Below are 55,289 nucleotides of genomic sequence, written 5' to 3'. Positions count from 1 at the left end.
AGCGCAGCACCTTGCCGGAAAAGAGAAAGGTATCGCCGGGCGCAAGCTGCTCGACGAAATACTCCTCGACCTTGCCGAGCGGCGCCCCGCCCCTTCCGAGCGAGCCGAGCGCATTGCGCTTCACGAGGCGGATATTCAGCATCGCCTCTTCGACGATGGTGCCGAGGTTCAGGCGATATTGCTGGGCGACCTGCGGATTGGAGACGCGCCAGCGCCCCTCCGCCGTCTTGCGGATGCGGGCATAGCGCTCGTAGGTCCTGAGCGCATAGCCGCCGGTGGCGACGAAATCGACGATACGTTCGAAGGTCTCCCACGGAAGCTCGGCATAGGGAGCGGCGCTCTGCACCTCGTCATAGAGTTCGAGCATGTCGAAGGGCTCGGCGCAAGCCATGCCGAGAATGTGCTGGGCGAGAACGTCGAGCGCGCCGGCGCCGATCGGCGGCGTATCCTGTGCGCCGATATAATTGGCATCGAGTGCTGCCTGGCATTCCATGACCTCGAAGCGATTGGCCGGCACGAGGATCGCCTTCGACGGTTCGTCCATGCGGTGATTGGCGCGGCCGATGCGCTGGGCAAGCCGGCTTGCGCCCTTCGGCGCGCCGACATGGATGACGAGATCGACATCGCCCCAGTCGATGCCGAGATCGAGCGTCGAGGTGGCGACGACGGCGCGCAACCGGTTTTCCGCCATGGCCGCTTCCACCTTGCGGCGCTGGCCGACATCGAGCGAGCCGTGGTGCAGGGCGATCGGCAAGTTATCGTCATTGGCCGACCACAGCTCCTGAAACAGCATTTCGGCCTGCGAGCGCGTGTTGACGAAGAGCAACGTCGTGCGGTGCGCTTTCAGCTCGCGATAGATATCCGGGATCGCATATTTGGCGGAATGGCCGGACCAGGGGATGCGCTCTTCCGTCGACAGGATCGAGATATCGGGCTTGGCGCCGCCCTCGACGATGACGAGGCCGGCATGGCGTTTCGCCCCCTGCTTCTGCGCCGCCAGCCATTTCTGCAGATCCATCGGGTCGGCGACGGTCGCTGACAAGCCGATAGTCTGAACGCGGGGCGCCAGCTTGCGGATGCGGGCAAGACCGAGCGACAGCATATGGCCGCGCTTGGAGGTGACGAGCGAATGCAGCTCGTCGAAGACGATGTATTTCAGATCCTTGAAGAAGCGCTCGGCTTCGCGATTGGCGAGCAGCAGCGCCACCTGCTCCGGCGTCGTCAGCAGGATATCGGGCGGATTGAGCTTCTGCCGCTGGCGCTTACCGCTCGGCGTATCACCGGTGCGGTTCTCGACTGATACGGGCAGGCCCATTTCGGAAACGGGCTTCATCAGGTTGCGCTCGATATCGACGGCGAGCGCCTTCAGCGGCGAGATGTAGAGCGTGTGGATGCCGGTGAAGGCCGAACCGGGCGGGATCTTGCCGCGCCGGGTGAGATCGGTGAGCGACGGCAGGAAGCCTGCAAGCGTCTTGCCGGCGCCGGTGGGTGCAATCAGCAGCGTGCTTTCGCCGGCCTCGGCGCGAGCAAGCAGTTCGAGCTGATGGGCGCGCGGCTGCCAGCCCTTTTCCGCAAACCAGCGGGTGAAGGGGAGAGGCAGTGCAAGAGAGTGCTCCGGGTCGATCTGGTCCACCGTGCAAATGTAATGAATATATGGCGGATGAGAAATCGGAGATTTTGATCGACCCATTCGGATTGGTCTCAATCCCGCCGCTCGAGACAATCCTGCTTCTACAATTTACGTCTAAGCAGAGGCTATGGCTTTTTACTTCGGCCCTTCAAGTAAGCGGAACCAATCTTTCACAGTCAGCTTTAGTCGATCAACCTCATCCTCAGCCAGAAGACCGCAATGAGCGATAGGGCCACGTAAATTGTTGAGGGAATACATGACGCGACCAAGCGCTTTCTGATTGCTGAGAATTCCTCCGAACAGATCCCAATTATTGCGAATAATGTCTCCAAGCTGGCCAAAGGAGATATAGTCAAGCTCGTTATCTGAGCGGCTTGTGAAGCCAGCATCTCTTTCCCGCTGCTGGTTAGCTTTACATTCTTCCTTGGCGCTATTCGGTGACTGCGTATCCCACCAATCTACACCGTGGGCCTCTATCAGCGTATCGTCGATCAATTTTCGTATATCGTTCTCAAGCATGTAGAATAATTTATAGTATTCCGCCATTTTATTGGCGTTCATTCGGACTTCTTGAGAGAATTGCTCGAGAGCTGAGTTAATAGACGTCCGATCAAGTACGACACCTATATTATTTTCTTCTGTGCGAATACCAACTTCATCCACAGCAATTTTCAGTGACGCGCATTTTAATACAAATAACTCGACCTGCTCCTCAACATTCATCGCATCAAGTTCTCTCTTATGCTGCGAAAAATGGCATTGAGCACTTTTAGGTCGGATGTTTCAGGAAGCACGATGTTGATGTTGTATGCGAGGCGAATATCTCCGCTCGAATTCGACACCATACTGACTCCTGCGTTCACACCATCAAATTCCTCAGCGCCGTTGCCGGATATTACGTCATCTCTTTCCGAACCGGGACCTACAAACGACCTTATGGCCTTGAACGTCGCGATTATCGCTTTCACGACAGGGTCGGATGGGCTGAGACCAGTTATTTCCACCACTATGTCGCGCAACTTGGCATCATCAACTGTGTGCGCCCATTCGCTGCGCTTGAATATTTCCGGAAATGCTGAACGAAGGCCCTGTGTAGCTGCGGCGCTTTTGCCACCCTCAGTTCGGAATTTCGCATATAGTTCAGTTGGCACACCTTCACTTGTTAAAAAGCCCATTTTTTTGAGTATTGGGATGGTGGCTCTGGCGCCTCCCCCGCTAAGTTTCAGCACATGCTCCAGAAAATCAGCATTGAATTTGTCTGGGCGCGACGCGGGTATGATGCCGTCAAGCGCTTTTTTCAGAGTTCCACTTGCCGTTAAGTAAGGCAAATTACCCGGAATCTTGCGCTGGACGGCGCTTGCCGTACTCTGTGCAGAGTTGCCGTTCTCTACATCCGTATTAACTTCAACTGTATTGGGTTTTTTTACCATATCTGCCTCTCATAAAAGAAACATGCTCTTGTTATTTTCTTTTTGCAAGGCAAGGTTGATTTAATGCACAAGCTGTCCGCAACTGTAATCGCTTTGGACGCCGCCCGAATTTGATCGGGCCACTACGCTGGCTAAACAAATAGACTTGGCGATGCGCTCAAGCAGCACTGGTCTACAGCGATTGTACACGGCATTAGATGTTTGAAATTGATAGAGGTAGCTTCTGCCGTAGCATCCTCATGGACAAGCCCGGGGGGACAAGCAAGTCCCTTTCTAGGGAGCTCACTCGCCTGTGAGGACTTCTTCTAAATCTACTACTTTCTCCCCTCTTGACTCTTCAAGTAATCACGGATAAAAAATATCCATGATTAGAAAGGCAGTGAGATGAAGCTCGGAGACGGCGTCGAACAATCCATCCATTGCGTTGGCATGCTGGCGGGCCTGTCGGATGGCGGAGTGCTTTCGGCAGCAGCGCTTGCCGAATTTCACGGCGTCTCGGTCAGCTATCTTCTGAAGCATCTGCAGGCGCTTTCGGGCGCCGGCATTCTCGATACCGTGCCGGGGCCGAAAGGTGGCTACCGGCTGGCGCGCAAGCCGGAGGACATCAGCCTGCTCGATATCGTGTTGGCGGCGGAAGGGCCAGCGCCCGCCTTCAGATGCGCCGAAATCCGCCAGCGCGGCCCCAACCCGCTGGAAGGGCGCTATTTCGCCAAGCCATGCGGCATCAACGCCGCCATGCTGGCTGCCGAACGCGTTTACCGGGCCGAACTGGCCAAGACGAGCATCGCCGACGTGCTGACCGATCTTAGGCAGACGGACACGGATGGTGGAATAGCCGCGAGAGGCTGCGCCTTTCTCGAGCTGCATGAACGCAAGACCAAAAGCTGAACCCTAAGACCTGAACCCAAGGAGAAGACCATGCATCCTCGTTTCAACTTCGCCAAAGCTTCACCCGACTCCTACAAGGCCGTCGTCGCGCTGGAGAATTTCGTTCAGAGCAGCGGCCTCGAGCGCCGCTTCATTCATCTGATCAAGCTTCGCGCCTCGCAGATCAATGGCTGCGCCTATTGTGTCGACATGCATGTGAAGGAAGCCCGGCACGACGGCCTCAGCGAACAGTGGATCAACCTGATGTGCGTCTGGTGGGAATCGCCTGTCTATGACGATCGCGAACGCGCCCTGCTGCGCTGGGTCGACTCGGTGACCAAGATCGCCCAGACCGGCATACCGGATTCCGACTACGAGCCGCTGAAGCAGCATTTCAGCGAAGAGGAGATCGTCAAGATTACCGTCGCGATCGCCACGATCAATGTCTGGAACCGCCTTGCCGTCGGCTTCCGTTCGCAGCATCCGGTCGATGCGGCAAACAAGGCCGCTTGAGCCTGGTTTCTCTGAGTATGCCGTGTGCCTGAATGCTCCCTTGAGCTGCGTCATCCTCGGGCTTGACCCGAGGATGACGGAGTTTGGAGTTGGCAACGAGGCCTAAGAGAGTCTGGGCGATGACTGCCTTTGATACCCCAAAACGAAAAACGCGGGGCCGAAGCCCCGCGTCATTCATTGGCTCTCTCGTGCTCGGCATGCCAAGCATGAAAGCTATCAGGCAGCTTCCGACGCGAAGCCAGCCGTCGGAACTTCCGAGATGGTCTTCAAAACCTGCGAAGCGATCTGGTAGGGGCAGCCCTGAGAGTTCGGACGACGATCTTCGAGGTAGCCCTTGTAATCGTTCTTGATGAACGAGTGCGGAACGCGGATCGAGGCGCCGCGGTCGGCAACGCCGTAGCTGAACTTGTTCCACGGAGCCGTTTCATGCTTGCCGGTCAGGCGCATGTGGTTATCCGGGCCGTAGACCGCAATGTGGTCGTGCAGGTTCTTGTCGAACTGAGCCATGAGCGCTTCGAAATAGGCCTTGCCGCCAACTTCGCGCATGAACTTGGTCGAGAAGTTGCAATGCATGCCCGAGCCGTTCCAGTCGGTGTCGCCGAGCGGCTTGCAATGGAACTCGATGTCGATGCCGTACTTTTCGCATAGACGCAGCAGCAGGTAGCGCGCCATCCAGATCTGGTCGGCGGCCTTCTTGGAGCCCTTGCCGAAAATCTGGAATTCCCACTGGCCCTTGGCCACTTCGGCGTTGATGCCTTCGTGGTTGATGCCTGCTTCGAGGCAAAGGTCGAGGTGCTCTTCAACGATTTCGCGAGCGACATCGCCGACGTTCTTGTAGCCGACGCCGGTGTAGTACGGGCCTTGCGGAGCCGGGTAGCCGGATTCCGGGAAGCCGAGCGGACGGCCGTCCTTGTAGAAGAAGTATTCCTGCTCGAAGCCAAACCAAGCGTCTTCGTCGTCGAGGATGGTCGCGCGGCTGTTGGATTCATGCGGCGTGACGCCATCCGGCATCATGACTTCGCACATGACGAGCGCGCCGTTGGTGCGGGCCGGGTCCGGATAGATGGCGACGGGCTTCAGCACGCAATCGGAGCTGCGGCCTTCGGCCTGCATCGTCGACGAACCGTCGAAGCCCCAAAGCGGAAGCTGCTCAAGCGTCGGAAATGCGTCGAATTCCTTGATCTGCGTTTTGCCGCGCAGGTTCGGTACTGGGGTGTACCCATCGAGCCAGATGTACTCGAGCTTATATTTCGTCATTACGCACCTCATAACAGTTAATCAGGCAAAGCAGGAAACTCACCCGGCGCGGCCGCCGGAAAATCCCTCGCCACGAACGGCTGCCAAGAAAGAAGCATTTGCCGTGCCAGATTGCACGGACACGCGGCTCTCTAGGTGAGTTTTTTATGATTCGGTCGTTTTCAGGCGGGATTTCTGGGTGCCAACCGTCGGATTCTTTTCAAATCGCAGGTGCCATTCCGGCCGAGTTGACAAGATGTCGCAGGCTCGCGAGTCTTGGAATGGATTGGAAAACCGTCAGATCAAAGAAACGGCATCAATCTTGCGATCGTAAAATTGCCTATAATTTCATCATTCAGCATTTTTTTTAAGCGGAATGGTGATATTCGCCTCGGGCTTTGCTATATATCAGCTGTCTCTTCAAGCGCGCCCGCTTGAAAACCAAAAGGGAGAGACGGCGAATGGCAATCAGTGCTCGACATGAAACGGCAAAGATCTATCAGTTTCCGGTCACGGCCCGTGCTACGGCTGCGAGCCAGCAGCGTCCGAAGGTCAACCTTACGCCTGACATCGGTCCGAGCATCGCAACGGCCGCCTTCGACAGCTGGTATCATGAAGCCGCGATCACCGACACGGATCCTAGCCGCCAGCAGTAAGGCCCCCGCCAATCACAAGGCCTACTTACAAGGCGATGTAGCGATCCGAGCGATGGTTGATCGCGACAAAGAGATTGAGCGCGATTGCGCCGATCACCGAGCAGATGACCACCGTCGGCGTGGTCACCGCGAAAGCGACAGCGAGTACGCAGAGGTCGATCGCGAGCTGCACCAGCCCCGCCCTGATACCGAAACGTTCCTGCAGATAAATTCCCAGAATGCCGACGCCGCCGAGGCTGGCGCGATGACGATAGAGCGCAAGCAGCCCAAAGCCGAGTAGGATGCCGCCGAGGACCCCTGACCAGAGCGCATTGATATGTGCGATATCGAACAGGAGCGGCTGCAGGTTGGAAAGCAATGATGTCAGCGCAATGGCGATGAAGGTCTTGATGGTAAAGGCGGGACCGAGCTGCTTCAGCGATAGATAGAAGAACGGCAGATTGACCACGAAGAAGGCCAGACCGAAGTTCACGCCGATCGCATAATGCAGCAGGAAGGCGATGCCGGCGGTGCTACCGGTCAAAAGCCCCGCGCTTGAAAGGCAGAACAGCCCAAGCGACGAAATCAGGCTTCCGGAAATGATGCCCTGAACGTCCTCGGCCCATGAATGCCGGGTCGCGGATGTGTTCCAGACGCCCAAAGCGCTCTTCGCGTTTGCCATGTGCTTACCCTCATGTTTCCGAGGCTTTCTGCTGAAAGCTCAGGCGACAATCAAGCGAAAATACGTAAGCAATGCTGACCTATTTCAAATTCGCAAGATTCGAATAATCAGGCCGATTTGCGGGTAATGAACAGAATGCCATGGACCGGTTTTCCGCCATCCATGCGAATGACGCTGCGAGCGAGATCCTGCACGGCAAAGCCGTGATCGGCCAATATCTCCCGCACATAGGCTTCCGAGTGTGCGAAGCGCAGGGAATCGCGCAGTACATAGCCTTCTGCCTGTTGCTGCGCATCCTCGATCGAAAAGGCAAAAACGGCGCCATCAGCCGAAAGCTCGCGAACGATCACCATCACATCTTGCAGATTGCCGAGATACATCAGCACGTCGGCGGCCGTGATCAGGTCCGCACGACCTGTAGCAAACCCTGCATCGAAAACGCCCGACAGATCCGGTTCCACCGACAAATCGGCCTGACCGAGATGGTCGTAGACATTCTTGTCCGCCGCCTTAGCGAGCATGCCCTTCGACAGGTCGTAACCTTCGAGCCGGTCGACCCTCGCACGTATTTCCGGCCCAAGCAGGCCTGTACCGCAACCGAGATCGACGGCGAGACGGAAATGCTTGGGGATATCGGCAGTCTCGGCAATCAGCGCCGCAAGCTTGCCGGGCACGCTATAAGAGAGTTTTTCGACGAGCGAGGTTTCGAAGCGGTCGGCATAGTCGTCGAACAGCCGCTCGACATAGAGGCTCGGCGGCCGATCGGGCATGTCAGCGCCGCCCAGAACCGCAAGCTTGAGACGTGCGCCGAAGACGTCTCCGGCATCAAGCGCCAACACCTCGTTCAACGCAGCGATCGCGCCTGGCGTATCGCCGGCCTTCTCGCGATAGGTCGCAAGCGTGAACCAGCCCGCCGCCCAGCGCGGCACCAGCTCCAGCGCCTGCTCCATCAGTTCGGCGGCGCTCTGCGGCTCTCCGCTTTCGGCGAGCATCTTCGCATAGTCGGCGCGGCGGTCGGCAATGACATCGCCGGAGGAAAGCTGGCTTGGCAGCATGGGTTTCATCCTGTTTGACTCTCGCCTTTGAACTCGGCCATAAAAAAACTCAAGTCCTATTTCAGGCAGGCGCAGAGCACTTCCGCTTTTCTTCGAATCGCGAAAGCGCTTTACCTTGTTTCTTTCCGCATTCTGGACGGAAAACCGCTGCGCATTTTTCCTGGAAGTGCTTCAGTTTGGGGTGCCCGCCCGGCAAAAATGCTTGCGAGTCGCGTGCCCCGGTCCTATCTGAACAGCCACCGACCGCCATCATGGAGACGTCAGCATGTCCGATCAGGTGAACCGATTCCTTGGCGACTCGCCCGGTCGCACGCTTGTGAAGCTCGCCATCGTGTCGCTCGTCGTCGGCTTCGTGATGAAATTCTTCGGCTGGCGGCCGCTCGATTTCTTCTATGGCGTCCGCCGCTTCCTGCTCGACCTCTGGCACAGCGGCTTTGCTGCGCTCGGCGAGTTCGGCGATTATGTGCTGATCGGCGCAACCATCGTCATTCCCATCTTCATCATCCTCCGCCTGTTCAACTATCGCAGCTGACATGACCTCCCAGACACTGAACTACACGCGCCGCGATACGCTGCGCCTCGCCGCCCTTGCGCTCACCGCATCCGTCGCAAGCTGTGCGACGCCGCCCGCCCGCGTTTCCAAAACGCCTGCCAGCGACCAGACAGCCTCCGCCCTGCCGCTCGTCAATGCGCTGCGAACCAAGAACGGCCTGCCGCCGCTGAAGATCGATACCGCCGCCGGTGCCGCCGCCGTCTATCAGGCGCGCCGCATGGCGGATGCAGGCAAGATGGAACACCTGATCGGCATCGGCGACGATTTCGGCAAGCGGGTCAAGGCGAGCGGCGTCAAGCTGCCGGCGGCCGAGAACATCGCCGAGGGTCAGCACGACGTGAATGCCGCAGTGACGGCTTGGATCAATTCGCCGAAGCATTTGCACAACATGCTCGGCAAATATGACGGGCTCGGCGTCGCTCTTGCCTATGCTCCCTCTTCCGGCGGCAGGCCCTATTGGTCCATGGTGCTTTCCTCGATCTGAGGAGGCGCAAGGTAAAATGGATGTCCAGCAGGGAAGCGGGAGGGTTCTGCCCTTCGACGTGACGCATCGGCTCGTGCTGTCGATCGCGCTTCCGATGACGCTCGGCTTCATGACGACGCCTTTGCTCGGCCTCACCGGGACGGCAGTCGTCGGCCAGCTCGGCCAGCCCGATGCGCTGGCGGGACTTGCAATCGGCGCGGTGCTCTTCGACCTCCTCTTTGCCAGCTTCAACTTCCTGCGCGCCTCGACGACGGGCCTCACCGCCCAGGCCTATGGCCGTCATGACCGGCACGAACAGCAAGCCGTCTTCTGGCGGGCGCTGATATCGGCGCTCACCTGCGGCATCCTGATTGTCGTCCTTTCGCCTCTGCTGCTCTGGCTCGGCATCAAGCTGATGGGGCCGGAAGGCGGCGTCGCCGATGCGACCCGCACCTATTTCTCCATCCGTATGCTCTCGGGGCCGGCCGCACTTGCCAATTACGCGCTGCTCGGCTTCGTGCTCGGCCGCGGCCAGGGCCGCATCGGGCTCTTGCTGCAGACTGTTATCAACGGCGTCAACATCTCGCTCGCCATCCTGCTTGGGCTCTATCTTGGCTGGGGTGTTGCAGGCGTTGCATGGGGCACGCTGATCGGCGAGGCGAGCGGCATGCTGCTCGGGCTTCTCATCGTGCTGCGCAGCTTTGCCGGCGAGGAACGGCCGCCCCGCGTGGAACTGCTTTCGCGTGCCAAGCTCAAGCAACTCTTCGCACTCAACCGCGATATCCTGATCCGCACCTTCGTGCTTATCGGCGCCTTCACGCTGATGACGCGGATCGGCAACAGCTTCGGCGCCATCACCCTTGCGGCAAATGCCGTGCTGATGAACTTCTTCCTGCTGTCGAGCTACTATCTCGATGGGCTGGCCAATGCAGCCGAACAGATCACCGGCCGGTCGATCGGCGCCAATTATCGCCCAGCCTTCGATCGGGGACTGAAACTGACAGCCTTCTGGTCCTTCGGGCTGGCGCTCGCCGCGGCCATGCTTTTCTTTACAGCCGGGCCGGCGCTGATCCGCCTGCTGACGACCTCACAGGAGGTTCGCGTTGCAGCCGGGACCTACCTGCCCTGGGCAGCGATCACGGGCCTGACCGGCGCCCTCGCCTTCCTGATGGATGGCGTTTTCATCGGCGCCACATGGTCGCGCGAGATGCGCAACAAGATGCTGCTCTCCTTCGGCGGCTATCTCCTGGCGCTTGCCGTCTTCGTGCCGACGCTCGGCAATCATGGCCTGTGGATGGCCATGAACGCCTTCCTGCTGTTCCGCGGCATCTTCCTGGCCATGGGCCTGAAGAAGCGCGCAGATCAGACGTTCCGGTTCGCCCAGTAGTCCAGCCTGGTATCGCGCAGGTCGCGGATCGAGCCGGCACGCTCGCGGTCGAGCAGTTTCGACAGGCCAGCTATGATCTGCCCCGGCAAACCCGGGCCTTCGTACGCCATGCAGGAATAGAGCTGCACGAGATCGGCGCCGGCCTTGATCTTCTCCAGCGCCGTTTCGGCCGAGGACACGCCGCCGACACCAATGATTGGCAGCGCGGCCCCGACGCGGCGGCGCATCTTTGCGAGCACTACAGTCGATTTTTCAAAGACCGGCTTGCCGGAAAGACCACCCGCCTCTTTCGCCTGCCGTTGATCCTTCAACCCGTCGCGGGAAAGCGTCGTGTTGGAGATGATCAAACCATCCAGCGCGTGCGAAAGCACTTCCGCGGCGATATCGTCCATGCCCTCCTCGGTCAGATCCGGTGCGATCTTGAGGAAGACGGGAATGCGTTTGCCGGCCTTGGCCGCTTCCTCATCGCGAGCGGCAAGCACGGCCGACAACAGGGCCGATAGGCTTTCGCGCGCCTGCAGATCGCGCAGGCCGGGCGTGTTCGGCGAGGAAATATTGGCGGTGAAATAGCGCGCCACGGAATAGAAGCGGCGGATACCGGCGACGTAATCGGCGATACGGTCGGTGCTATCCTTGTTGGCGCCGATATTGACACCGATGATGCCGCTGCCGCGAATGGCCTTGAGCCGCTGGAAGGCGGCTTCATGGCCTTCGTTATTGAAGCCGAGGCGGTTGATGACGCCTTCGTCCTCTACCAGGCGGAAGATGCGCGGGCGCGGATTGCCTGATTGTGCCTTCGGCGTCACCGTGCCGATCTCCGTGAAGCCGAAGCCGAGCTTCAAGAGCGCCTCCGGCACTTCGGCATTCTTGTCATAACCGGCCGCCATGCCGATGGGATTGGCAAAGTCGAGCCCCGCCACGGTCTGGCGCAGGCGAGGATCGGGGTTGATGCGGCAGGCGGGCACGAGGCCGGACTTCAGCGCTGCAATAGACACACCATGCGCGGTTTCCGGCTCAAGCAGGAAGAAACCCCGGCGTCCGATATGGCGAAACGCGCCGATCATTCGGCCATCTCCGGAAAGATATGCGCGCCATCGTCACCAATTGGCAGCGGCTTTTCCCAGAGCACGGCCGAGAGCGCCAGCGGCGCATAAAGATGCGGGAAGAGATCGCCGCCACGCGAGGGCTCGAAGACCAGCTGGTCGCCGAGCACATCGCCGTCGATCGCCACCAGCAGGAGGCCCGTCTGTCCTGCGAAATAGAGTTCTGCGGTTTTCTTTGCCTGCTTCGCGGTGGAGAAATGAATGAAACCATCCGTCAGATCGATTGGCGCGCCATGAAAAACGCCGCTTTGTCTGGCTTGCTGCCAGAGCGTGTCCGGCACGATCTTGTAAACCACTGGCATGGCGGTCATCATCCCTATGTAAACTTGTCCTGTTAGGGCTTTGCACGAAAACATCGGCTGATGTCCACGGTTTCCGTGGTGGATTTAAGTTTTAACGTAGAAAATCCGGAGGATGACATGACGAGGGAACTGAAAATCGGCCTTGCAGCCATGCTTATGCCCACTGCTTTTCTTCTCGCCACACCGGCCGTTGCCGCTGAACCGGATACGGCACGCTTCCAGCTTGAGCGCAGCGGCGATCATTTCGTCCGCCTCGACCGGAAGACGGGTGCGATGTCCATATGTCAGGATCAGGGTGGCAACCTCGTCTGCCGCATGGCGGCTGACGAACGCAGCGCCTATGACGACGAACTCGACCGCCTGTCCGATCGCGTGACGAAGCTGGAAAAGACCGTCGCCTCGAACAAGGGATCGAACCTGCCCGATGATGCCGAGGTCGACCGCACGCTCGGCATCATGCAGAAATTCATGCGCGGCTTCATGGGCATGGCGAAGGAGTTCCAGAACGAGGAACCCAACACCAAGCCGCTGCCGCAGAAGACCTGAAGCCGGCAAGAGTGCAAGGCGGAAAGCACGGGGATAAAGGATCCTATTCCTATGCCGGTCTTTACTCGTCCAGATGCCTCGGTTAACGTTTTTTAAAGAGTTGAGCGCCGGGCAAGCCGGTGCGCAGATGCTGAGCGGCGATGCTGTCACACGAACAGATATGGGGGGCAATCGACCGGCTTGCCGAGCGGCATGACCTGACCCCTTCCGGCCTTGCACGCCGCGCCGGGCTTGACGCCACCTCCTTCAACAAGTCGAAGCGATTGAGCCAGGACGGCCGGCTGCGCTGGCCATCGACGGAATCGATCGCCAAGGTGCTGGAGGCGACGGGCGCCAGCCTGGAGCAATTCCTCAGTTTCATTCGGCCGGGCGAGCCGCCAGGCTCTGCCGCGCCACAGGCGATTTCGCCGGGTGGAAACGCGATCCCACTGATCGGATTTGCCCAGGCAGGCTCAGGCGGCTTCTTCGACGATGGCGGGTTCCCCGCCGGCCAAGGCTGGGACATGGTGGAATTTCCCACCGCGACCGGGCAACGAGCCGGCGCGTATGCGCTTGAGGTCCAGGGCGAAAGCATGTTGCCGCTCTATCGCGACGGGGATATTCTGATCGTCGAGCCAGGCGCTCAAATTCGAAAAAATGACCGTGTCGTTGTGAAGACCCGCGAGGGCGAGGTCATGGCCAAGGTCCTGCTGCGGCAGAGCGCAAAGTCGATAGAACTTTTGTCGCTCAACCCCGAACACCCCAACCGCAACTTCGATCTTGCGGATGTGGAATGGATTGCCCGGATCATATGGGCCAGCCAATAGGAAAGTTTTCTTGTTATACGTCGAAATTTTTTGCTTGCAAGTGTGGCAGGCGGGATCGTCGGTTCTTGGCTGACCCTCATCGCGGTTCAGTTCGGTGGATACAGTTTCAGTCTGCCGGGCCGAGGCCACGCCACGACGACCGAGCTCAAATCTACTACGGCGGCGCCTCCCGAGACCGCCCGGGCTGAGCCGACGCTGCCGAAAGCCATTGAGGCACCAAAGCCTGCCGAAACGACCAAGCCGGAACAGGTTGCGTCTGCCAAATCGCAAGCTGAAACCCCGCTCGCAGCGCGGCCCGCCAATTTGACGCCGAACGGCAAGGGAACGGTGCTGGCCGCAGCGTCCTCGTCGACAACCGGGTCTGACGGCAGCCCTGAGCTATCCGCCACCGCCATGGCGGCCGCTGCTACGGCTACACCGGCGACCAGCGGCGCTGAAAAGGCGGCGGACGGCAGCGCTGCCAAGGCCGAGGTAAGTGTGACGGCAGGAACGGCAGTAGCCTCAACTGCGCCGATAGCACAATCAGGCAGCAAGATTCCCACCGACCCCGCGCGTTCGAACGACCCGTCGACGAAGCTCGAGGAGGCACAGGCGGCGCCCACAGGAATAGACACCGCCGGCGACGCGGTCTCGCCTTCTACGCCAGACAAGGCATCTGCTCCTTCTTCGGAGGCAACTCGCGCCGACCAGGTCAAAACCGATCCTCTGCCGAACAACCGGATACCGGCCGATCAGATCGACAGAGAAATGGCGGCGGCCGCGCATCGGACCATCCCTTCACTGCCTCAACCTCAGGACCAACCCAAATCCCAGTCCGAACAGGCATCGCTCGGCGCGGCGGCGCAACCACAAGGCCAGACGACGATCGAGCTTATGCGCCCCTTTGCGGATCAGGCCGGCATATTGACCCTTGCCGGCAGGAGCGTGCAGCTGAACGGCATCGTTCCGACCGATGTCGATCGCATGTGCGTTGGCCCGAGCGGCAAGAGCTGGCCCTGCGGCCAAGCCGCACGCACGGCATTCCGCATGTATCTGCGCGGCCGCTCGATCGATTGCGACGTGCCGGACCCTGCCTGGAAGGGCACGGTCAAGGGCGAATGCCGCTATGTCCGCGTCGACCTCAGCTCCTGGCTGGTGCGTTTCGGCTGGGCCGATCCGGAGCCCGGTTCGCCGCTTGCGGCACTTGTCGACGAGGCCAAGGAGAAGAAGCGCGGCATGTACGGAGACGATCCGCGCAAGAACGGAAAATCGACGCTTGGCCCGGCCCTACCCAAGGAAGATCCGCTCAATCCGATCTGACGCCTTGCTTCCGCCACGACAACGCCGCGCGTCATATATGACGCGCAAAGGTCGCTGTAGCACTTTTAATTTGCGGCATAATTCCTTAGATCGATTCCGATTTAAGGAATTATGCAGTAACTTTTGCCATGAGACGCGCGACTTTTCGGCCTGCCAAACTCAAAGGACTTCGCCTGTCATGAACAAGCCGCTTTCTGCTCACGAGGCCCTGATCTACGTCATGGTGCTGGCTTCGGCCGTCGACCGAACCATGAACGACCGCGAGCTCAGCCGCATCGGAGAACTCATTCACGCCCTGCCGGTCTTCAAGGGCTTCGACGACGAAAAGCTGATTTCGGTGTCGCGTGATTGCGCCAAACTGCTTGCAAGCAATGAAGGGCTCGACATCGTTCTCGAGACGGTGCGCGATACCCTGCCGGCGCGTCTCTACGACACTGCCTATGCGCTTGCCGTCGAAGTCGCTTCGGCCGACCTTTCGGTCAAGGCCGAAGAATTGCGCCTGCTCAGCATGCTCCGCGACCGTTTCGGCCTGGACAAGCTGACTTGTGCCGCCATCGAACGCAGCGCGATCGCCCGCTATCGCAAGGCCTAGAGTAGTTTCGCCTTATGCATTCCGGACGGAAAGGCGCTGAGCACTTTTCCTGGAATTGTCCTAATCAGTAGAGCCCGTAGGGGAAATAGCGCAGATAGATTTCCTGCAGTCTGCCATCGCGCGAGAGCGTGGCGAGGGCATGGTTGATCGCAGCCGTTAAATCAGCGTCCTGCTGGCGCAGCATGATGGTCATGCCTTCGCCGAGAAACTGCTGCGACAGATAGGGGCCGTCGAAAATCGCACAGCATTTTTCGGCCACCGGCGACGATACCCAGAAGGACAGCTGCAAGCCGTCGGCAAAAGCGGCATCGACCTTGCCCTCCTTGACAGCGGCAAGAAGCGCGTCCTTGTCGTCAAAGGGTACAGGCTTGATGGCCGGGAAGAAGGCGGCCATCATCGCCTCGTGCGCCGTTCCCTTGACCACGCCAACGGGATGGCTGGCAAGCGATGCAGCCGTCGTTCCGTTGATCGAGGCCCTCACATTGCGCACGAAGCGCGCAGGCAGCATCAGGAACGGGCGCGAAAAGGCGAAGCTCTTGCGCAGCTCCGGCGTTACCGACACGCCCGCAATCACCGCATCGCCCTGCGCGGCCGCAAGCGCGCCCTGCAATTCGCCGAAGGGCATAGCCTGGATCTGGCACTTGTCGGCGATCGCAAGCTCATCGCAGATCTTGCGCGCAAGCTCGACATGGAAGCCGGTAAGCTTGCCGTTCTGATCGAGGAAATTGAAGGGCGGGAAATCGATCGATGTCAGGAAGCGCAGCCTGACCAGCGAAGACAGATCGGGTTTCGGCAGCCGCTCGCGCGCATCGAAGAGGATCGGCAGACTGGGCGGCTTGGCCTCCTGGGCAGCAAGCGGCATGGTGCAAGACATCGCAATCAGCGCCGCATGCGTGAAACGCCGGGCCATGGAGATCGTCGACGAAAGGCAAACACGCATGGTCTTGGTCCAGCCTCCGGTCGTGGATGCACATTCCTGATTCACACGTCCGATGTAGCAGAGTCATGCCGGCGGGGGAATATCGCGTCTCGCAATGGCGGCCGCAGCGCTCAAAGGATGAGCAGAAGAGAGCCCACGCATCGGGCGGTTGCACGGTTTTGAACATGCACAAAATTAGTACGAGATTTCTCCCCACAATGCGCCGCCGTTAGCAGTCGATTAAGCTCTGTTGATTGTACTCCGGGATATCGACGACGTCGGCGAGGCCGATCGCATGATGCTGGTCGTCCAAGCCTTCTTTGCAAGGTATCAAGCAACTCGACCTTCACACGCATGCATCGGGCAACACCCTTGATCATTTCCGGGCGAGCGGCCTTCCGCACGTTTCCTTGATGCCGCGCAGCATTCGCAGACGGACAGCCATGTTCAGGAATCTGAAAATCAAGACCAAGATGCTAGCGGTGATCCTGCTTCTCGGCATCATCTCCTTCGCCGGCCTGATGCATATCGCCGGCGAATTCCGCAGGGCGGACCGTACCTATAGCGCCTTTCTCGACAATGAGGCCGTTGCAGCGACCGAATCCGCACGCGCCAGCGCCGCGTCGCTGGCATCGGTGCTGCAGGCAAGCTTGATGCTGAATTTCGATCCCGGCAGCGATGCGTTCAAGGCGGTTGCGGCCGGCGACAATCACTTCAGCGAGGCAAGGGAGAGGCTCAAGCACGCCGAAAGCCTCGTTCCCGACGAAAAGCAGTCGATCGAAGCTATTCTTGCCGGCCTGGACGAGCTGCAAATGCTCACGAACAAGGCCATCCAGCAGCGCAAGGACGGTGACCTCAAAGGCGCGGAAACGAGCATGGTCGCAGTCAACGGCAAGCTGGCCAAGATCATAGCAAGCATGATCGCCAACGACGAAGCGCTGACAAATCGCATGAACACCGGCGCGGATGCCTTGTCGGCCGATATCAACAGCGACGTCACCTATACGCTCGCCGCCCTTGGCGGTTTCACGCTGCTCGCCGTGATTTTCGGCATATATGTCGCGCAGAGCGGGATCGCTTCGCCGCTGATGCGCCTGCATCGGCGTATGACGGCACTCGCCGACGGCGACACGGTCAGCGAGATCGAGGGCCGCGACCGTCGCGACGAGATCGGCCAGATGGCATCGGCCATTGCCGTGTTCCGCGACAATGCCATCGAACGCGCCCGCCTGGAGGCGCAGGCGGAAGCCGATCGTACGCTGAGCGACAGCGAACGCGCCCAGCGCGAGACCCGGCAGGCGGCCGAGGCGGCTCATCTGCAACAGGCCGTCCAGGCGGTCGGCGACGGCTTGAAGCGCCTTGCGGAAGGCGATCTGGTTACCCGGATCGACGCGCAGTTCGTCGGACGCCTCGACCAGTTGCGGCAGGATTTCAACAATTCGCTGACGAAGCTCAATGGAACCATGCAGGCCGTCGGCGCCAATGCCCGTGCCATCAGCGCCGGCGCCAACGAGGTCCGAGGTGCCGCCGACGAGCTTTCCAAGCGGACGGAACAGCAGGCCGCCTCCATCGAGGAAACCGCAGCGGCACTGGAGCAGATCACCACCACCGTCAAGGACGCCGCCCGGCGCACGCAGGAGGCAAGCCAGCTCGTTGCCCATACCCGTGCGGGTGCCGAGCGATCGGGCGAGATCGTCCGCAACGCTATCGAGGCCATGCAGCAGATCGAGACATCTTCGGGTGAGATCAACAACATTATCGGCGTCATCGACGACATCGCCTTCCAGACCAATCTTCTGGCGCTGAATGCAGGCGTCGAGGCGGCCCGTGCCGGAGAGGCCGGCAAAGGCTTTGCCGTCGTCGCACAGGAAGTGCGCGAACTGGCGCAACGCTCCGCCAATGCCGCCAAGGAAATCAAGACGCTGATTGCCACCTCCGAAACCCATGTCCGCACGGGCGTTGGCCTAGTGGGTGAGACCGGCAAGGCGCTCGACGCCATCGTCTCCGAAGTGCAGGAAATCAACCGGCATGTGCACGCGATCGCCGAGGCCTCGCGCGAGCAGTCGGCCGGCCTGCAGGAGATCAATACCGCCGTCAACGCCATGGACCACGGCACCCAGCAGAATGCCGCCATGGTCGAGGAGAGCACGGCCGCGAGCCATGGCCTCGCGACCGAGGCCGCCTCGCTGGCAAGCTTGCTCGGTCAGTTCCGCACGGGTGGCGACGATGCTGCGCATCTGTCCGTGGCGCCTGTCGCCAGCGCCACGCCGCGTCCGGCGGTCCGTCCCTCGCCGCGACCTGCCGCGGCACCGGCCATTCGGGCCGTCGACGGAGCCAAGGCTCGCCCCGCGCCCTCGCCGGCGCGCGCGCTCGGTCAGAAATTGATGAGCGCGTTCGGCGCCGTCCAGACGACCGCGCCAACGAGCAAGGATGCGGACTGGACGGAGTTCTGAGGCCGTCCGCATCTCACTGTCGGCGGGACGGCTATGACACGTCTCGATGCGCGATTTCATAAAGTGGGGCGGGCGGCCTATGCTGCTCGCCCCGTTTTATTCAGATCCGTGCGGCAAGGCCGGTAACAAGGGCAATGACACCGAAGCCAGCGGCGGACGCACAGACCGCAACCCAGCCACCAAGGTCCCATGCCGTGCCGGCAAGGGCGGAGCCCAGCGCTCCGCCGAGAAAGAAAATGCCGACGAAGAGACCGTTGATGCGCCCGCGGGCTTCCGGTTTCAGGAGATTGACGGCCCGCCGCCCCAAAGTCTGATCGCCGGTAATGCCAACATCGAGCATCACGGCGCTGACGCCGAGAAGGATCAGCAGGATGAGCGGCTGGCCGGATCGTATCCCGCCCACCCAGGCAGCCAGGGCCGTGGCGGTAAGCACGATCAGATGCGACACCAAGGTCGCCGTCCGCGTCCAGCCCCTGTCGCCCATGCGGCCGAAGGGAGAGGTGGCGGCCGCGCCGCCGGCACCGACCAGCGCAAACAAGGCGATGCCGGACTGGCCGAGCGAGAACGGCGGCTGTGCCAGGAGCAGAGCAACGGACGTCCAGAACAGGCTGAAGCTCGCCATCATCAAGGCGGCGGTGAAGGCACGCACCCTCAGCACCGGCTCTTCTCGCAGCAGCTGAAAAAGCGAGCCGATCAGCGCACCATAGCTGGCACTCACCAGGGGACGGCGCTCAGGAAGCCTGAGAGCAAGCACGGCGGTCAGAAGCGCCAGCGCCGCGGCGCTGACGGCATAGAAGCTTCTCCAACCCCATAGATCGGCAATCAGGCTCGCCAGCGGGCGCGAGACCAAGATGCCGACCATGACGCCACTCATGACGTTGCCGATCACGCGACCACGATGTTCGGGCGGCGTCATGGCTGCTGCGATCGGCACCAGGATCTGGATTGCGGAACAGGCGGCGCCCAGCAGGAAGAGGAAGATCAACAGGCTCCAGCCTGTCGGCGCGAAGGCGGCCGCAACGGCCATTACCAGGGCCGATATCAGCATACGCAACACCAACTGCCGATTTTCCATGAGGTCTGCTAGCGGCACCAGGAAGAAGAGGCCGGCGGCATAGCCGAGCAAGGAGGCCATGGCCACCAGGCCAGCGCCGCTTTCGGAAAAGCCCAGCGACGGGCCGATGATGCCGACCAGCGTCTGCGGAGCAAAGAGGTTGATGATGATGACGCCGGTGGCGACTGCAAACAAGAGCGTCGAAGGAGCGGCGTCCGCGGCGAAAACATCGTCCTCCGGCTCGCTCACTATACATTCGGGAACTTGTGACATGGGTTCTCCAATAATTTATGATAATAAAGATGGCCATGTTTATCGCCTTGATGCATAATGCGACAATTGAAATGAAGTAATAATGATTATGCGAGTCATGCATGAACATTCATGATCTGGAAGCCTTTGTCGCGGTGGTGGAAACGGGGTCGATCGTTGCGGCCTCCGCGCGGATCAATCTCACGCAGCCAGGCATCACCAGGCGCATCCAGAATCTGGAGGACAGTCTCGGCATTGCGCTGCTCGACCGGCAATCCAAACCGCTCAAGCCGACGGCGGCGGGGCGTGAGGCCTATGAGCATGGACGCCGCGTGCTGCGCTCGCTGGACGACCTCAAGACCGGCGTTTCGCCCGGCGGAGCGATCGGCGGCGAATTCCGCCTCGGCATCATGCCCTATCTTTCCGAAGCGGCGCTTTCGGCTCCGCTCGACGCGCTTCGCAGCCAGTTTCCGCAACTGACGCTGCGGATCGTCTCAGGCTGGTCGCCACAGCTCATCGAGCAGGTCGCCCATAGCCAGCTCGATGCGGCAACCGTCTGCCTAGCGGAGGGTATGCAGTCGCCGGACAACGTCGTCGGCGACGTGCTTGGGGTCCACAGCGTCATTCTCGTCGCCGCGCCGTCGCTGGGCGTTCCCAAGGCGCCGCGGCTCGAAGAGCTTTCCCGCTTCCCCTGGATTTTGAACCAGAGCGGTTGCGGCTTCCGCGCCTTCATTCATCATCGCTTCGAAGCGGAGCGCTTGCCTTTCGACGTCGCCGTCGAGGCAATGAGCGCCGATTTGCGCATGTCGCTCGTCGCCCGCGGCCTCGGCATCGGCGTGCTGACGCCGGCAGCGCTGGCAGACAGCCGCTGGCGCAATGACGTCGAGATCATCGAGGCCCCGGATTTCCGTCCGAAGGTGGTCAACTGGCTGCTGCACCGGCCGCCGGCGGGCCGGCTCGCCCGCCCGATCGCAACCTTCCGCGAGGCGTTGACGGAAACGCTGAAGACGAAGAGGCCATTTTTGACGTGAAGATTTTGGAGCGGGTGAAGGGAATCGAACCCTCGTATTCAGCTTGGGAAGCTGCTGCTCTACCATTGAGCTACACCCGCCTGACATCCTGAGATGTCCAACAGTTGGCGGCCTCTGTCAAGGCCGGTCAGCACATGTTCAAAGCCGGAAGTGCTTCGAGAGTTTCAGGCCCTGCGCCTGATAGTTCGAGCCGACACCGGAACCGTAGAGGCTGCTCGGCTGTTCCAGCATGTGTTCGTAGATCAGGCGACCGACAATCTGGCCGTCCTCGAGAATGAAGGGCACTTCGTGGCTGCGCACTTCCAGCACGGCGCGGCTGCCGCGGCCGCCGGCCGGCGCATGGCCGAAGCCCGGATCGAAGAAGCCGGCATAGTGGACGCGGAATTCGCCGACCAGCGGATCGAACGGCGTCATCTCGGCGGCAAAATGCGGCGGTACATGCACCGCCTCGCGCGACACGAGGATATAGAACTCGTCGGGATCGAGGATCAGCTCGGTGCGGCCGCGGCTATAGAGCGGCTCCCAGAAATCGAAGATATCGTGCTGGGCCTTCTTGTCGACATCGACGACGGCGGTGTGATGCTTGCCGCGATAGCCGATCAGCCCTTCCTTGTCGCCGGCAAGATCGATCGACAGCGCGATGCCGCCGCCGGTGATGTTCGGTTTCTTGCTGGCGACCAGCGTCTCGGTTTCGTGCAGCGCCAGCAGCTCAGGCTCGGTAAGCAGGGCCTGGCCGACGCGGAAGCGGACCTGCGACAGGCGCGAGCCGCGGCGCACGACGATCGGGAAGGTACGCGGGCTGATTTCGAGATAGAGCGGGCCGGAATAGCCGGCCGGGATCTTGTCGAACTCCTGCGCACGATCGGTGATAACGCGGGTGAAGATATCGAGGCGGCCCGTCGAGCTTTTCGGATTGGCCGAAGCCGACATGTCCTCCGGCAGATCGAGGCGCTCCATCAGCGGCACGATATAGACGCAGCCGGTTTCGAGCACCGCACCTTCGGAGAGATCGACGACGTGGAGCTTCAGCCGGTCGAGCTTGTCGGCGACCAGATGGGACGGGCCTGGCATGAAGCTGGCGCGGACGCGGAAAGCATGCGAACTGAGCCGCAGGTCAAGGCTTGCCGGCTGGATCTGATCGACGTCCAGTTCTCTTTCGCTCGTTAGCCGGCCGGTTTCAAAGAGCGCCGCTATGGCGCGATCGGCCAAAATTCCAGTATTGCGAGCCATCATGCCTCATCCCCAGCGCATAACCCGGCAAGTCGAGAATAGACTTGCCGGGTTATGCGCCGATTGAAAATGTTACTGCGACCTTTGCGCATCCCAGCGGATGCGCGGGCAGTAATTTGCCGCAGACAAAACCAAACTCAGGGAATTGACGCAAGCCGTCAACGGCAGTATTGCAACTTATCCCGTGGTGATTTGGCCGGTCGGCTTGCAGCCACGTTAAACAAATGGCTAAAAAGACCGGGGTTGAACCGGTCTGCTTTCGCGACCGGTTTTTTTGTTTTGAAAGTGGTGATGGCATGAGCAAGACTTGGCGCCCCGCAACCCAGCTCGTACACAACGGAACGCTTCGTTCGCAATTCGGCGAAACCTCTGAAGCGATCTATCTGACCCAGGGCTTCGTCTACGATACCTCGGAAGCGGCGGAAGCCCGCTTCAAGGGTGAGACTGATGGATTCATCTACGCCCGCTACGGCAGCCCCACCAACGACATGTTCGAAAAGCGCATGTGTGCGCTGGAAGGTGCTGAAGACGCCCGCGCCACCGCCTCGGGTATGGCCGCCGTCTCCGCCGCCATCCTCTGCCAGCTGCAGGCCGGCGACCACATTGTCGCCGCCCGCGCGCTCTTCGGCTCCTGCCGCTGGGTCGTAGAAACGCTCGCCCCGAAATACGGCATCGAATGCACCCTCGTCGACGGCCGCTTCGTCGAAAATTGGGAAAAGGCCATCCGCCCGAACACCAAGCTGTTCTTCCTGGAAAGCCCGACCAACCCCACTCTGGAAGTGGTCGATATCGCCGCAGTCGCCAAGCTCGCCAATCAGATCGGCGCCAAGGTCGTGGTCGACAACGTCTTCGCGACCCCGCTCTTCCAGAAGCCGCTGGAACTCGGCGCCCATATCGTCGTCTATTCCGCCACCAAGCATATCGACGGCCAGGGCCGTTCGCTCGGCGGCGTCATCCTCTCCGACAAGCAGTGGATCGACGAGAAGCTGCAGGACTATTTCCGCCATACCGGCCCGGCCATGTCGCCCTTTACCGCCTGGACGCTGCTGAAGGGCATCGAGACGCTGCCGCTGCGCGTCGCGCAGCAAACGGCGAACGCTTCCAAGGTGGCCGATTTCCTCGCCGAGCAGGGAAATAAGGTCGCCCGCGTGATCTATCCCGGCCGCAAGGACCATCCGCAGGCCGATATCATCGCCAAGCAGATGAGCGGCGGCTCGACCCTCGTCGCCTTCGAGCTCAAGGGTGGCAAGGAAGCAGCCTTCAAGCTGCAGAACGCATTGGAGATCGTCAAGATTTCCAACAATCTCGGCGACAGCAAGAGCCTGATCACCCATCCGGCCACGACGACGCACAAGAACCTCACCGACGAGGCCCGCGCCGAACTTGGCATTTCGCCGGGCACCGTTCGCTTCTCTGCCGGCATCGAGGACAGCGCCGATCTGGTCGAGGATTTCGCCCGCGCTCTCGAGCAGGTTTCCGCCTGATATTCATCAAGCCGCCCGGATGTTTCTCCGGGCGGCTCGACCGCCCTTATCGGGCAATGCCGCGATCAATGGCTCCCCGTCAGCTTGCAGACCTGAATTGAACCTCACCATCGTGCAGGAAGAACATCTTGTCGAACAGCCTCAGATCCAGAGGGTTCGGCAGCCGGACGTCCTCCCGATCGGGAACAAGTTTCAGCGCAGGATCGTAGGAGCGATCGATCTGTGAGATGAAGACGACGGTCACGCCTCTCGCGCGCGCAAAGGCCTTCAACGTCTGCACCTGGATCATCAGTTCGGGCTTTTCCCGCTTCTGATCCAGCAGCTGCAGATAGTCGACCACCGCCAGCGTACCGCGTGGCACCGCGGCCAGCCTTTCGACGATATAGTCAGCGCTGATGGCATCAGAATTGTCGAAGTCGAACAGTGCGGCAAATTCCTCGTGATCGACACCGATCATCCGGAAACGATCGAGAGCGACCTTCTCCGTGTCTTCCAGCGTGAAGAGGACACCGCGATTGCCGGCCCTCATTGCCTCCACGGCAAGTCTCAGGCTCAACAAGGTCTTGCCATGACCGGGGCGCGCACCGACCAGCACCAGATCGCCAGGCTTCAACCGCGAATACGGCTCGCTGACGGGCACATCGGCGCTTGTTCTGGCCGAAAGCAAGCTCCAGCCTTCAAACCCTTCGCTGGCCGCGATGCGATCCAGCGCTGCATGCAAGGGTATGTTCTGCTGGCGAGACAGTAGCCTCGCCTTGCGCTTCAAATGATAAACAGGGGCGGAAAGCCTCATCTAAAACCTCCTATTGCGAGCAGTGATCGCAACCCCTCCTTATGCTCGGTGCTCAAACAGTCGGTTCGGTGATCGACAACCCCGCATGAATTATGCTTTCCCGAATGGAGGGGGGAGGCATGGGCTATGCCAGAATCAGATGATAGCCGAAATTCGGTTGCTGGAAAATCTCCGCCAAGCGCTTCCTCGGCGGAACGTAGGACAGCGTAAGGCACCATGCGATCTCAAGTTCTTGATGCGAGATCGGCAGATCCGGGCATAAAACCAAAGTGAACCCGCAATTGTGGCAAGCCTATATATCTGCGGCGGAAGCAGCTGCCTGGAATAGCTCGAGACAAGAGCAAATGACAAACGGAGAGAGATACTTTTGAGGAAAGTCGCTAACCTTCTTCGTCAGTCTTAATAGCTGAAACTCAATAGGCTTCGCCGTTGCGAGCCAGATTTCATTACGCCGTTCCTTGACGGAATGGATCGGTTATAGGATACCGCTATATGTCCTGCACTTTGCAGGGGTAAGGGAAAGCGGATATTATGCCGCTAGCTTGGAAATGCTGAAACGTTCGTGAGGCTTGAAGAAGCGCTCGACGGTTCAGGGCAGTGGCAAGGTATCAGGTATGTATCGCGCCTTAACACGCGACATCGAAGTGGTCGTGGAACCGTTTTATCTGGAGGAGCAATCCGATCCGGACGATGATCGCTATGTCTGGGGATATCGCATCGTCATCTCCAATCATTCCAAGACGGCCGTCAAGCTGGTAACGCGCTACTGGCACATTACCGACATGAACGGCATCGTGGACGAGGTGACGGGGCCAGGCGTGGTCGGGGAGCAGCCGCACCTGAAGCCCGGCGATACCTATGAATATTCCTCGGGCTGCCCGCTGGACACGCCGTCAGGCATGATGTTCGGCCATTATCAGATGGAGACGGATGACGGGGAGCAATTCCATGTCAAGATCCCCGCCTTCTCATTGGATACGCCCAACCTGCTGCGCACGCTGAACTAGAAGCGCTCCGCTTCTTCGAATAGCGGAACATCCCATCTTCTTGTTTCTTTACGCATTCCGGACGAAAAGGCGCCACGCACCTTTCCTGGAAATGTTCTGGAGCGGCATCAGGCCGCTTCTATCTCGGATACTTCGAAGCGATAGGTTGTGGAGCAGAACTCGCAAGTCACGGCGATTTCGCCATTCTCCTCGCTGGCTTCGATCTCCTCGGCCGAAAACCCCTGCAACACGCCCTTCAGCTTGTCGCGCGAGCACGAACAGCTGTCGTAGACGGCCTTCGGTTCGTAGACGCGCACGCCGCGCTCGTGGAAGAGGCGGTATAGCAGCCGCTCGGTGCCAACAAGCGGATCGGTCAGCTCGTCGGCATCGATGGTCTCGACCAGGCTGCGCGCCTCCGCCCAGGAATCGTCCTCGACATGATCGCGTAAGCCTGTGTCACCGTCGCCGCCATGGATATCCGGCTGGCGCATGCGCTCCGGCGCTTCTGGCAGGAACTGCGCGATCAAGCCCCCTGCCCGCCAGCGATGGCGGGGCTTGCCATTCTCATCGCGATCGAAAAGTTCGGCAGCGCCCAGCCGCACGCGCGTCGGGATTTGTTCCGACTGGCGGAAATAGGTGCCGGCAATCTCTTCGAGGGAAGCGCCGTCGAGCGCCACGATGCCCTGATAGGGCTGCGTGAAGCGACCTTGATCGATGGTGAAAGCGAGAACACCCTTGCCGAGCAGCTGCTCCGGCTCGGTCCGGCCCTCTGCGACTGCCTCTGCCAGCGCCTCTTCATTGAAGCGGGCGTAGGCGCGGACATTCTCCGGCGTCGAGAAATCGGCGACCAGAAGGTCGACGGGACCGTCGCCCTTGGTCTGTACGGTGAACTTGCCCTCGAACTTCAGCGACGTGCCGAGAAGCACCGTCAGAACGATAGCCTCGGCCAGAAGACGCGCGACCGGCATCGGGTAGTCGTGCCGGGCGAGGATCGCGTCCAGCAGCGGACCAAGCTGCACGGCACGGCCGCGCACGTCCAAACCCTCCACCTGGAAGGGGACGACGTGATCGTCACCGGCAAAATCGAACTGACCCAGCGATGCGGCATTTTCAGCCATTGCTTTACTCCTGGAGCAGGACGCCGAAAAGTGGGAGCGGTTTTCGGGCGACGTCATGCTCTATTTCTTTGATTCTAGACCGGATTCAGGTCTTAGGTCGCTTCGACCTAAGACCATCCGGCTCTAGGACCCGCGCCCTTGAGACGCGGCTTCATATCCTCAGATCGCGCCCAGGCACCAAGCAAGAATCGACTTTTGCGCATGAAGGCGGTTTTCCGCCTCATCGAAAACAACGGATTGCGGACCATCGATCACTTCGTCCGTCACCTCCTCCCCGCGATGGGCGGGCAGGCAATGCATGAACAACGCGTCTTTGCCGGCCTGTGCCATCAAAGCCTTGTTGACTTGATAGGGCTGGAAGACGTTGTGACCGCGAGCCCGGTGTTCCTGATTCATGGAAACCCAGGTATCGGTTACCACGCAATCGGCGCCGGCGACCGCACGGTCTGCATCATGCGAGAGCAAGATTTCGGCGCCCTCGTTGCGGGCCCAGTTCAGATAGTGATCCTTTGGCTCGGAACCAAGGGGCACCGCCATGTTCATGCGATAGCCGAAGCGCGCGGCCCCTTCGATCAGCGAATGCAGCACGTTGTTGCCATCGCCGGTCCAGGCGATGGTCTTGCCCTTGACCGGACCGCGATGCTCCTCGAAGGTCATGATGTCGGCCATGATCTGGCAGGGATGCGTATCGTCGGTCAGCGCGTTGATGACCGGAACGGTCGCATGTTCCGCTAGCTCCAGCAGGCGCGAATGATCGGTGGTGCGGATCATGATCGCGTCGACATAGCGCGACAGCACCTTGGCGGTGTCGCCGATCGTCTCGGCGCGGCCGAGCTGCATTTCGGTGCCGGAGAGGAACAGCGTCTCGCCGCCCAGCTGGCGCATGCCGACATCGAAGGAAACGCGGGTGCGGGTGGACGGCTTCTCGAAAATCATCGCCAGCATCTTGCCGGCCAGCGGCTTGTCGGCCGTGCCGGCCTTCTGCGCGCTCTTTCGCACGATCGCGTCGTCGATGATATTGCGCAGATCGGCAGCCGGAACGGCAGAGAGATCGAGAAAGTGTTTCGGAGAAGCCATGTCCTTACCTGTGCTCCAGAAAAAACAATAACGCCCGCGCGGGGCAGAACGCCCCAATAGCGGGCGCTGAGTTCAAGCCGATTTCTTGGTGCGGGCAGCACGCGCGCGCTCGGCGGCACGCTCCAGGCGAGCAAAGCCTTCGCGCGCTTCGTCGGCCGTCACGATCAGCGGCGGCAGCAGACGAATGACGTTGTCGCCGGCGGGCACGCCCAGCAGATGCTCGGCGCGGATCGCCTGCAGCAGATCCGCCTGCGGAATGGCCGCCTTGATGCCGAGCATCAGACCTTCGCCGCGAATGTCCTCGATGATATCAGGGAAGCGATCCTTGAGCGAGGCGAGACCCTGACGGAACACCAGAGCGACATCGCGCACGTGCTGCAGGAAATCATCGGCCAGAACCACGTCGAGCACCGCATTGCCGACGGCCATGGCAAGCGGATTGCCGCCATAGGTCGAACCGTGCGTGCCTGCCTTCATGCCGGAGGCTGCTTCCGCCGTCGCAAGGCAAGCGCCGAGCGGGAAACCACCGCCGATACCCTTGGCGACGGCCATGATGTCGGGCTTGATGCCGGACCATTCATAGGCAAAGAGCTTGCCCGTACGGCCGACGCCGCACTGCACCTCATCGAGGATCAGCAGCAGGCCGTGCTCGTCGCAGATCTGGCGCAGGCCGCGCAGGAATTCGTTCGTTGCCGGGCGAATACCGCCCTCGCCCTGCACCGGTTCGATCAGGATCGCCGCCGTCGCGTCCGTTATGGCTGCGCGAACGGCATCGAGATCGCCGAACGGCACCTGATCGAAACCCGGAGCCTTCGGGCCGAAACCTTCGATATACTTTTCCTGGCCGCCGGCTGCGACTGTCGCGATGGTGCGGCCGTGGAAGGCGCCCTCGAAGGTGATGACGTGGAACCTCTCGGGATGGCCCTTGGCAAAGTGATAGCGCCGCGCCGTCTTGATGGCACATTCGAGCGCTTCGGCGCCTGAGTTGGTGAAGAACACCTTGTCGGCGAAGGTGACTTCCGTCAGCCGCTTCGACAGCTTTTCCTGACCAGGCACTTCATAGAGGTTGGACAGGTGCCAGACCTTGTCTGCCTGCGCCTTCAGTTCACCCACGAGATGGGGATGGGCATGACCGAGCGAATTGACCGCCACGCCGGCTGCGAAATCGAGGTAACGTTCGCCGCTTTCAGTGATCAGCCACACGCCCTCGCCTCGCTCGAACCGCAGCGGAGCACGCATGTAGGTATCATAAAGCGGCGCGGTCTCGGCCATGGCCATTTCTCCTCGATCACAACTTTAGGGACCAATCGCTTCCGCTTGATGAAACGGGTCCGAAAAAATCAAAAATGCCGCCTTGCGGCGGCCCGGGCACTATTGATGTTTTGCACCGCGATGTCAACAAAACTGGCGATTTAGCAAGTGCGAGAAGGCGCTTGCGCAAAAAAGGAATGCGTTCGGCATTGCATATTGCAGAAATGCCACGCGGGGGCAGCAAGTTGGGGAAAACCTCGAAATCGATTCCTCAAGATTCCCGCGACTCTTGTCACGGAGTCAGCCTCACACTAGGTTAAAAACCAATAGCTAGACTGCATGCGGCGGAACTAGTCACCACAATTTTAAAGCGTTTCGCGCCTCGACCCAAAGCGAGGCTATGGTGAAGGATTCTGCCACCGGAAACGCGACAGCGGAGACAGGGCATGAATTGGACAGACGAACGCGTCGAGAAGCTGAAAAAGCTATGGTCCGAAGGGTTGAGCGCCAGCCAGATTGCGGCGCAGCTGGGTGGTGTCAGCCGTAACGCGGTCATCGGCAAGGTGCATCGCCTGAACCTTCCCGGCCGAGCGAAGGCCGGCGGCACGGCGACCGCTGCCCGCACGCCGAAGCGCAGCGCTGCGGCGCCCCGGGCTGCGACCTACGCTTCGCGCGTTGCAACCCGCACGGTTACCCGTCAGCAGGGCGCGACGATGCTGAAGGAAGAGATCGAGATCGATGCCGTCAGCGAGATTACCTATCGTCCGGCAAGCAATGTCGTCGTTCCGATTTCCCGCCGGCTCGGCCTGACCGAGCTCACGGAACGCACCTGCAAATGGCCCGTCGGCGACCCGCTGAAGGACGATTTCCATTTCTGCGGCAACGACAGCCCGGATTCGTCGCCCTACTGCACCTATCATCAGCGCATGGCCTACCAGCCGGTGCATGATCGCCGACGCAACAACGGCTAAGCCCTTAAAAGCAGACAAGAGAAACGGGCCCTTTCGGGCCCGTTTTCTATTTCCGCCGCTCCTGCATAATTCCTTAAATCGGAATCGATTTAAGGGAAAATTATGCAGCATTTTAAGATGTTACAGCGACCTTAACGCGTCTTGAAAGACGCGTGGCGCTGTAATGTTGATGCCTGAGCGCCCCCAACACAAGGATGTGGCCGCTCAGGCTTCCATGGAGTAGCCCGCGCCGCGAACGGTGCGGATGACATCCTGCATATTGGAAAAATTGAGCGCCTTGCGCAGGCGGCCGACATGGACATCGACGGTCCGTTCATCGACATAGATGTCGTGGCCCCATACGCCATCCAGCAGCTGCGAACGCGAGAAAACGCGGCCCGGCGAGGACATCAGGAATTCCAGCAGGCGAAATTCCGTCGGCCCCAAGCGCACTTCGCGGCTCTTGCGATGGACGCGATGGGTTTCGCGATCCAGCTCGATATCGCCGCAGCGCAGCACCGTGGAAAGAACCTCCGGACGGGCACGCCGCAGCATCGCCTTGACGCGGGCCATCAGCTCCGGCGTCGAGAACGGCTTGACGACATAATCGTCCGCACCGGTGGAAAGGCCGCGCACGCGCTCGCTTTCCTCGCCGCGGGCCGTCAGCATGATGATCGGCAGGCGCTCCGTCTCCGGCCGCATGCGCAGCCGACGGCAGAGCTCGATGCCGGACACGCCGGGGAGCATCCAGTCGAGGATCAGAAGATCGGGGATGCGCTCCTGGAGACGCAGCTCGGCCTCGTCGCCTCTGAGGATGGTGTCGACCTCGAAGCCTTCGGCCTCCAGATTGTAGCGCAGCAGAACGCTCAGCGCTTCCTCGTCTTCTACAACAGCAACTCTCGGAACCATGCGCCTTTGGTCTCCCTTCTTCGCTTCCAGATTATTCCGTCACCGCACCGACGGTGTTGGCAGTGTCGTCCTTCGGACGCTCGCCCTCCGGCTGTGCGCCGGTCGCCATGTAATAGATCGTCTCGGCGATGTTTGTGGCATGGTCGCCGATGCGCTCGATGTTCTTGGCGCAGAAGAGAAGATGCGTGCAGGTGGTGATGTTGCGCGGATCTTCCATCATGTAGGTCAGCATCTCGCGGAAGAGCGAGGTGTACATGGCGTCGATTTCTTCGTCGCGTTCGCGGATCGATACGGCCTTGTCCGGAGAACGGGTAGCATAGACGTCCAGAACTTCCTTGAGCTGGCTGAGCGCCAGTTCGGAAAGATGCTCGATACCACGGGCGAGACGGCGTGGAACGCCTGTGCCCTGCACGGCGATGACACGCTTGGCAGTGTTCTTGCCGAGATCGCCGACACGCTCCAGGTCGGAGGCGATACGGATCGAGCCCATGATCTCGCGCAGGTCGGCGGCCATCGGCTGACGACGTGCGATGGTGACAATCGCCTTGTCACCGACTTCACGCTCGGCATGGTCAAGAACGACGTCGTCGGAGATGACCTTCTGTGCCAGAGCGGTGTCGCTGTTGACCAGCGCGCGGACGCTGTCGCTGACCATCTGCTCCGCCAGGCCGCCCATTTCCGCAATGCGGCGGGTCAAGAACTTCAGGTCTTCGTCATAGGCAGAGAGAATGTGGGTGGAGACCATTTTTCTATCCTCAAGGTAAATTATGTGAAAGGGGCCGCGCGCCTGATATCATCAACCAAAACGGCCCATGATGTAATCCTGCGTGCGGAAATCGTCCGGATTGGTGAACATCTTGTCGGTATCGTTCTCCTCAACCAGATGGCCGAGATGGAACATTGCGGTGCGTTGCGAGACGCGAGCTGCCTGCTGCATGGAATGCGTCACGATGACGATGGTGAAGTTTTCCCGCAGCTCGTGAATGAGATCCTCGACCTTGGCGGTTGCGATCGGATCGAGCGCTGAGCAGGGCTCGTCCATCAGGATGACTTCCGGGCTGACGGCAACGGCGCGGGCGATGCACAGGCGTTGCTGCTGGCCGCCCGAAAGGCTGGTGCCGGCATCGTGGAGCCGGTCCTTCACCTCTCCCCAGAGACCGGCCTTCTGCAGGCTGGTTTCGACGATATGTTCGAGATCGGCCTTCGAGCGATGCAGGCCATGGATGCGCGGGCCATAGGCGACGTTCTCGTAGATCGACTTCGGAAACGGGTTGGGCTTCTGGAACACCATGCCGACGCGCGCCCGCAGCTCCACCACGTCGATACCGTTGTCATAGACATCCTGATCGTCGAGCGTGATCTTGCCGGTGACGCGGCAGGTCTCGATCGTATCGTTCATGCGGTTGAGGCAGCGCAGGAAGGTGGACTTGCCGCAGCCGGACGGGCCGATCAGCGCCGTAACCGTATTGGCGCGGATATTAAGATTGACGTCGAAGAGCGCGCGCTTGTCGCCGTAAAAGACCGAAACGTCCTGGCCGATCATCTTGTAGGGGATCGTCTTCATCTTCTTGGCCAATGCTCTTTCACTTGCGGCTTCCGTCATCATGTTCATTTCGTGCCCCTCCCTTACCAGCGCCGCTCGAAGCGGCGGCGCAGCAGGATCGCGCCGATATTCATAGCAACGAGGAAGAAGAGCAAAACGATGATGGCCCCGGAGGTCCTTTCGACGAAGGCGCGTTCGGCTTCGCTCGCCCACATGTAGATCTGCACCGGCAGCGCCGTAGAAGGATCGAGCGGCGAGGCAGGATAATTGGCGACGAAGGCGACCATGCCGATCAAGAGCAGCGGCGCCGTCTCGCCGAGCGCATGCGCCAGCCCGAGGATCGTGCCTGTCAGGATACCGGGCATGGCGAGCGGCAGCACATGATGGAAGACCATCTGCATGCGCGATGCACCGAGCCCCAGAGCGGCGCTGCGGATCGACGGCGGCACCGCGCGCAGCGCCGAGCGCGTGGCAATGATGATCATAGGCAGCGTCATCAGGCTCAGCACCAGGCCGCCCACCAGCGAGGCAGAGCGCGGCAACCCCATGATGTTGATGAAGACCGAGAGGCCGAGCAGACCGTAGACGATTGAGGGCACGGCAGCGAGATTGTTGATGTTGATCTCGATCAGATCCGTCAGCCGGTTCTTCGGCGCAAATTCTTCCAGATAAATCGAAGCGGCGACACCGACGGGCAGGGCGAGCACGAGCACGGTCAGCATCAGATAGAGCGAGCCGATGAGCGCAACGCCGAGACCCGCGGCCTCCGGCCGGCTCGAATTGCCCGACAGGAAAAGACCGCTGTTGAAGGCCTTGTGCAGGGCGCCGGTTTCGCTGAGCTGCTTCATCCAGGCGGCCTGGCGATCGGATATCTTGCGATCCTTCTCGTCAACGGTCAGATCGATCTGCCCCTTGTTGGCGGAGTCGATGTTGGCGCTGGCAAGGAAGGTGACGTTCTCTCTCGTTCCTATGATCGCAGGGTTCGCCGCCACCTTGTCGCGAAGCACGATCCTGGCGTTGTCCGACACCATGGCGGCCGCCTCGCGAACGAGCGCGCGATTGGCGGGATCGATATCAAGCGCCTTCACCAGCGCGTCGCGCACGAGGACGGGATAGTTGGCAGATATCAGCACCTTCGGATCGCTGGCGCGTTTGGCCGCGGGGTCAATAAGGTTTTCGCTGAATTCGATCGGCAGGGTGATCGAGGTCTGCACGAAGGCGGTATAGCCGTTGCGGACGACCGTCGAGACCAGAGTGACGAGGAAGACCAGACCGAAAATGACGGCGGTGATGCCATAGGCGCGAAAGCGGCGCTCGGCGGCGTAGCGCCGCTTGATGCCGATGTCGCGTCGCGCCGGAGTGCCCGGCGTAAGCCCGCGCGGGATATTCTGTGACGGGGAGGATACGACGTCGTTCATTCGTATTGCTCCCTGTAGCGGCGGACGATGTAGAGGGCATAGACGTTCAGGCAGAGCGTCAGGCAAAACAAGGTAATGCCGAGCGCGAAGGCGACCAGCGTCTGGGGCGAGGTGAATTCGAGATCGCCGGTCAGCTGATTGACGATCTTCACTGTCACCGTCGTCATCGGCTCGAAGGGATCGAACTGCATGCGCGCCGCAACGCCCGCGGCCAATACGACGATCATCGTTTCTCCGACCGCCCGCGAGGCGGTCATCAGCAGTGCTCCGACGATGCCTGGGAGAGCCGCCGGCAAGAGGACGCGCTTGACGGTTTCCGAACGCGTGGCGCCAAGGCCGAGCGAGCCGTCCCGCAGCGAGCGCGGTACGGCCGTGATGATGTCGTCCGACAGCGAGGAAACATAGGGGATGAGCATCACGCCCATGACGAAGCCGGCGGTCAGAACGCTCTGCGCTTCGATGAAGCTCGTATAGCTTCCCGTCATCAGGCCATTGATCTCGGCCGAGATGTCCCTGAGGAAAGGTCCGACCGTGACGAGGGCAAAAAAACCATAGACGATCGTCGGAATGCCGGCCAGCACCTCAAGCATCGGCTTGGCGATGGATCGCACGCGAGCCGAGGCATATTCCGCCATGTAGATGGCGGCGAACAATCCGACCGGCACCGCAAAGAGCATGGCAACAAAGCCGATATAGATCGTTCCCGCCAGCAAGGGGATCAGCCCGAAGGTGCCTGAAGTCTGCGTGCCGGCGCCAGCGAAACGCGGATCCCAGACCGTACCGAAGAAGAATTCGTTGGCGGGCACCATGCTGAAGAAGCGAGCCGCTTCCGACAGCATCGAGATGACGATCCCGACCGTGGTCAACACGGCGATGGATGATGCAACGATCAAAGCCCCGAGAATGACCTGCTCGACACGATTGCGGGCGCGAAAACGCAGCGCGATGGCGCGCAGGCCGTAAACAGCGCAAATCAGCGACAGCAGGATCGCTGATACGGTCATAGCGATCCGGCTGACTTCCCGCATGCCGTTATACTTGTTCGCAGCATCGATCATGTAACCAGTCGGGCGAACCGCGAGCGGCACACCCTTCTGCGCCAGCAGCAATTGCAGGTCAGCCGTACCGCCGGCGACTTCGGCAAGCTCCCCGTCATTGAGGAGGCGCATGCCATGGGCGATGCTGCGCACCATGCCGTAGCTGAGGTTGAGCTCGGCCCGCGGAAGCGTTTTCACCTCTTCCGGAAAGGACTTGACCACGAGACGGTCGATCAGCTCCGGGCTGACGATCGACCAGACGCAGACGAGCGCCAGAGCTGGAAGCACGGCCCATATGGCGGCATAGGCGCCGTGATAGCCGAGCCGGGAATGCATCGACGAAGACCTATCGCCCGACAGCGCGGCAGCCCTCACCCGCCCAAGCACGAAGGCAAGAGCGCCGATGACCGACACGCATAACAGCAATAGCGATACACTCATTCCAATTCCCCGGCCCATTCTCCGGCCAACGTCGGCACGGTTGAGCCCCGCGCCGACGCACAGTCTCTATGCACTCACATGATCTTTCCGTCCGCAAAATCCTTGCGAATCCGGTCGCGCTCAGCATCCGGCGCCGGCACGAGGCCATATTCCGCCAGCGGGCTATCCGGCCCGATCATCTGATCGCTGGTAAACAAATCGACATATTCCTTAAGTCCCGGAATGACGCCCAGATGTGCCTTCTTGACGTAGAAGAACAGCGGCCGCGACACCGGATAGGTGCCATCGGCGATCGTCTGGCCCGACGGCACGACGTCGCTCACGGTCGCGACCTTCAGCTTGTCGGCGTTGTTCTGGTAGAAATACAGGCCGAAAACGCCGATGCCGCGCTTGTTGGCGTTGATGCGCGCCAGCGTCTCGGGATAGTCGCCGTCGATGTCGACGGCCACACCATCCTTGCGCACGGCAACGCACTTCTTCGCCTGCTGGTCGGCATCCTTGACCGTTGCCTTGATGACGTCGAGCGCGCCGGACGCCTTGCAGCCGGCGGCAAGCACCCGCTCTTCGAAGACCTCGCGCGTGCCGTGCTTTTCGCCGGGAATATAGGCTGCTATTTCGAATGCCGGCAGCGACGGATTGATCTCGGACCATTTCTTGTAGGGATTGGCAACCAGCTTGCCGTCGACGACGACTTCAGCGGCGAGCGCCTTGTAGAGATCGACGGGCACGAACTTGATGTCCGGATTGCTCTTGTCGAAGGCAAAGACGATGCCGTCATAGCCGATCTTGATCTGCTGGATATCGGCGACGCCGGCTGCCTTACAAGCGCCGATTTCGCTGTCCTTGATCGGACGCGAGGCATTGGCAATATCGATGGAATCGGTGCCGACGCCCTTGCAGAATTCCTTGAGGCCGGCCCCGGAGCCGCCGGATTCAACGATGGGCGTCTTGAAGTTGGTGTGGGTCTCGCCGAAAGTTTCGGCGACGATCTTGGCGTACGGAAAAACGGTAGATGAGCCGGCAATCTGAATCTGATCGCGAGCCACGGCGACACCGGCAAAAGCTGCCGACGCAACCAGCGCAAGAATGGACAATTTCAAAGCATTCATAGCGAATCCCCCTGACGAGCTTTGAAGAGTGCTGCGACGGACGCCACATCCGTCAATTTCAGCATCTCTTTTCTAGCTGCCGAGCACCGCTCTTTTATGTCAGGCCAGTGAAACAATTATGACAGGCCATCTATTTGAAATTTATGTGACAAATATCGCGCAAAACAGCTTATTCACAGAGTTTTCAGAAGCGTACGGTAAAGTCCGTCCCCTTTCCAACTTCCGACTTGACAATCAGTCTGGCGCGGTGGCGGGTAAGGATGTGCTTGACGATGGCAAGCCCGAGACCGGTGCCTTTCTTGGAACGGCTGTCCTCAACGTTAACGCGATAAAAGCGCTCGGTCAGGCGCGGCACATGCTCTGCCGGTATCCCCGGCCCCTTGTCGGAGATAACGACCGAGACGGCCTGGTCCGGCTCGTTCAGCAGCGAAACCTCAACCGATTTTCCTTCCTGGCCGTATTTGCAGGCGTTCTCGATCAGATTTTCAAAAACCTGCACCAGCTCGTCGCGGTCGCCCATCACCTCCGCCTTGCCGGCGGGGACATGCAGGTTGATCGTCACGTCGAGATCGCCGGCAAGCGGCAGCAGCGAGTCCCGCACATGGCCAAGCAGCGGCACCAGATCGACCTTCTGATCCGGCGCGATATGCGACTTCGACTCCAGTCGGGACAGCGACAGCAGATCGTCGACCAGCCGGCTCATCCGCGTCGTCTGATCGAACATGATGCCAAGGAAGCGCTGCTGCGCCTTCGGGTCGGATTTGGCCGGCCCCTGAATGGTTTCGATGAAGCCGCGGAGAGACGCCAATGGCGTGCGCAGCTCATGGCTGGCATTGGCGACGAAGTCGGAACGCATGCGATCGATATGGCGCAACTCCGATATGTCGCGGAACGACAGCAGGAAGAAGGTCCCCGCCTCCACCTCGGCCCGCTGCAGATCGATCGGCGCAATGCGTACGATGTAGACGCGCTCGGAGGGCAGCCGCTCGGAGTGCTCGATCTGGTTGGGGGTATTGGTCGTCATGGTCTCCCGGACCATGTCGAGCAGGCCGGGGGAGCGCAGCTTGGAAGAGATGTGTGCGCCGATCGGAAAACCGCCGAAAGCTTTTTCGGCCGCAGCATTCTGCATCAGCACCGAGGCCTCGCGGTCGATGATGAGCACCGGCATATCGAGCGCCGAAAGGCCCGTGAAGACGGTCCGCAGCAAGGCCTCCGGATCGACAGGCGCGGGCGCTGCCTGCGACGATACGACGACCCGCTCCACCAGCGGAGGCCGGATCAGCGCCACGACCAGCGCAATGGCCCAGATCCAGAACACGATGCCTGTGGGGATGCCTTCTATGAGCGCAAACGCGGCGACCAGCGTCGCGAAGATCAGGATGGCGTTCTCCTGTCGCAGCCGCCCCGCCAACTTTCTGACAAATGACCACTCGTCTTCCAACTGCGCCGTCCCTTCGCCTGCCATCATGGAATGCCGGATTCCGCGTCTTATCTGCGATTCATGACAGAAGTATTCGGCTGTATCCACAGAAGGAGATAACTGACAATAATAAATGTAGCCGGCAAAAGAGGAAGAGGGCAAAGGGGTTGAAACCATTGGATAAAAGGGCCAATTTGCCTGCGAAGCTTTTTGCCGTGATCCTGCGGCAGGATTAGCAAAGTGTAAACAGCCGAGGAGCCGGGCCTATGGGGGAAGAAGCGAAAAGCCGTGCGGTGGAGTTGGATATCGGTGGCACCAAGCGCATATTCGATGTCGACGATCCCGTGCTGCCAAGCTGGATCGACGATGAGGCGCTGACCTCCGGCAACTATCCCTACAAGAAGAAGATCAAGGAACAAGAGTATCTCGACGAGCTGAAGACGCTGCAGATCGAGCTTATCAAGGTGCAGTTCTGGCTGCAGGCGACCGGCAAGCGGGTGATGGCGCTGTTCGAAGGGCGCGACGCCGCCGGCAAGGGCGGCTCGATCGCGGCGACATCGGCTCACATGAACCCTCGCCTGGCGCGTGTCGTGGCGCTGACCAAGCCGACGGACCGTGAGGCTGGGCAATGGTACTTCCAGCGCTACGTTGCGCAATTCCCGACCGCTGGCGAATTCGTGCTGTTCGACCGCTCCTGGTACAACCGCGCCGGTGTCGAGCCGATTATGGGCTTTTGCACGCCGAAACAATACGAGCAGTTTTTGAAGCAGGCGCCGCAGATGGAAAAGCTCATCTTCCAGGACGGCATCCACTTCTTCAAATTCTATCTCGATATCGGCCGGGAGATGCAGTTGAAGCGTTTCCACGACCGGTGCCACGATCCGCGCGCCGTCTGGAAGCTTTCCTCCATGGATATCGCCGCGCTTCCGAAATGGAAGGAATACGGCGAAAAGCGCGATCGCATGCTGAAGGAGACGCATACCGATCACGCGCCGTGGACCGTCGTGCGCGCCAACGACAAGCGGCGCGGGCGCCTGAACCTTATTCGTCACATCCTGCTGACGCTCGACTATGACGGCAAGGACAAGAAGGCGATTGGCGAAATCGACGACAAGATCCTCGGCAACGGATCGGCCGTTCTCAAATAGCTGACGGCTCTCGAATAACCAATGGCTGGCGTGCGGCCCGGACTTATTGTCCGGGCAAGACGCGGACAGCGTAGACGTTGACGCCGCGCGCCTTGCCGTCGACATCGCTGTTGATGATCAATCGACCTGAGCTCGTCGGCGCTATCGCGCGATCATAGTGAACCTGGAACAGCGCATCCGTCTTCTGGCGGCTGACCGTGAAACGATGACGCCCGCAGCGGCCAAGCGACCCGAAATCGCATTCCACCGTGATCTGCGTCGGCGCGTCCGAGGTAGACTGCAAGGTCAGCGCGATCATGGAAGGCTTGCCCGCCATCTGCTGCAGCACGCTGGCCGGCACCTCGACGCTGGCATTGCCGTCGGAACCGCTGCTGAGAGAGGTAATCCGCACGGCCGGCCCCTCATTCTCCGAAACATTTTCAGCCTTCGCCTGCGCCGAAGACCCAACCTTCGAGGCGTCCGTGGGCTTCAGGACTTCGATCCACTCCGCGGAGAAGCTGTTCTGAGGGTCGATGGTCGCCAGCCCCGGATTCACCGGACCGCTGTTGTCGTCGTACTGCGCGTTGTCGTCTTCGCTGTTGCTGTTACCGCTGAAATCCTGCGAATCGACATGCGCCGGCGGATTGCGGACACTCGTATCCCTCTGCGCCGCCGACATGAAGACGCCCGACGTCTTGATCCACCAGGCGCCGACACCGAGAAAGGCCAGCAGGATGCAGAATACCAGCAGCCGTGAGAAGAACTTGCGCGGCTTGCGGCGAACCGCGGCACGCTCCGGCTTGAAATTCATCGACCGCGCGGCGGTCGGCGCTTCCGCCGCCGTTCGCATCTCGCTGCCGACACCAAGATGATCGGCGGGGCCGGCCCGCATATCCCCAAAACCGGCCTGCGGCCCCACGGCTTCGACCGGCTCGCTTTCGACAGGGACGGGGTCACGGGCGGCGTGCGGCGCGGCCTCACGGGTTTCGCCGCGCACACTCATCACCGGCTCCGCCCGCAGCGCAGGCCGTCCAGCCTCTGGGCGCGTTGCGGCAGGAGAAACATGCGGGGCGCCGAGATCCGGCGAGATAGGTATCTCCGGCGCGGGACGGACACGCTCCTCGGCCTCGATCATCCTTATCGTCGCCTCAAGCCGCTGACGCTGGGAGGAAATGACATTGACATCGGTGATGTCCTGCTTGCGGAGCCCGGCTTCCAATGCCTGTCGCGCCGATTGATAGATACGCGCCCGGATTTCCGGATTGGCGCGATCGGACCGATCCAACGCGCTTCTGATAGCCGTTTCTAATCCGCTCACATCAGATCCTTTACTCTCACTCGCAACATACGCGCATACTCTGCTGGCAAGACGGCCATGGTGTTTGGCATTCGTTAACCGGATTCGGTAGCGCCCCGCCCGTCAATACGCAAGCCTTCGGCAAGAGCGGCAAGCACTCCGGCGGGGATAAACGGCAAAGACGACGCAAATGCGGTATCAGTAGGCAAGGCATCCATCGCGGACGCGGTCGATGGCGATTCCCTATTCCCTGCGGCCTGTTTCCACCACCATCTTCCCCTCGCAACCGACATCTGCTATCCCTTTTGACGTTTTCGTAAACGTCAAAAGGGATGATGTTCATGGCCCTCCCCTCCATCCTGACCGAGCGCCTGCGCCTGCCGATCGTGGCTTCGCCGCTCTTCATCGTCTCTCATCCGGCGCTGACGCTGGCGCAATGCAAGGCAGGCGTGGTCGGCTCCTTCCCGGCCCTGAACGCGCGCCCGGAAAGCCAGCTCGACGAATGGCTTGGCATGATCACCGAGGACCTCGCTGCATATGATGCCGCAAATCCGGATCGTCCGGCAGCTCCATTTGCGGTCAATCAGATCGTCCATACGTCAAACAAGCGCCTGGAGCATGATCTGATGCTCTGCGTGAAATACAAGGTGCCGATCGTCATTTCCTCGCTCGGTGCCGTGCCCGAGGTGAATGCGGCCGTGCATTCCTATGGCGGCATCGTGCTGCACGATATCATCAACAATCGCCATGCCAATTCGGCGATCCGCAAGGGCGCGGATGGGCTGATCGCCGTGGCGGCAGGCGCCGGCGGTCATGCCGGCCGTCTCTCGCCCTTCGCGCTCGTCCAGGAAATCCGCGAATGGTTCGACGGGCCGCTGCTTTTGGCTGGCGCGATCGCCACCGGCGGCGCTGTACTGGCTGCACAGGCCGCGGGCGCCGACTTCGCCTATATCGGCTCGCCCTTCATCGCGACGGAGGAGGCCCGCGCCGTTGACGGCTACAAGCAGGCGATCGTCGAGGGAACCGCAGCCGATGTCGTCTATTCCAACTATTTCACCGGCGTACACGGCAACTATCTGAAATCTTCCATCCTTGCCGCGGGCCTTGATCCCGACAATCTGCCCGAAGCCGACCCCTCCAAGATGGACTTTGAAGCCGCCACGACCGGCGTCAAGGCATGGAAGGATATCTGGGGCTCCGGCCAGGGCATCGGCGCCGTGAAGGCCATCCAGCCCGTCGCCAAGCTTGTCGACAGGCTCGAGGCGGAATACCGTCAGGCGCGGGCGCGGCTCGCCCTTTGAGCATGCAGGAGGCGGGCTTGTTTTTCACAAGCCCGTTCGCTTTTTTGCCAAATGGCAATTTGAGTGCTTGAAATCTGGTCGCATAGACTGTATCAGCGCCATGCAAATCGCGGGGCCGAACCGAACGCCCCCTGATGCCGCTTTAGCTCAGTCGGTAGAGCACATCATTCGTAATGATGGGGTCACGTGTTCGAGTCACGTAAGCGGCACCACTTTTCTTTGCAGGCAACTGAAAAGAAAGAAAATTAGCTCCCCCTAATGGCTTCCATCATCTTCTAGAATTCGCTCCGGATCACCACATCGCCATGTTGACGGCTACAGCTGTCTGACCTCGACGATGCCCCTTTCGACAATCGCGAGCCGAGCCCGAATAGGGCAGGAGCGTCTTCTCGGGCCGACGTTGGCCTTTTGGTCCAATGACGCGACCGCCCCAAAATCATCACTTTTGGTTCAGCCGACGTTCAGGCGGCGCGGAATCTAATGCGATCTAAGGGGCTGGATGGAGAGTGAAATGAATAGGATCTTGATCACATCGACGCTGCTCGCTGGTTGCCTTCTCGGCGGTACAGCGAATGCAATGCCGACGCTTGAAGCCGGTATGGCAGCAACCGAGCAGAAGCCTGTCCTCGTCGACTATGCCTGCGGTCCCGGCTGGCACCTGACGCAGTGGGGCCAGTGTCGCCGGAACTACTGGCGACCGGCGCCCAGGTATGTCTATCCCGGCGGCTACAATGGCTGGTACGGCCCTCCCGGCTGGCGCGACCGCGGCCCACCGCCCGGCTGGCGCCACCGTCATCATCATGAAAACGACGATGACCAGGGCGACGACGACTGACGAAGGCTTTCGGCGGCGGCGTGTCTTTTTGACATTCGTTCCTCTCGGTGCCGCCGAGACGGTCTTATTAGCGGAGCTCAAGGAAATAGCCAGGCAGCCTTACACGCCTTTGCCACGAAATGGCGTCGAATCGACACCGAACTCGGCTGCGTTCCAGGTCGCTTGGCTAACCGCCCGACAATTGACGTGTCGCCGGCCCTCGGATGAGGTGATTCAGAGCCGCTTCAGGGAAAACGAGAAATGCCCATGGGATTCCAGGGTGACGTATTCGAATTGCCAATGGAAGTCCTTGCAGAATTTCGTGCAGGCCTCGACCACGCCGTAAGGGACGGCATCGACCACGTTGCCGCTGCAGAAGTCATGACCGGCGATGCGCCCTTGCGGCCTTACCTTGCCGTTGCTGATCACCAGCTCTTCCCAGGTCGTCTCGAAACTATGGTTGGTATCGATATAGACCCAGTCGAAGAAGCTGTTGGGAAATTCCGCCAGCCTGGCGGTTGAATAGCCCTGCACGATCCGCAGGCGATCATTTTCCATTGCGGCCCGGTATTTCGTCTTTATCTGCTGCAGGCCGTCCTGATAACGGGGCGTGTCCCAGGCATCGATCAGGTAAAGCTCGCGCGGCGCATTCTTTTCCAGGATCTCGCCGGTAAAATCGCCAAAAGCCGCGCCGATCTCCGCACCGACGCCGCCCTGTGGCAGACGGCAAAGAAGCTCGCCGCGATCCGGCAGCAAACGGGCATTTTCCGTGTGCTGCAGGCTGAGCTGTGTGTGCGGCATGGCGCTCTTGTAGTGAAATCTCCAGTCGCGGGTATTCATGTGCGGCGGATACCTTCGATATTGAGCGGCCGAGCCGCGCCGATGACCCGCGTTAGGAGCGGTGGATGTCTTGATTCTTGGCATCCATGGCTTGCCTCAGGCATTCGAAACAATATTCATTTGCCACGCTTCATGCGCTTGCTTGCTCATCGGCAACTTTGTCTGTGATGCCCGTTTCGATATCGCCATTCCGTGATAATGATCGACATCCGCCGCGGATTCGGCGGCATCGGCTATTTTTCATCCCTATTACCTATGGTTCCAAGGATATCGTCATGATCCACGTTCTCGCCATTCTGACCGCGCTGCCCGGCAAGCGGACCGAAGTGCTCGAAGCTTTTCTGGCCAATGTTCCGGCCGTTCACGCCGAAGACGGCTGCATCGAATACACTGCCGTCGTGGATGCCGAAGGAGCCGATCCGGCGTTTGGGGCCGATACTTTCGTCGTGGTTGAGAAGTGGGCGAGCATGGACGCGCTCAAGGCGCATGCGGCTTCGGCGCATATGGCCGCTTATGGCGAGAAGGTGAAGCATCTGATGGCCGATCGCGCCGTTCATGTGCTGAACCCGGCATAAGCCTCTCGCCCCCGGGCAGGCCGGTCGGGAACATCCTCAGAGGGCGGCGCCATCCGGCGCCGTTTTGCTATCGGCATGGTCGTCAGTTGTGCGAGAAATGCGGCTCGCCATGATACCGCCAGTATCCATGACCGCCGTGCCATCCGCCATGATAGTATCCGCGATCACCGTCCCAGCCATGATGATGGTGGTGGTGAAATCCGCCGAAGCCGCCAAACCAGCCGAACGAGTAAAATGGCTGATAGCCGCCATAATAGGGCTCGTCGTAGCCATAATAGGGTCGGTAATAATATGGATATGGGTGGTAATAGGGGCGATAGTAGTAGCGATGGTAATAGTAGTGCCGGTAGACCATCATGTGGTGATGGTGGTGATGCCAATGATGGTAGTGACGATGCGCTTCGGCGTGGGTTGCAGGCAGCGCGAGCATGCCTAGCGCTATGAGCGCTGTTGCCAGAATTTTCATTTCCAGCCTCCTTGAATGCCGGACGCAAACGCGACTCGGATCATTCGTGTCGCCCGGACCACAAGATAAACGCAATTGCACCCTCGAAAGTTCCGCTAACCGCTGCGTAACAGGCGTTTTCGCAGCAGTCCGCATCGTGGGTCCGTACCAAGATACCTCCGCGATCTTACTGGTCCGGCCTGGGGCTTAATCATTCACGCGGATTGAAAAACGGCGCTGTAAGCGCCGTTCATATCCGTCCGCTATTATCAGTTATGCGAGAAATGCGGCTTGCTGCGTACGCCCGGACTAACCTAACCCATCCAAGCGCGAATATGGCGCGATGGTTCTGTTAGTCGCGGGACGGCAAGCGTTTTCGCGGCGTCGCCATATCGCCCACCAATTCCCGAACCGCCTGCTGGATCAGTCGGCAGGCCTCGACCGAGGCTTTACGACCATTATGCGCGAGATGATAGGACAATGGCAGGACCTCGTCCGGATCGACGATCCTCACCTTGTCGGCGATCGGCAAGGCGCTGACGCGGCCGAGAAACGAGACGTAGCCATGATTGGCCACCAGATCGACGATGACAGGCAGAGAATCGGCAGAGGTAATATCTCGACCGCGAAACCGTCGCCGATCGTGACTGTCGTAGCCGAAGGCGGTTGCGGCATTGCCGATACCCGTGCGCGGGCTCGGCACGCAAAGCGGATGATTTTCCACCAGCGCGGCGAATGTCTCCTCCGTGCTGTCGGGTGGCGCAATCGCCACCATGTCGGTCGCCACCAGCTCCACATGCTCGAAAGCGTCGAGGCCGAACACGGAATCGACGATGGCGACGTCGATGCGACCGGAGCGGAGCGCCTCGCGCAGATCGTCGGCAGTCATCAGCATCAGCGACAGCATGTTGCGGTTGCCGCCGATGTTCCAGCGCGACACGAGGCTTGCAAGCGAGCGAGCGACCCAGCTTTCGGCGCCGGTCGGAATGATGGAGCCGATGCGTACGGCGCGGGCGGTGCGTTGAAAGCGCTCGTCCGCTGCCGCTCTCATCTCGTCCCAAGCCTGCGCGATGCCGGCCAGAATGGCGTGAACCTCCTGCCCGGCCTCGGTCAGTACCGAACCCTGCGCCTGCCGCGCGAACAGGCGGAAGCCGAACAGCTCCTCCAGATTGGCGATCTGCAAGGAGAGCTGCGGCTGTCCCAACCGCAGGCGGCGGGCGGCGCGATTGATGCTGCCCTGATCGGCCACCTCAAGGAAGCGCTCGATGGTGGCGATCTTCAGCGGCAGGCGTGCCGCCCATTGGGCATAACCGTCGGCCACGGGCGGGTCCTTCATCAGCGTTGAAAGCTCGCGGATGCCGGCGAGAACGGGCTGCAGCCCCTTCTGAACCTTCGAGCTGGCAAGCAGCGTCGCGAGCTCGCCGGATGCGCGCTCGACGAGCTTCATCGCCAGCTCCGTTTCCAGACGGCGAAGCGCGCTCGAGACCGTCGAAGCCGAAAAAGAGAGCCTGCGTGCGGTCTCCCTTACCGAGCCGATGGAGAACACCATGTCGGCTATGTACAATGCGCCGAGATACAAGCCCTTTTTCCCTTCCAAGCCAAGCACGCGCCGCCCTTCCGCGACAGCGGCGCCAATCGATATCCCGAGGATATGATGTGTTCTTGAAAAAAGATATCCCTAAGCGGAGGAGCGATGGCTATCGTCTCCCTGTCGCCTCACTGATCCAGCCGCAAAAATGAGATCGGAACAGCGCCAAACGGGTCAGGGGAACAAAAACAAACGCACTTGCCCCCGAAAAAAGAAATCCAATTTCGCGCGAATGTCGAGTACGCTCGGCATAATCGCGCGACTGCAACGGGAATCCGGAGCATCATCGACTTTTCCGCGATGGGTGCTACGTGCCCGAAACAGCCACGAATTCGCCAGTGGGCCACCGGCCCGCTCGAAGCCTGCTTGTCCGAACTGCGGCCTTGAGGCGCATGGGCAGGCAGATCAAAGGTTCAACGGGGTACAAAGGGAAACATCATGCTCAAGAAGCTTGCACTTGCCGTCACGCTGACGGCTTTCCTCGCTAGCGGCGCCAGCGCCGCTGATGTCGTCGTCTCCTCCAAGATCGATACCGAAGGCACGCTGCTCGGCAACATCATTCTCGCCGCACTCAATGCCAACGGCATCAAGGCACAGGATCGCATCGCCCTCGGCACGACGCCGGTCGTGCGCAAGGCGATCACTGCCGGCGAAATCGACATCTATGCCGAATATACCGGCAATGCCGGTTTCTTCTTCAACAAGGCCGACGATGCGGCCTGGAAGAATCTGCAGCAGGGCTACGATCTGGCCAAGAAGCTGGACTATGATGCCAACAAGATCGTCTGGCTGACGCCCTCGCCGGCCAACAACACCTGGGCAATCGGCGTGCGCAGCGATGTCGCCGGTCCGGCCAAGCTGAAAACCATGTCGGACTTCGGCAAATGGGTTTCGGGCGGCGGCTCGGTCAAGCTCGCGGCCTCTTCCGAATTCGTCAACTCCCCGGCCGCCCTGCCGGCCTTTGAGACGACCTATAGCTTCAAGCTGAAGCCGGATCAGGAAGTCGTGCTTTCAGGCGGCGATACGGCAGCGACGATCAAGGCTGCCGCAGACCAGACCAATGGCGTCAACACCGCTATGGTCTACGGCACGGATGGCGCCATCGAAGCCGCCGAACTGACCGTTCTCGATGACGACAAGGGCGTGCAGCCGGTCTATGCGCCGACGCCGATCATCCGCGAAGCCGTGCTGAAGGCCAATCCGAAGATCGAGGAAGTTCTGACCCCTATCTTCAAGGGATTGACCGCCGACGTACTGCGCAAGCTCAACGGCCGCATCCAGGTCGATGGCGAGCCGGCAAAGGCGGTTGCCGAATCCTACCTCAAGGACAAGGGCTTCCTGAAGTAAGGCTATGCCGCTGCTCTTGCGGCTCCATTTTGATAGACTGGAGCCGCGGGGCTTTCCTATGGGCATGACCTTGTCCGAACCCGCCTTAAATTTTGGGCTCATGCGCTGACGGAGCTTGCCCTATGGAAGATTCGCTAGCGGTCCGCAGGGTGGACCGTCTCGGAGTGGTATTGGTGGCAGGCGGCGCGCTCGCGGTAGCGTGGATGCCGTTCATCATCGTCAAGGCGAACCGTATCGCCGCCGGCAAGCCGCAATTGCTCATACAGCTTTTTGCCCAGCCGGCAGCGCTGACCCTGCTCGCCCTTCTGGCCGCGGCAGCCCTTGCCGCGCTTTTCCTGCAAAATCAGGTCGTCCGCCTTGGCATCGCCACCCTGGCGATCGCAGCCCTCATCGTCACGCTCGGGCTGGTTTCGACCGCCGCGACGCCGGAAGGCAGCACCGTGGCACGCATTACGCCCGGCGGCGCCTTCTGGGTGCTGCTGGCTGTTGTGGGTTTGATGATTTCGGACGCGCTGGTGAAGCTGCAGCTGACGCCCTGGCTGCGCGTGGCAGCACTGGCGGTCTATGCCGCTTTGCTCGCTGTCGTTTTGCGCTCCGGCCTGCTCGACAATCTCTCGATCATGAAGGAATACGCCAATAATGCCGACAAGTTCTGGCATGAGGCGCTCGGTCATGTTTTCCTTTCCCTCGGTTCCGTCGCCATCGCCATCGTGCTTGCATTGCCGCTCGGCATCTTCTGCTATTGGCAGCCGCGCATCCGCGCCGTGGTGCTGCGGGCACTGAGCCTGGTGCAGACCGTTCCGAGCCTGGCGCTGTTTGGTATCCTCATGCTGCCGCTCGGTTATATCGCCGCCAACGTACCCTTTGCTGCTGCGATCGGTGTCAAGGGCATCGGCGCGGCGCCGGCTCTGCTGGCGCTGGTGATCTATTCGCTGCTGCCGATCGTCGCCAACACCGTCGTCGGCCTTGCCGGCGTTGATCCCTCCGTGCGCGATTCCGCTGCCGGCATGGGCCTGACGCGCCGGCAGATCCTGACCGGCATCGACCTGCCGCTCGCCTTTCCGGTCATCCTCACCGGCATCCGCATCGTGCTGGTGCAGGCGATCGGCCTCGTCACCGTGGCGGCGCTGATCGGCGGCGGCGGCTTCGGCATCTTCATCTTCCAGGGCATCGGCCAGACCGCCAATGACCTCGTACTGCTCGGCGCCGTGCCGACGGTCCTTCTCGCCTTCTCATCGGCCGTCATCCTCGATGCGGTCATCGACAGCATCCGGGGACAACGCGCATGACCAACATGATCGAGATCAAGGGCGTCACCAAGCGCTATGGCAGCGCAACCGTGGTCGACAATGTCAGCATGAGCATGGAAAAGGGCACGATCACGGTGATCGTCGGTACCTCCGGCTCCGGCAAGTCGACGCTCATGCGGATGATCAACCGGCTGGTGCCGATCACCAAAGGAAATATCACCGTCGGCGGCCAGGATATCATGAGCGTGCCGGCGACCGAGCTTCGCCGCCGCATCGGCTATGCCATACAGGGGCACGGCCTGTTTCCGCATCGCACTGTCGCGCAAAATATCGCCACCGTCCCCGAGCTGCTCGGCTGGGAGAAGGCGCGCATCGATCGCCGCGTCGAAGAGCTCCTCGATCTCTTCCGTCTCGACCCCGGCACCTTTGCCGCCAAATATCCGAGCCAGCTCTCCGGCGGCCAGCAGCAGCGTGTCGGCGTGGCGCGCGCCCTTGCGGCAGAACCGGAAGTGCTGCTGATGGACGAGCCCTTCGGTGCGCTCGATCCCGTCATCCGCGGCAAGGCGCAAGACGATCTGCTCGCCATCCAGAAACAATTCGGCACGACCGTCATCCTCGTCACCCACGACATGGACGAGGCCTTTCATCTCGGCGACAGGATCGCCGTCATGAGCGGCGGCAAGCTGCTGCAATGCTCCGAGCCCGAGAAGATCCTGACCGAGCCGGCCGATCCGTTCGTCCAGCAACTCACCGGCACGTCCGATCGCGCATTGAAACTGATGTCGCTGCTGCCGCTCAAGGAGAGCATGCAGCCGCCGCGGTCCGGCCTTGGCTACAGCCTGCCGCAGACGCTCAATTTGCGCGATGCTCTGGCCGAACTGATCTGGCAGGGCGCGGACGAGGCGACCGTCGAGGACGAACGCAAGATGCCGGTCGGCTCGATTTCGATCCAGCACCTGATCGAGCTGGGCCGCAAAGCATGAAACTCCTCGCCGCCAATCTCTTTCGCCTTCTGGCGCTGGCGCTGCTGCTCGTCATGCTGTTCAAGCCGGAATGGCTGACGCCTGTCCTGGCGCCGCTCACCAAATTCGGGGCGTCGCCGATTTATACGCAAAACAGCCTGCCGAGCCTGGCGCTGAGCCATCTCGAACTGATCCTCATCTCGATTGCGGCAAGCGGGATCCTCGCCGTTCTCGGCGGCATCTTCGTCACGCGGCCGGCCGGAGCCGATTTCCTGCCGCTGTCGCGGGCGATCGCTAATGCCGGGCAAACCTTCCCGCCGGTTGCCGTGCTGGCACTCGCCATTTCGACCACCGGCTTTGGGGCAGTGCCGACGCTGATCGCACTCTTCCTTTACGCGTTGCTGCCGATCTTCGAAAACACGGTGGCCGGACTGCAGCAAGTGCCGGCCACGGTGCTCGATGCCGCTGACGGCATGGGCATGAACGGCTGGCAACGGCTGTTCAGGGTCGAGCTGCCGCTCGCCCTGCCGCTGATCATCGAAGGGCTGAAGATCGCAACCGTCATCAATATCGGCACCGCGACGATCGGCTCTACCGTCGCCGCCAAGGCACTCGGCGAAGTCATCATCGCCGGGCTGGTCAACGACAATACCGCCTTCATCCTGCAAGGCGGCCTGATCGTCGGCCTGATGGCGGTGCTGATCTACGACGGCATGGAAATGATCGAGCGGAGCGTAACGAGCAAGATCGGCCTCCAATCCGATTGAGATCGAAGGTCAACCGCCTCTCGCTGCCGGTGATCCGTAAAATGCTCCGTCAATTGCCTTCGCCGGAAGCCAGGGGCGCACCTGGCAAATACAGCGAGATCGGCCTGATTTCATAGACGGCGGTGGGATTGACGCGACGCAATTCGCGGGCCGCCTCCACCGCCCCCTCGATCGTTGGAAAATCGACGACGTAGAAGCCGAGCAGTTGCTCCTTGGTTTCGGCAAACGGGCCATCGATGACAAGTCCTGCGCCTTTTCCTCGCAAGGTCACGGCGTTTTGCGTGGACCCCAGGCGCGCGGCCGGCCCCTGCGATTTCTGCGCGATCATGCGGTCGTTGATCTCGAGCAGGTCGGTCATGAGCGCGGCGTCTTCCTCCTCGCTCCACGATTCGACGATATCTTCCTCATGATAGGCAAGAATAGCGTAGTACATGGCATCATCTCCCCATTGAGCCGTATGCTTGAGCGCCGGGGAGTAAAGCAGACGGATCGGAATCCAGAAACCCCGGATCTGCAGGTAAATGCGCGCAAGACAATTTTTCCGCGCACTTGCCTTCATCGGACACCGGTGGCATTGGCTTGGCGTTGGAGACTGAAACGACCGATGGAGAAGCGCCCATGGCCAAGATGATTCACTCGATGATCCGCGTGCTCGACGAAGCACGCTCAGTCGACTTCTACAACAGGGCTTTCGGTCTGGAGATTGCCGACCACGTCGCCTTCGAGACCTTCACGCTGATCTATCTCAGCAATGCCGAGACCGGGTTCGAGCTGGAGTTGACGGTCAACCAGGGCCGTACCGAGCCCTATGCGCTCGGCGATGCCTATGGCCACCTCGCCGTCTCCGTCGCAGAGCTGAAGGACGAGCATGCGCGCATGACGAAGCTCGGGTTCAATCCTGGCAGGATCGTCGAACTCAATCGCGATGGGAAGATCTTTGCCCTGTTCTTCTTCGTCACCGACCCAGACGGCTATAAGATCGAGGTCGTGCAAAGGCATGGGCGGTTTCAATAGGTCACATAAGGCAAAGCCCCGCGCCGGCGGGGCTTAACGTACCTGCTTCGTCAGCGCGCTCACATCCAATAGGGGGGCACGCCAAAATAATCATGGCCCTTGTGGCCATGATGCTTGGTGTCGTGTTCATCCTTGATGGCGAAGCGGCGCGCTCTTTCAATATCGTTCTTGGTCATGCTGACGCGATAGCCGTCGATGCGGGCGTCGTAGCGAAGCTTCTCCCACGGCAAGCGGTAATGATCCTGGCCGATGCCGAAAAAGCCGCCGAAACTCAGAATGACGAAAGCGATCCGACCATCGCTTTTTTCAAGCATCAGGCGCTCAATATGACCAATCTGCTTGCCGTCCGATCCGAACACCTTGGACCCTTCGACCCGGTCGCAAGCGACCAGCATCGACATGTCCTTGACATAGAGGTCACGGCCAGAGACTTCGACACTCTCTCTATGCATGTGCGCACCTCCTTCTGGATACGCTTTACATAAGCTTGGAGCGTCCGATCTGCTCTTCCAGGCACACGATGCTCCGATGGGTATTCGCCCACGGCGCATTAACGCTCCGTTGCGATAAAAGTTCCAGCATTTTTTTCAAAACTGTAAAAAAACGTGAGCAAACGGGAATTATTGACGTTTACGTCAAGGTTAGTGTAGTTTTGGATACGCTCGAATGATTTAGTTGAGAGCGAAGGCTGCAACGCCGTGAAAAGCGGGAGACTTTTCGGTCGCACAGTGACACTCTGCATAACCGCCACTGAAATTGGCGGGGCGTGGTGATGATGCGTAAAGGAGGAAGTGCGCATGAATTCAATCTCCGCTCCTTCGGACAGACCGCAGGTCAAAAAGATCTGGCTTGCGTCCTATCCGGATATCGTGCCGGCAGAATTACCGCCGCTGGAGCATGCATCACTCGTCGAACTGCTGGAGGAAAGCTGCAGGCGCTATGGCGACCGCCCCGCCTTCACCAGCATGGGCAAATCGATCACCTATCGCGACCTCGACACACAAACGCGCAAGATCGCCGCCTGGCTGCAAAGCCTCGGCCTCAAGAAGGGCGATCGTGTCGCCGTGATGATGCCGAACGTGCTGCAAAATCCCGTCACTACCTACGGCATACTTCGCGCCGGCCTCGTCGTCGTGAACGTCAATCCGCTCTATATGCCGCGCGAACTGGAACATCAGCTGCGCGATTGCGGCGCCAAGGCGATCTTCGTTCTGGAGAACTTCGCTCATACCGTGGAGCAGGTGCTAGCGCATACGGATGTGCGCCACGTGGTCGTCACCTCGCTTGGCGACCTGCTCGGTCTGAAGGGCCATATCGTCAACTTCATCGTCCGCAAGGTGAAGAAGCTGGTGCCGGCATGGTCCATCCCCGGCCACCGCAATTTCAAGGCGGTGATTGCCGAGGGAGCGCGCCTGCCGCTGAAGCCATCCGCGCTGACGGGCAGCGACATCGCCTTCCTGCAATATACCGGCGGCACGACCGGCGTCGCCAAGGGCGCGATCCTCACCCATTCAAACCTGCTCGCCAACCAGCAGCAATTGCTGCTCTGGCTGCAGTCCGCCTACATCAACAAGCCGCGGCCCGAACAGCTGACCTTCGTCTGCGCGCTGCCGCTCTATCACATCTTCGCGCTGACGGTGAACTCGCTGATGGGCATGTCGCTCGGCGGCCATAACGTGCTGATCGCCAACCCCCGCGACATACCGGGTTTCATCAAGGAGCTGGGCAAGTATAAGTTCGACATGTTCCCCGGCCTGAACACGCTGTTCAATGCCCTCATGAACAATCCCGAATTCGCCAAGCTCGACCTGTCCAACACGGCGACGCTTGCCGGCGGCATGGCGGTGCAGCGGCCGGTTGCCGAGCGCTGGCAGAAGATGACGGGGGCCTGGATCACCGAAGGCTACGGACTTTCCGAGACATCGCCGGTCGCAAGCGCCAATCGCTTCGATAGTTCCGAGTTCTCCGGCACGATCGGCCTGCCGATCACGGGCACTGAATTCGACATTCGCGACGAGAACGGCAAATCGCTGCCGCTCGGCGAAGTCGGCGAGATCTGCATCCGCGGGCCGCAGGTCATGGCAGGCTATTGGAAACAGCCGGCCGAAACTGCGCGCGTGATGACATCGGATGGCTTCTTCCGCAGCGGCGACATGGGCTTCATGGACGAGCGCGGCTACACCAAGATCGTCGACCGCAAGAAGGACATGATCCTGGTTTCGGGCTTCAACGTCTATCCCAACGAGATAGAGGAAGTCGCCGCCATGCATCCGGGCGTTCTGGAGGCGGCTGCTATCGGCGTGCCCGATCCGCATTCGGGCGAGGCGGTGAAGCTCTTCGTCGTCAAGAAGGACCCGGCCCTGACCGAGGCCGACTTGAAGGCCCATTGCGCTGAAAACCTGACGAACTACAAGCGCCCGCGCTTCATCGAATTCCGCACCGAACTGCCGAAATCGAATGTCGGCAAGATCCTGCGCAAGGAGTTGCGCGGCTGACATAATTCCGTGTCATTCAAGGGGCCGTTCGTCTTAATCCGCGAGCGGCCTTTTTTCGTTTTGGACGATAGGTGAACTTGATTTACGCCCTACATAGGGAATAGTTTCCGCGACCAAACTCAAAGCGCCCGGCTATGTCTGACAGCCGGCTACGCGAACCGCAAGGAGCCTCCCATGAACGCCCTCGTCGATCAACTGAAGAGCGCCGCATCGGCAACGAAGGCCACGGATATTCGCGCTGCCTTCGCCGCCGATCCCAAACGCTTTTCCCGGTTCAGCGCCTCGTTCGACGACCTGTTGATGGATTACTCTAAGACGGCGGTGAACGACGACATTCTCACCCTTCTCGAGAAGCTCGCAGCCGAGGGCGGCGTTGCTACCAAGCGCGAGGAAATGTTCTCGGGCGTTGCCATCAACTTCACCGAAAACCGCGCCGTGCTGCACACCGCGCTGCGCAACCGCTCCAACACGCCAGTACTCGTCGACAGCAAGGATGTGATGCCTGACGTCAACGGCGTGCTGGCCGCCATGGGCAAATTTGCCGACGGTATCCGCTCCGGCGCGCTGAAGGGCTCGACCGGCAAGGCGATCACCGACGTCATCAATATCGGCATCGGCGGCTCCGATCTCGGTCCGGTCATGGCGACGCTCGCGCTCGCCCCCTTCCATGACGGCCCGCGCTCGCATTTCGTCTCCAATATCGACGGCGCACACATCGCCGACATCCTGAAGCTCGTTCAGCCTGAAACGACGCTGTTCATCGTCGCATCGAAGACGTTTACGACGATCGAAACGATGACCAACGCCCAGACGGCGCGCAAGTTCATCGCCGATGCGCTCGGCGAAGCCGCCGTGCAGCACCACTTCGCCGCCGTTTCGACGGCGCTCGACAAGGTCGCCGCCTTCGGCATCGACAGCGAGCGCGTCTTCGGCTTCTGGGACTGGGTCGGCGGCCGCTACTCGATCTGGTCGGCCATCGGCCTGCCGCTGATGATCGCGATCGGCCCTGAAAACTTCGGCAAGTTCCTTGACGGCGCGCATGCGATGGACACCCATTTCCGCAAGGCGCCGTTCAAGGAAAACCTGCCGATGCTGCTCGGCACCATCGGCTTCTATCACCGCAACGTGCTCGGCTATCCCACGCGCGCGATCCTGCCCTACGACCAGCGCCTGTCGCGCTTCCCGGCCTATCTGCAGCAGCTCGACATGGAATCGAACGGCAAGGGCGTCACCATCGACGGCACGCCCGTCGAAGGCAATTCCGGTCCGGTCGTCTGGGGCGAGCCCGGCACCAACGGCCAGCACGCCTTCTACCAGCTCATCCACCAGGGCACGAGCGTCATCCCGGCCGAGTTCATGATCGCCGCAAACGGCTTCGAGCCGAACCTGCGTCATCAGCACCAGCTGCTAATGGCCAATTGCCTGGCGCAGTCGGAAGCGCTGATGAAGGGCCGCACCTTCGAGGAAGCCAAGGCTCAGCTCACCTCCAAGGGCATGGACGACAAAAAGGCCGATTTCATCGCGCCGCACCGCGTCTTCACCGGCAACCGTCCGTCGATCACCTTCGTCTATGACAAGCTGACGCCTTACGCGCTCGGCCGCCTGATCGCGCTCTACGAACACCGCGTTTTCGTCGAAGGCGTGCTCTTCCGCATCAACTCCTTCGACCAGTGGGGCGTCGAACTCGGCAAAGAACTGGCGACCGGCCTGCTGCCTGTCATCGAAGGCAAGGAAAGCGCTGCCGCCCACGATTCCTCGACGCAGGGGCTAGTGGCTGCACTGGCAAGCCGCGCGAAGTAGCGTGTTCATTCACCTCCCCCTTGAGGGGGAGGTCGCCGCAAAGCGGCGGGAGGGGGTGATTGAGCTCTCCCCCCCCCCTCACACGAAAGGTCA

54 protein-coding genes, 2 tRNA genes and 1 riboswitch (1 of these 57 running past the window's edge) are annotated in these 55,289 nt (G+C 60.5%); of the genes, 27 read left to right on the top strand and 29 right to left on the bottom strand.

Annotation, left to right across the window (positions count from 1 at the left end; all coding sequences use genetic code 11):
• The 3 genes from RHSP_RS30875 to RHSP_RS30865 form a co-directional block, all read right to left on the bottom strand.
• Positions 1–1,633 carry the 5' portion of a ligase-associated DNA damage response DEXH box helicase gene (locus RHSP_RS30875; RefSeq protein ID WP_037155693.1) on the bottom strand. Its footprint begins 878 nt before the window's first position, so 1,633 of the gene's 2,511 nt are visible here — the first part of the coding sequence; its start codon is at positions 1,631–1,633; the stop codon falls past the left edge of the window.
• A 132-nt stretch (positions 1,634–1,765) separates the two neighbouring features.
• A complete protein-coding gene (locus RHSP_RS30870; RefSeq protein ID WP_004128448.1) occupies positions 1,766–2,353 on the bottom strand; it encodes a Swt1 family HEPN domain-containing protein in 588 nt (195 codons plus the stop codon).
• Positions 2,350–3,060 (bottom strand): DUF5343 domain-containing protein, encoded by a 711-nt coding sequence (locus tag RHSP_RS30865; protein WP_004128444.1) that lies wholly within the window; start codon positions 3,058–3,060, stop codon positions 2,350–2,352. The genes RHSP_RS30870 and RHSP_RS30865 overlap by 4 nt, the downstream gene beginning before the upstream one ends.
• Positions 3,061–3,444: 384 nt before the next feature.
• On the opposite strand from RHSP_RS30865, the gene RHSP_RS30860 reads away from it, so the two are divergent.
• Together RHSP_RS30860 and RHSP_RS30855 are read left to right on the top strand one after the other, a co-directional pair.
• Complete coding sequence (locus tag RHSP_RS30860; RefSeq protein WP_004128441.1) at positions 3,445–3,948, top strand: RrF2 family transcriptional regulator; 504 nt, start codon at positions 3,445–3,447, stop codon at positions 3,946–3,948.
• A gap of 30 nt (positions 3,949–3,978) precedes the next feature.
• Positions 3,979–4,440 (top strand): carboxymuconolactone decarboxylase family protein, encoded by a 462-nt coding sequence (locus RHSP_RS30855; RefSeq protein ID WP_004128438.1) that lies wholly within the window; start codon positions 3,979–3,981, stop codon positions 4,438–4,440.
• A gap of 216 nt (positions 4,441–4,656) precedes the next feature.
• On the opposite strand, the gene RHSP_RS30850 is transcribed toward RHSP_RS30855, so the two are convergent.
• On the bottom strand, positions 4,657–5,697 hold the full coding sequence (locus RHSP_RS30850; RefSeq protein WP_004128435.1) for a glutamine synthetase beta-grasp domain-containing protein: 1,041 nt from the start codon (positions 5,695–5,697) through the stop codon (positions 4,657–4,659).
• A 440-nt stretch (positions 5,698–6,137) separates the two neighbouring features.
• Here RHSP_RS30850 and RHSP_RS30845 point away from each other — a divergent pair, with 440 nt between their 5' ends.
• Positions 6,138–6,332: a DUF2735 domain-containing protein gene (locus RHSP_RS30845; protein ID WP_037155625.1), complete on the top strand. Its 195-nt coding sequence runs from the start codon at positions 6,138–6,140 to the stop codon at positions 6,330–6,332.
• Positions 6,333–6,357: 25 nt separating this feature from the next.
• Here RHSP_RS30845 and RHSP_RS30840 read toward each other — a convergent pair whose 3' ends face one another.
• Both RHSP_RS30840 and RHSP_RS30835 read right to left on the bottom strand, forming a co-directional pair.
• On the bottom strand, positions 6,358–6,993 hold the full coding sequence (locus RHSP_RS30840) for a YitT family protein (protein WP_004128433.1): 636 nt from the start codon (positions 6,991–6,993) through the stop codon (positions 6,358–6,360).
• Positions 6,994–7,100: 107 nt separating this feature from the next.
• Entirely contained in the window at positions 7,101–8,048 is a 948-nt protein-coding gene (locus RHSP_RS30835; RefSeq protein ID WP_037155622.1) for a class I SAM-dependent methyltransferase, read from the bottom strand.
• Positions 8,049–8,313: 265 nt separating this feature from the next.
• On the opposite strand from RHSP_RS30835, the gene RHSP_RS30830 reads away from it, so the two are divergent.
• The 3 genes from RHSP_RS30830 to RHSP_RS30820 are packed head-to-tail and all read left to right on the top strand — an operon-like array spanning position 8,314 to position 10,451.
• Positions 8,314–8,580 carry a DUF6460 domain-containing protein gene (locus RHSP_RS30830; protein ID WP_004128426.1) on the top strand — a complete coding sequence of 89 codons (267 nt, stop codon included), beginning with the start codon at positions 8,314–8,316 and terminating at the stop codon, positions 8,578–8,580.
• Position 8,581: 1 nt separating this feature from the next.
• A complete protein-coding gene (locus tag RHSP_RS30825; protein WP_004128424.1) occupies positions 8,582–9,085 on the top strand; it encodes a CAP domain-containing protein in 504 nt (167 codons plus the stop codon).
• Positions 9,086–9,101: 16 nt separating this feature from the next.
• On the top strand, positions 9,102–10,451 hold the full coding sequence (locus RHSP_RS30820) for an MATE family efflux transporter (protein WP_037155619.1): 1,350 nt from the start codon (positions 9,102–9,104) through the stop codon (positions 10,449–10,451).
• Here the strand turns inward: RHSP_RS30820 and RHSP_RS30815 are convergent.
• Both RHSP_RS30815 and RHSP_RS30810 read right to left on the bottom strand, forming a co-directional pair.
• Complete coding sequence (locus RHSP_RS30815) at positions 10,427–11,515, bottom strand: quinone-dependent dihydroorotate dehydrogenase (protein WP_004128420.1); 1,089 nt, start codon at positions 11,513–11,515, stop codon at positions 10,427–10,429. The two genes, RHSP_RS30820 and RHSP_RS30815, sit on opposite strands and share 25 nt — an antisense overlap.
• Positions 11,512–11,868: a DUF952 domain-containing protein gene (locus RHSP_RS30810; RefSeq protein ID WP_004128417.1), complete on the bottom strand. Its 357-nt coding sequence runs from the start codon at positions 11,866–11,868 to the stop codon at positions 11,512–11,514. Before RHSP_RS30810 ends, RHSP_RS30815 begins: the two co-directional genes overlap by 4 nt.
• A gap of 105 nt (positions 11,869–11,973) precedes the next feature.
• Here RHSP_RS30810 and RHSP_RS30805 point away from each other — a divergent pair, with 105 nt between their 5' ends.
• From RHSP_RS30805 to RHSP_RS30790, 4 genes are all read left to right on the top strand, one after another.
• On the top strand, positions 11,974–12,402 hold the full coding sequence (locus RHSP_RS30805) for a hypothetical protein (RefSeq protein WP_004128414.1): 429 nt from the start codon (positions 11,974–11,976) through the stop codon (positions 12,400–12,402).
• A gap of 140 nt (positions 12,403–12,542) precedes the next feature.
• Positions 12,543–13,208: a S24 family peptidase gene (locus tag RHSP_RS30800; protein ID WP_004128411.1), complete on the top strand. Its 666-nt coding sequence runs from the start codon at positions 12,543–12,545 to the stop codon at positions 13,206–13,208.
• Between the two features lie 30 nt (positions 13,209–13,238).
• On the top strand, positions 13,239–14,507 hold the full coding sequence (locus RHSP_RS30795) for a thermonuclease family protein (protein ID WP_240535544.1): 1,269 nt from the start codon (positions 13,239–13,241) through the stop codon (positions 14,505–14,507).
• 178 nt (positions 14,508–14,685) lie between these two features.
• Complete coding sequence (locus RHSP_RS30790; protein WP_004128406.1) at positions 14,686–15,099, top strand: tellurite resistance TerB family protein; 414 nt, start codon at positions 14,686–14,688, stop codon at positions 15,097–15,099.
• Between the two features lie 64 nt (positions 15,100–15,163).
• On the opposite strand, the gene RHSP_RS30785 is transcribed toward RHSP_RS30790, so the two are convergent.
• Positions 15,164–16,009: a transporter substrate-binding domain-containing protein gene (locus RHSP_RS30785; RefSeq protein ID WP_420820114.1), complete on the bottom strand. Its 846-nt coding sequence runs from the start codon at positions 16,007–16,009 to the stop codon at positions 15,164–15,166.
• A gap of 452 nt (positions 16,010–16,461) precedes the next feature.
• Here RHSP_RS30785 and RHSP_RS30780 point away from each other — a divergent pair, with 452 nt between their 5' ends.
• Positions 16,462–18,471 carry a methyl-accepting chemotaxis protein gene (locus RHSP_RS30780; protein WP_037155690.1) on the top strand — a complete coding sequence of 670 codons (2,010 nt, stop codon included), beginning with the start codon at positions 16,462–16,464 and terminating at the stop codon, positions 18,469–18,471.
• A gap of 100 nt (positions 18,472–18,571) precedes the next feature.
• Here the strand turns inward: RHSP_RS30780 and RHSP_RS30775 are convergent, their stop codons facing one another.
• Complete coding sequence (locus RHSP_RS30775; protein ID WP_004128399.1) at positions 18,572–19,798, bottom strand: MFS transporter; 1,227 nt, start codon at positions 19,796–19,798, stop codon at positions 18,572–18,574.
• Between the two features lie 101 nt (positions 19,799–19,899).
• Between RHSP_RS30775 and RHSP_RS30770 the strand changes: the two genes are divergently transcribed.
• Positions 19,900–20,808 (top strand): LysR family transcriptional regulator, encoded by a 909-nt coding sequence (locus RHSP_RS30770; RefSeq protein WP_004128391.1) that lies wholly within the window; start codon positions 19,900–19,902, stop codon positions 20,806–20,808.
• A gap of 6 nt (positions 20,809–20,814) precedes the next feature.
• Here the strand turns inward: RHSP_RS30770 and RHSP_RS30765 are convergent.
• Positions 20,815–20,888 (bottom strand) — tRNA-Gly (locus RHSP_RS30765).
• 58 nt (positions 20,889–20,946) lie between these two features.
• On the bottom strand, positions 20,947–22,041 hold the full coding sequence (locus tag RHSP_RS30760) for a 2'-deoxycytidine 5'-triphosphate deaminase (RefSeq protein ID WP_037155611.1): 1,095 nt from the start codon (positions 22,039–22,041) through the stop codon (positions 20,947–20,949).
• Between the two features lie 171 nt (positions 22,042–22,212).
• Positions 22,213–22,291: riboswitch (SAM riboswitch) on the top strand.
• A 43-nt stretch (positions 22,292–22,334) separates the two neighbouring features.
• Here RHSP_RS30760 and RHSP_RS30755 point away from each other — a divergent pair.
• The gene (locus tag RHSP_RS30755; protein WP_004128385.1) at positions 22,335–23,522 is read left to right on the top strand and encodes an O-succinylhomoserine sulfhydrylase; all 1,188 of its coding nucleotides are present in this window, start codon (positions 22,335–22,337) and stop codon (positions 23,520–23,522) included.
• 79 nt (positions 23,523–23,601) lie between these two features.
• On the opposite strand, the gene RHSP_RS30750 is transcribed toward RHSP_RS30755, so the two are convergent.
• Complete coding sequence (locus tag RHSP_RS30750) at positions 23,602–24,315, bottom strand: DNA helicase (RefSeq protein ID WP_037155608.1); 714 nt, start codon at positions 24,313–24,315, stop codon at positions 23,602–23,604.
• A gap of 614 nt (positions 24,316–24,929) precedes the next feature.
• On the opposite strand from RHSP_RS30750, the gene apaG reads away from it, so the two are divergent.
• Positions 24,930–25,322, top strand: a complete 393-nt coding sequence (apaG, locus tag RHSP_RS30745; RefSeq protein WP_004128378.1) for a Co2+/Mg2+ efflux protein ApaG — start codon at positions 24,930–24,932, stop codon at positions 25,320–25,322.
• Positions 25,323–25,429: 107 nt separating this feature from the next.
• Here apaG and RHSP_RS30740 read toward each other — a convergent pair whose 3' ends face one another.
• The 3 genes from RHSP_RS30740 to RHSP_RS30730 form a co-directional block, all read right to left on the bottom strand.
• Positions 25,430–26,419: an Hsp33 family molecular chaperone gene (locus RHSP_RS30740; RefSeq protein ID WP_004128375.1), complete on the bottom strand. Its 990-nt coding sequence runs from the start codon at positions 26,417–26,419 to the stop codon at positions 25,430–25,432.
• A 159-nt stretch (positions 26,420–26,578) separates the two neighbouring features.
• Positions 26,579–27,496, bottom strand: a complete 918-nt coding sequence (gene argF / locus RHSP_RS30735) for an ornithine carbamoyltransferase (protein WP_004128373.1) — start codon at positions 27,494–27,496, stop codon at positions 26,579–26,581.
• Between the two features lie 72 nt (positions 27,497–27,568).
• Entirely contained in the window at positions 27,569–28,768 is a 1,200-nt protein-coding gene (locus RHSP_RS30730; protein ID WP_004128372.1) for an aspartate aminotransferase family protein, read from the bottom strand.
• A 425-nt stretch (positions 28,769–29,193) separates the two neighbouring features.
• On the opposite strand from RHSP_RS30730, the gene RHSP_RS30725 reads away from it, so the two are divergent.
• Complete coding sequence (locus RHSP_RS30725; RefSeq protein WP_004128370.1) at positions 29,194–29,718, top strand: GcrA family cell cycle regulator; 525 nt, start codon at positions 29,194–29,196, stop codon at positions 29,716–29,718.
• Between the two features lie 204 nt (positions 29,719–29,922).
• On the opposite strand, the gene phoB is transcribed toward RHSP_RS30725, so the two are convergent.
• The 7 genes from phoB to phoR all read right to left on the bottom strand — a co-directional run bounded on the left by phoB (position 29,923) and on the right by phoR (position 37,619).
• A complete protein-coding gene (gene phoB, locus RHSP_RS30720; protein ID WP_004128368.1) occupies positions 29,923–30,606 on the bottom strand; it encodes a phosphate regulon transcriptional regulator PhoB in 684 nt (227 codons plus the stop codon).
• 31 nt (positions 30,607–30,637) lie between these two features.
• A complete protein-coding gene (phoU, locus tag RHSP_RS30715; RefSeq protein WP_037155605.1) occupies positions 30,638–31,351 on the bottom strand; it encodes a phosphate signaling complex protein PhoU in 714 nt (237 codons plus the stop codon).
• Between the two features lie 51 nt (positions 31,352–31,402).
• Positions 31,403–32,218 (bottom strand): phosphate ABC transporter ATP-binding protein PstB, encoded by an 816-nt coding sequence (gene pstB, locus RHSP_RS30710; RefSeq protein ID WP_037155602.1) that lies wholly within the window; start codon positions 32,216–32,218, stop codon positions 31,403–31,405.
• Between the two features lie 14 nt (positions 32,219–32,232).
• On the bottom strand, positions 32,233–33,567 hold the full coding sequence (gene pstA / locus RHSP_RS30705) for a phosphate ABC transporter permease PstA (protein WP_004128361.1): 1,335 nt from the start codon (positions 33,565–33,567) through the stop codon (positions 32,233–32,235).
• Entirely contained in the window at positions 33,564–35,045 is a 1,482-nt protein-coding gene (gene pstC, locus RHSP_RS30700; protein WP_004128359.1) for a phosphate ABC transporter permease subunit PstC, read from the bottom strand. The genes pstA and pstC overlap by 4 nt, the downstream gene beginning before the upstream one ends.
• Before the next feature lie 74 nt (positions 35,046–35,119).
• Positions 35,120–36,154, bottom strand: a complete 1,035-nt coding sequence (locus RHSP_RS30695; protein ID WP_004128355.1) for a substrate-binding domain-containing protein — start codon at positions 36,152–36,154, stop codon at positions 35,120–35,122.
• A gap of 184 nt (positions 36,155–36,338) precedes the next feature.
• Entirely contained in the window at positions 36,339–37,619 is a 1,281-nt protein-coding gene (phoR, locus tag RHSP_RS30690) for a phosphate regulon sensor histidine kinase PhoR (protein ID WP_004128354.1), read from the bottom strand.
• A 221-nt stretch (positions 37,620–37,840) separates the two neighbouring features.
• On the opposite strand from phoR, the gene ppk2 reads away from it, so the two are divergent.
• A complete protein-coding gene (gene ppk2, locus RHSP_RS30685; RefSeq protein ID WP_037155599.1) occupies positions 37,841–38,722 on the top strand; it encodes a polyphosphate kinase 2 in 882 nt (293 codons plus the stop codon).
• A 43-nt stretch (positions 38,723–38,765) separates the two neighbouring features.
• On the opposite strand, the gene RHSP_RS30680 is transcribed toward ppk2, so the two are convergent.
• A complete protein-coding gene (locus RHSP_RS30680) occupies positions 38,766–40,019 on the bottom strand; it encodes a hypothetical protein (RefSeq protein WP_004128350.1) in 1,254 nt (417 codons plus the stop codon).
• A 320-nt stretch (positions 40,020–40,339) separates the two neighbouring features.
• On the opposite strand from RHSP_RS30680, the gene RHSP_RS30675 reads away from it, so the two are divergent.
• The 3 genes from RHSP_RS30675 (at position 40,340) to RHSP_RS30665 (ending at position 42,134) form a co-directional block, all read left to right on the top strand.
• The gene (locus RHSP_RS30675) at positions 40,340–41,299 is read left to right on the top strand and encodes an NAD(P)H-dependent flavin oxidoreductase (RefSeq protein ID WP_004128348.1); all 960 of its coding nucleotides are present in this window, start codon (positions 40,340–40,342) and stop codon (positions 41,297–41,299) included.
• A gap of 136 nt (positions 41,300–41,435) precedes the next feature.
• Positions 41,436–41,511 (top strand) — tRNA-Thr (locus RHSP_RS30670).
• A 299-nt stretch (positions 41,512–41,810) separates the two neighbouring features.
• On the top strand, positions 41,811–42,134 hold the full coding sequence (locus tag RHSP_RS30665; protein ID WP_004128346.1) for a GCG_CRPN prefix-to-repeats domain-containing protein: 324 nt from the start codon (positions 41,811–41,813) through the stop codon (positions 42,132–42,134).
• Positions 42,135–42,347: 213 nt separating this feature from the next.
• Here the strand turns inward: RHSP_RS30665 and RHSP_RS30660 are convergent, their stop codons facing one another.
• A complete protein-coding gene (locus tag RHSP_RS30660; RefSeq protein WP_004128344.1) occupies positions 42,348–42,953 on the bottom strand; it encodes a class I SAM-dependent methyltransferase in 606 nt (201 codons plus the stop codon).
• Positions 42,954–43,228: 275 nt separating this feature from the next.
• Between RHSP_RS30660 and RHSP_RS30655 the strand changes: the two genes are divergently transcribed.
• Positions 43,229–43,528: a putative quinol monooxygenase gene (locus RHSP_RS30655; RefSeq protein WP_004128342.1), complete on the top strand. Its 300-nt coding sequence runs from the start codon at positions 43,229–43,231 to the stop codon at positions 43,526–43,528.
• An 82-nt stretch (positions 43,529–43,610) separates the two neighbouring features.
• Here the strand turns inward: RHSP_RS30655 and RHSP_RS35360 are convergent, their stop codons facing one another.
• Positions 43,611–43,994, bottom strand: coding sequence for a hypothetical protein (locus tag RHSP_RS35360; RefSeq protein ID WP_200863314.1), 384 nt, complete (start codon positions 43,992–43,994; stop codon positions 43,611–43,613).
• Between the two features lie 331 nt (positions 43,995–44,325).
• Complete coding sequence (locus RHSP_RS30645; RefSeq protein ID WP_037155593.1) at positions 44,326–45,552, bottom strand: LysR family transcriptional regulator; 1,227 nt, start codon at positions 45,550–45,552, stop codon at positions 44,326–44,328.
• Between the two features lie 447 nt (positions 45,553–45,999).
• On the opposite strand from RHSP_RS30645, the gene osmF reads away from it, so the two are divergent.
• The 4 genes from osmF to RHSP_RS30625 all read left to right on the top strand — a co-directional run bounded on the left by osmF (position 46,000) and on the right by RHSP_RS30625 (position 49,887).
• Complete coding sequence (gene osmF, locus RHSP_RS30640; protein ID WP_004128336.1) at positions 46,000–46,908, top strand: glycine betaine ABC transporter substrate-binding protein OsmF; 909 nt, start codon at positions 46,000–46,002, stop codon at positions 46,906–46,908.
• 122 nt (positions 46,909–47,030) lie between these two features.
• Positions 47,031–48,197 carry an ABC transporter permease gene (locus tag RHSP_RS30635; protein WP_004128334.1) on the top strand — a complete coding sequence of 389 codons (1,167 nt, stop codon included), beginning with the start codon at positions 47,031–47,033 and terminating at the stop codon, positions 48,195–48,197.
• Between the two features lie 5 nt (positions 48,198–48,202).
• A complete protein-coding gene (locus tag RHSP_RS30630) occupies positions 48,203–49,141 on the top strand; it encodes an ABC transporter ATP-binding protein (protein ID WP_240535545.1) in 939 nt (312 codons plus the stop codon).
• Positions 49,138–49,887 carry an ABC transporter permease gene (locus RHSP_RS30625; RefSeq protein WP_004128330.1) on the top strand — a complete coding sequence of 250 codons (750 nt, stop codon included), beginning with the start codon at positions 49,138–49,140 and terminating at the stop codon, positions 49,885–49,887. The genes RHSP_RS30630 and RHSP_RS30625 overlap by 4 nt, the downstream gene beginning before the upstream one ends.
• Before the next feature lie 49 nt (positions 49,888–49,936).
• Here RHSP_RS30625 and RHSP_RS30620 read toward each other — a convergent pair whose 3' ends face one another.
• Positions 49,937–50,320 carry a YciI family protein gene (locus tag RHSP_RS30620; RefSeq protein WP_004128328.1) on the bottom strand — a complete coding sequence of 128 codons (384 nt, stop codon included), beginning with the start codon at positions 50,318–50,320 and terminating at the stop codon, positions 49,937–49,939.
• Positions 50,321–50,505: 185 nt separating this feature from the next.
• Here RHSP_RS30620 and RHSP_RS30615 point away from each other — a divergent pair, with 185 nt between their 5' ends.
• On the top strand, positions 50,506–50,901 hold the full coding sequence (locus tag RHSP_RS30615; RefSeq protein ID WP_004128326.1) for a VOC family protein: 396 nt from the start codon (positions 50,506–50,508) through the stop codon (positions 50,899–50,901).
• A 59-nt stretch (positions 50,902–50,960) separates the two neighbouring features.
• Here RHSP_RS30615 and RHSP_RS30610 read toward each other — a convergent pair whose 3' ends face one another.
• Positions 50,961–51,353 (bottom strand): PRC-barrel domain-containing protein, encoded by a 393-nt coding sequence (locus RHSP_RS30610; RefSeq protein ID WP_004128324.1) that lies wholly within the window; start codon positions 51,351–51,353, stop codon positions 50,961–50,963.
• 345 nt (positions 51,354–51,698) lie between these two features.
• Here RHSP_RS30610 and RHSP_RS30605 point away from each other — a divergent pair, with 345 nt between their 5' ends.
• Together RHSP_RS30605 and pgi are read left to right on the top strand one after the other, a co-directional pair.
• The gene (locus RHSP_RS30605; protein ID WP_004128323.1) at positions 51,699–53,396 is read left to right on the top strand and encodes a long-chain fatty acid--CoA ligase; all 1,698 of its coding nucleotides are present in this window, start codon (positions 51,699–51,701) and stop codon (positions 53,394–53,396) included.
• A 174-nt stretch (positions 53,397–53,570) separates the two neighbouring features.
• Positions 53,571–55,196, top strand: coding sequence for a glucose-6-phosphate isomerase (gene pgi, locus RHSP_RS30600; protein ID WP_037155587.1), 1,626 nt, complete (start codon positions 53,571–53,573; stop codon positions 55,194–55,196).
• Positions 55,197–55,289 lie beyond the last annotated feature (93 nt).

This window comes from Rhizobium freirei PRF 81 (assembly GCF_000359745.1).
Lineage (GTDB): Bacteria > Pseudomonadota > Alphaproteobacteria > Rhizobiales > Rhizobiaceae > Rhizobium > Rhizobium freirei.
This window is presented reverse-complemented; position numbering and strand designations above follow the sequence as displayed.

What these genes read in the sequence shown, in the direction of transcription:
- RHSP_RS30870 (WP_004128448.1), bottom strand. Translation starts at nt 2,353, where the DNA reads ATGAATGTTGAGGAGCAGGTCGAGTTATTTGTATTAAAATGCGCGTCA.
- RHSP_RS30865 (WP_004128444.1), bottom strand. Translation starts at nt 3,060, where the DNA reads ATGGTAAAAAAACCCAATACAGTTGAAGTTAATACGGATGTAGAGAAC.
- RHSP_RS30860 (WP_004128441.1), top strand. Translation starts at nt 3,445, where the DNA reads ATGAAGCTCGGAGACGGCGTCGAACAATCCATCCATTGCGTTGGCATG.
- RHSP_RS30855 (WP_004128438.1), top strand. Translation starts at nt 3,979, where the DNA reads ATGCATCCTCGTTTCAACTTCGCCAAAGCTTCACCCGACTCCTACAAG.
- RHSP_RS30850 (WP_004128435.1), bottom strand. Translation starts at nt 5,697, where the DNA reads ATGACGAAATATAAGCTCGAGTACATCTGGCTCGATGGGTACACCCCA.
- RHSP_RS30845 (WP_037155625.1), top strand. Translation starts at nt 6,138, where the DNA reads ATGGCAATCAGTGCTCGACATGAAACGGCAAAGATCTATCAGTTTCCG.
- RHSP_RS30840 (WP_004128433.1), bottom strand. Translation starts at nt 6,993, where the DNA reads ATGGCAAACGCGAAGAGCGCTTTGGGCGTCTGGAACACATCCGCGACC.
- RHSP_RS30835 (WP_037155622.1), bottom strand. Translation starts at nt 8,048, where the DNA reads ATGCTGCCAAGCCAGCTTTCCTCCGGCGATGTCATTGCCGACCGCCGC.
- RHSP_RS30830 (WP_004128426.1), top strand. Translation starts at nt 8,314, where the DNA reads ATGTCCGATCAGGTGAACCGATTCCTTGGCGACTCGCCCGGTCGCACG.
- RHSP_RS30825 (WP_004128424.1), top strand. Translation starts at nt 8,582, where the DNA reads ATGACCTCCCAGACACTGAACTACACGCGCCGCGATACGCTGCGCCTC.
- RHSP_RS30820 (WP_037155619.1), top strand. Translation starts at nt 9,102, where the DNA reads ATGGATGTCCAGCAGGGAAGCGGGAGGGTTCTGCCCTTCGACGTGACG.
- RHSP_RS30815 (WP_004128420.1), bottom strand. Translation starts at nt 11,515, where the DNA reads ATGATCGGCGCGTTTCGCCATATCGGACGCCGGGGTTTCTTCCTGCTT.
- RHSP_RS30810 (WP_004128417.1), bottom strand. Translation starts at nt 11,868, where the DNA reads ATGATGACCGCCATGCCAGTGGTTTACAAGATCGTGCCGGACACGCTC.
- RHSP_RS30805 (WP_004128414.1), top strand. Translation starts at nt 11,974, where the DNA reads ATGACGAGGGAACTGAAAATCGGCCTTGCAGCCATGCTTATGCCCACT.
- RHSP_RS30800 (WP_004128411.1), top strand. Translation starts at nt 12,543, where the DNA reads ATGCTGTCACACGAACAGATATGGGGGGCAATCGACCGGCTTGCCGAG.
- RHSP_RS30790 (WP_004128406.1), top strand. Translation starts at nt 14,686, where the DNA reads ATGAACAAGCCGCTTTCTGCTCACGAGGCCCTGATCTACGTCATGGTG.
- RHSP_RS30785 (WP_420820114.1), bottom strand. Translation starts at nt 16,009, where the DNA reads ATGGCCCGGCGTTTCACGCATGCGGCGCTGATTGCGATGTCTTGCACC.
- RHSP_RS30780 (WP_037155690.1), top strand. Translation starts at nt 16,462, where the DNA reads ATGTTCAGGAATCTGAAAATCAAGACCAAGATGCTAGCGGTGATCCTG.
- RHSP_RS30775 (WP_004128399.1), bottom strand. Translation starts at nt 19,798, where the DNA reads ATGTCACAAGTTCCCGAATGTATAGTGAGCGAGCCGGAGGACGATGTT.
- RHSP_RS30770 (WP_004128391.1), top strand. Translation starts at nt 19,900, where the DNA reads ATGAACATTCATGATCTGGAAGCCTTTGTCGCGGTGGTGGAAACGGGG.
- RHSP_RS30760 (WP_037155611.1), bottom strand. Translation starts at nt 22,041, where the DNA reads ATGATGGCTCGCAATACTGGAATTTTGGCCGATCGCGCCATAGCGGCG.
- RHSP_RS30755 (WP_004128385.1), top strand. Translation starts at nt 22,335, where the DNA reads ATGAGCAAGACTTGGCGCCCCGCAACCCAGCTCGTACACAACGGAACG.
- RHSP_RS30750 (WP_037155608.1), bottom strand. Translation starts at nt 24,315, where the DNA reads ATGAGGCTTTCCGCCCCTGTTTATCATTTGAAGCGCAAGGCGAGGCTA.
- apaG (WP_004128378.1), top strand. Translation starts at nt 24,930, where the DNA reads ATGTATCGCGCCTTAACACGCGACATCGAAGTGGTCGTGGAACCGTTT.
- RHSP_RS30740 (WP_004128375.1), bottom strand. Translation starts at nt 26,419, where the DNA reads ATGGCTGAAAATGCCGCATCGCTGGGTCAGTTCGATTTTGCCGGTGAC.
- argF (WP_004128373.1), bottom strand. Translation starts at nt 27,496, where the DNA reads ATGGCTTCTCCGAAACACTTTCTCGATCTCTCTGCCGTTCCGGCTGCC.
- RHSP_RS30730 (WP_004128372.1), bottom strand. Translation starts at nt 28,768, where the DNA reads ATGGCCGAGACCGCGCCGCTTTATGATACCTACATGCGTGCTCCGCTG.
- RHSP_RS30725 (WP_004128370.1), top strand. Translation starts at nt 29,194, where the DNA reads ATGAATTGGACAGACGAACGCGTCGAGAAGCTGAAAAAGCTATGGTCC.
- phoB (WP_004128368.1), bottom strand. Translation starts at nt 30,606, where the DNA reads ATGGTTCCGAGAGTTGCTGTTGTAGAAGACGAGGAAGCGCTGAGCGTT.
- phoU (WP_037155605.1), bottom strand. Translation starts at nt 31,351, where the DNA reads ATGGTCTCCACCCACATTCTCTCTGCCTATGACGAAGACCTGAAGTTC.
- pstB (WP_037155602.1), bottom strand. Translation starts at nt 32,218, where the DNA reads ATGAACATGATGACGGAAGCCGCAAGTGAAAGAGCATTGGCCAAGAAG.
- pstA (WP_004128361.1), bottom strand. Translation starts at nt 33,567, where the DNA reads ATGAACGACGTCGTATCCTCCCCGTCACAGAATATCCCGCGCGGGCTT.
- pstC (WP_004128359.1), bottom strand. Translation starts at nt 35,045, where the DNA reads ATGAGTGTATCGCTATTGCTGTTATGCGTGTCGGTCATCGGCGCTCTT.
- RHSP_RS30695 (WP_004128355.1), bottom strand. Translation starts at nt 36,154, where the DNA reads ATGAATGCTTTGAAATTGTCCATTCTTGCGCTGGTTGCGTCGGCAGCT.
- phoR (WP_004128354.1), bottom strand. Translation starts at nt 37,619, where the DNA reads ATGGCAGGCGAAGGGACGGCGCAGTTGGAAGACGAGTGGTCATTTGTC.
- ppk2 (WP_037155599.1), top strand. Translation starts at nt 37,841, where the DNA reads ATGGGGGAAGAAGCGAAAAGCCGTGCGGTGGAGTTGGATATCGGTGGC.
- RHSP_RS30675 (WP_004128348.1), top strand. Translation starts at nt 40,340, where the DNA reads ATGGCCCTCCCCTCCATCCTGACCGAGCGCCTGCGCCTGCCGATCGTG.
- RHSP_RS30665 (WP_004128346.1), top strand. Translation starts at nt 41,811, where the DNA reads ATGAATAGGATCTTGATCACATCGACGCTGCTCGCTGGTTGCCTTCTC.
- RHSP_RS30660 (WP_004128344.1), bottom strand. Translation starts at nt 42,953, where the DNA reads ATGAATACCCGCGACTGGAGATTTCACTACAAGAGCGCCATGCCGCAC.
- RHSP_RS30655 (WP_004128342.1), top strand. Translation starts at nt 43,229, where the DNA reads ATGATCCACGTTCTCGCCATTCTGACCGCGCTGCCCGGCAAGCGGACC.
- RHSP_RS35360 (WP_200863314.1), bottom strand. Translation starts at nt 43,994, where the DNA reads ATGAAAATTCTGGCAACAGCGCTCATAGCGCTAGGCATGCTCGCGCTG.
- osmF (WP_004128336.1), top strand. Translation starts at nt 46,000, where the DNA reads ATGCTCAAGAAGCTTGCACTTGCCGTCACGCTGACGGCTTTCCTCGCT.
- RHSP_RS30635 (WP_004128334.1), top strand. Translation starts at nt 47,031, where the DNA reads ATGGAAGATTCGCTAGCGGTCCGCAGGGTGGACCGTCTCGGAGTGGTA.
- RHSP_RS30630 (WP_240535545.1), top strand. Translation starts at nt 48,203, where the DNA reads ATGATCGAGATCAAGGGCGTCACCAAGCGCTATGGCAGCGCAACCGTG.
- RHSP_RS30625 (WP_004128330.1), top strand. Translation starts at nt 49,138, where the DNA reads ATGAAACTCCTCGCCGCCAATCTCTTTCGCCTTCTGGCGCTGGCGCTG.
- RHSP_RS30620 (WP_004128328.1), bottom strand. Translation starts at nt 50,320, where the DNA reads ATGTACTACGCTATTCTTGCCTATCATGAGGAAGATATCGTCGAATCG.
- RHSP_RS30615 (WP_004128326.1), top strand. Translation starts at nt 50,506, where the DNA reads ATGGCCAAGATGATTCACTCGATGATCCGCGTGCTCGACGAAGCACGC.
- RHSP_RS30610 (WP_004128324.1), bottom strand. Translation starts at nt 51,353, where the DNA reads ATGCATAGAGAGAGTGTCGAAGTCTCTGGCCGTGACCTCTATGTCAAG.
- RHSP_RS30605 (WP_004128323.1), top strand. Translation starts at nt 51,699, where the DNA reads ATGAATTCAATCTCCGCTCCTTCGGACAGACCGCAGGTCAAAAAGATC.
- pgi (WP_037155587.1), top strand. Translation starts at nt 53,571, where the DNA reads ATGAACGCCCTCGTCGATCAACTGAAGAGCGCCGCATCGGCAACGAAG.